This window comes from Methylobacterium sp. AC315 (assembly GCF_979253755.1).
In genome coordinates this window covers 166,390-222,720 of record NZ_CEEDEA010000002.1, presented here as the reverse complement: position 1 = coordinate 222,720, position 56,331 = coordinate 166,390, and the positions used below count along the sequence as shown (strand labels likewise).

The 56,331-nt window shown below is 70.5% G+C and carries 50 protein-coding genes (2 of these 50 cut by a window edge); 23 read left to right on the top strand and 27 right to left on the bottom strand.

Annotated features, from left to right (window positions below; genetic code table 11):
- A protein-coding gene (locus AC0IY0_RS03805; RefSeq protein WP_147940146.1) for a prephenate dehydratase crosses the window boundary here: on the bottom strand, positions 1-52 show its start. Its footprint begins 806 nt before the window's first position; 52 of the gene's 858 nt are visible here — the first part of the coding sequence; the start codon lies at positions 50-52; the stop codon falls past the left edge of the window.
- Positions 53-77: 25 nt separating this feature from the next.
- The gene (locus AC0IY0_RS03800; RefSeq protein WP_419829121.1) at positions 78-821 is read right to left on the bottom strand and encodes a 3-deoxy-manno-octulosonate cytidylyltransferase; all 744 of its coding nucleotides are present in this window, start codon (positions 819-821) and stop codon (positions 78-80) included.
- A 298-nt stretch (positions 822-1,119) separates the two neighbouring features.
- Between AC0IY0_RS03800 and AC0IY0_RS03795 the strand changes: the two genes are divergently transcribed.
- The gene (locus AC0IY0_RS03795; protein WP_471763113.1) at positions 1,120-2,094 is read left to right on the top strand and encodes a c-type cytochrome; all 975 of its coding nucleotides are present in this window, start codon (positions 1,120-1,122) and stop codon (positions 2,092-2,094) included.
- 92 nt (positions 2,095-2,186) lie between these two features.
- Entirely contained in the window at positions 2,187-3,368 is a 1,182-nt protein-coding gene (locus tag AC0IY0_RS03790; RefSeq protein WP_147906367.1) for a multidrug effflux MFS transporter, read from the top strand.
- A gap of 30 nt (positions 3,369-3,398) precedes the next feature.
- On the opposite strand, the gene AC0IY0_RS03785 is transcribed toward AC0IY0_RS03790, so the two are convergent.
- Positions 3,399-3,917 (bottom strand): GNAT family N-acetyltransferase, encoded by a 519-nt coding sequence (locus tag AC0IY0_RS03785; RefSeq protein ID WP_471763112.1) that lies wholly within the window; start codon positions 3,915-3,917, stop codon positions 3,399-3,401.
- Between the two features lie 67 nt (positions 3,918-3,984).
- Positions 3,985-5,181, bottom strand: a complete 1,197-nt coding sequence (locus AC0IY0_RS03780; protein ID WP_147940141.1) for an MFS transporter — start codon at positions 5,179-5,181, stop codon at positions 3,985-3,987.
- A 62-nt stretch (positions 5,182-5,243) separates the two neighbouring features.
- On the opposite strand from AC0IY0_RS03780, the gene AC0IY0_RS03775 reads away from it, so the two are divergent.
- Entirely contained in the window at positions 5,244-6,032 is a 789-nt protein-coding gene (locus AC0IY0_RS03775) for an AraC family ligand binding domain-containing protein (RefSeq protein WP_419829122.1), read from the top strand.
- 35 nt (positions 6,033-6,067) lie between these two features.
- Here AC0IY0_RS03775 and AC0IY0_RS03770 read toward each other — a convergent pair whose 3' ends face one another.
- The 9 genes from AC0IY0_RS03770 to AC0IY0_RS03730 form a co-directional block, all read right to left on the bottom strand.
- Positions 6,068-6,604, bottom strand: a complete 537-nt coding sequence (locus AC0IY0_RS03770; RefSeq protein WP_147857585.1) for a DUF2059 domain-containing protein — start codon at positions 6,602-6,604, stop codon at positions 6,068-6,070.
- 266 nt (positions 6,605-6,870) lie between these two features.
- Positions 6,871-7,974 carry a microcin C ABC transporter permease YejB gene (locus tag AC0IY0_RS03765; protein WP_147906372.1) on the bottom strand — a complete coding sequence of 368 codons (1,104 nt, stop codon included), beginning with the start codon at positions 7,972-7,974 and terminating at the stop codon, positions 6,871-6,873.
- Between the two features lie 4 nt (positions 7,975-7,978).
- On the bottom strand, positions 7,979-9,832 hold the full coding sequence (locus AC0IY0_RS03760; protein WP_471763111.1) for an extracellular solute-binding protein: 1,854 nt from the start codon (positions 9,830-9,832) through the stop codon (positions 7,979-7,981).
- Entirely contained in the window at positions 9,829-11,730 is a 1,902-nt protein-coding gene (locus AC0IY0_RS03755) for an extracellular solute-binding protein (RefSeq protein WP_471763110.1), read from the bottom strand. Before AC0IY0_RS03755 ends, AC0IY0_RS03760 begins: the two co-directional genes overlap by 4 nt.
- A 383-nt stretch (positions 11,731-12,113) precedes the next feature.
- Positions 12,114-14,198, bottom strand: a complete 2,085-nt coding sequence (locus AC0IY0_RS03750; RefSeq protein WP_147906375.1) for a hypothetical protein — start codon at positions 14,196-14,198, stop codon at positions 12,114-12,116.
- 238 nt (positions 14,199-14,436) lie between these two features.
- Positions 14,437-17,256 carry a DUF4159 domain-containing protein gene (locus AC0IY0_RS03745; RefSeq protein WP_471763109.1) on the bottom strand — a complete coding sequence of 940 codons (2,820 nt, stop codon included), beginning with the start codon at positions 17,254-17,256 and terminating at the stop codon, positions 14,437-14,439.
- A 7-nt stretch (positions 17,257-17,263) separates the two neighbouring features.
- Positions 17,264-18,175, bottom strand: coding sequence for a DUF58 domain-containing protein (locus AC0IY0_RS03740; RefSeq protein WP_471763108.1), 912 nt, complete (start codon positions 18,173-18,175; stop codon positions 17,264-17,266).
- A gap of 2 nt (positions 18,176-18,177) precedes the next feature.
- Complete coding sequence (locus AC0IY0_RS03735; protein ID WP_147906378.1) at positions 18,178-19,182, bottom strand: AAA family ATPase; 1,005 nt, start codon at positions 19,180-19,182, stop codon at positions 18,178-18,180.
- 267 nt (positions 19,183-19,449) lie between these two features.
- A complete protein-coding gene (locus tag AC0IY0_RS03730; protein ID WP_058192649.1) occupies positions 19,450-19,998 on the bottom strand; it encodes a formaldehyde-activating enzyme in 549 nt (182 codons plus the stop codon).
- A gap of 336 nt (positions 19,999-20,334) precedes the next feature.
- On the opposite strand from AC0IY0_RS03730, the gene AC0IY0_RS03725 reads away from it, so the two are divergent.
- Positions 20,335-23,442, top strand: coding sequence for a rhamnan synthesis F family protein (locus tag AC0IY0_RS03725; protein ID WP_471763107.1), 3,108 nt, complete (start codon positions 20,335-20,337; stop codon positions 23,440-23,442).
- Between the two features lie 19 nt (positions 23,443-23,461).
- Positions 23,462-24,988, top strand: coding sequence for a glycosyltransferase family 2 protein (locus AC0IY0_RS03720; RefSeq protein WP_471763106.1), 1,527 nt, complete (start codon positions 23,462-23,464; stop codon positions 24,986-24,988).
- A 2-nt stretch (positions 24,989-24,990) separates the two neighbouring features.
- On the opposite strand, the gene AC0IY0_RS03715 is transcribed toward AC0IY0_RS03720, so the two are convergent.
- Entirely contained in the window at positions 24,991-26,262 is a 1,272-nt protein-coding gene (locus AC0IY0_RS03715) for an FAD-dependent monooxygenase (RefSeq protein WP_419829130.1), read from the bottom strand.
- A gap of 95 nt (positions 26,263-26,357) precedes the next feature.
- Between AC0IY0_RS03715 and tesB the strand changes: the two genes are divergently transcribed.
- From tesB to AC0IY0_RS03700, 3 genes are all read left to right on the top strand, one after another.
- Complete coding sequence (gene tesB, locus AC0IY0_RS03710; protein WP_147939018.1) at positions 26,358-27,257, top strand: acyl-CoA thioesterase II; 900 nt, start codon at positions 26,358-26,360, stop codon at positions 27,255-27,257.
- Between the two features lie 551 nt (positions 27,258-27,808).
- Positions 27,809-28,147: a P-II family nitrogen regulator gene (locus AC0IY0_RS03705; RefSeq protein WP_147855545.1), complete on the top strand. Its 339-nt coding sequence runs from the start codon at positions 27,809-27,811 to the stop codon at positions 28,145-28,147.
- Between the two features lie 66 nt (positions 28,148-28,213).
- Entirely contained in the window at positions 28,214-29,725 is a 1,512-nt protein-coding gene (locus tag AC0IY0_RS03700; RefSeq protein ID WP_419829131.1) for an ammonium transporter, read from the top strand.
- Positions 29,726-30,222: 497 nt separating this feature from the next.
- Here AC0IY0_RS03700 and AC0IY0_RS03695 read toward each other — a convergent pair whose 3' ends face one another.
- Both AC0IY0_RS03695 and trmD read right to left on the bottom strand, forming a co-directional pair.
- Positions 30,223-31,389, bottom strand: coding sequence for a phosphoserine transaminase (locus AC0IY0_RS03695; protein WP_419829132.1), 1,167 nt, complete (start codon positions 31,387-31,389; stop codon positions 30,223-30,225).
- Between the two features lie 353 nt (positions 31,390-31,742).
- The gene (gene trmD, locus AC0IY0_RS03690; RefSeq protein ID WP_471763105.1) at positions 31,743-32,471 is read right to left on the bottom strand and encodes a tRNA (guanosine(37)-N1)-methyltransferase TrmD; all 729 of its coding nucleotides are present in this window, start codon (positions 32,469-32,471) and stop codon (positions 31,743-31,745) included.
- Positions 32,472-32,545: 74 nt separating this feature from the next.
- On the opposite strand from trmD, the gene AC0IY0_RS03685 reads away from it, so the two are divergent.
- Positions 32,546-33,283, top strand: a complete 738-nt coding sequence (locus AC0IY0_RS03685) for a class I SAM-dependent methyltransferase (RefSeq protein ID WP_471763104.1) — start codon at positions 32,546-32,548, stop codon at positions 33,281-33,283.
- A gap of 18 nt (positions 33,284-33,301) precedes the next feature.
- On the opposite strand, the gene AC0IY0_RS03680 is transcribed toward AC0IY0_RS03685, so the two are convergent.
- Entirely contained in the window at positions 33,302-34,108 is an 807-nt protein-coding gene (locus AC0IY0_RS03680) for an NAD(P)H-dependent oxidoreductase (RefSeq protein WP_471763103.1), read from the bottom strand.
- Positions 34,109-34,200: 92 nt separating this feature from the next.
- Between AC0IY0_RS03680 and AC0IY0_RS03675 the strand changes: the two genes are divergently transcribed.
- The gene (locus AC0IY0_RS03675) at positions 34,201-35,121 is read left to right on the top strand and encodes a LysR family transcriptional regulator (RefSeq protein ID WP_471763101.1); all 921 of its coding nucleotides are present in this window, start codon (positions 34,201-34,203) and stop codon (positions 35,119-35,121) included.
- Positions 35,122-35,169: 48 nt separating this feature from the next.
- On the opposite strand, the gene rimM is transcribed toward AC0IY0_RS03675, so the two are convergent.
- From rimM to AC0IY0_RS03650, 5 genes are read right to left on the bottom strand one after another with little or no spacing between them, the layout of a single operon-like run.
- Positions 35,170-35,865, bottom strand: a complete 696-nt coding sequence (gene rimM / locus AC0IY0_RS03670) for a ribosome maturation factor RimM (RefSeq protein WP_147939013.1) — start codon at positions 35,863-35,865, stop codon at positions 35,170-35,172.
- A gap of 11 nt (positions 35,866-35,876) precedes the next feature.
- Entirely contained in the window at positions 35,877-36,239 is a 363-nt protein-coding gene (rpsP, locus tag AC0IY0_RS03665) for a 30S ribosomal protein S16 (protein WP_007559476.1), read from the bottom strand.
- Positions 36,240-36,243: 4 nt separating this feature from the next.
- Positions 36,244-36,579: a chorismate mutase gene (locus tag AC0IY0_RS03660; protein WP_147906391.1), complete on the bottom strand. Its 336-nt coding sequence runs from the start codon at positions 36,577-36,579 to the stop codon at positions 36,244-36,246.
- The gene (gene ffh / locus AC0IY0_RS03655) at positions 36,576-38,162 is read right to left on the bottom strand and encodes a signal recognition particle protein (RefSeq protein WP_147906392.1); all 1,587 of its coding nucleotides are present in this window, start codon (positions 38,160-38,162) and stop codon (positions 36,576-36,578) included. The genes AC0IY0_RS03660 and ffh overlap by 4 nt, the downstream gene beginning before the upstream one ends.
- A gap of 18 nt (positions 38,163-38,180) precedes the next feature.
- Positions 38,181-38,408, bottom strand: a complete 228-nt coding sequence (locus tag AC0IY0_RS03650) for a glutathione S-transferase (RefSeq protein ID WP_147906393.1) — start codon at positions 38,406-38,408, stop codon at positions 38,181-38,183.
- Between the two features lie 299 nt (positions 38,409-38,707).
- Here AC0IY0_RS03650 and AC0IY0_RS03645 point away from each other — a divergent pair, with 299 nt between their 5' ends.
- The 9 genes from AC0IY0_RS03645 (at position 38,708) to AC0IY0_RS03605 (ending at position 45,589) form a co-directional block, all read left to right on the top strand.
- Positions 38,708-39,337, top strand: a complete 630-nt coding sequence (locus AC0IY0_RS03645) for an ATPase (RefSeq protein WP_471763100.1) — start codon at positions 38,708-38,710, stop codon at positions 39,335-39,337.
- A gap of 400 nt (positions 39,338-39,737) precedes the next feature.
- The gene (locus AC0IY0_RS03640; protein ID WP_147939027.1) at positions 39,738-40,763 is read left to right on the top strand and encodes an aromatic ring-hydroxylating oxygenase subunit alpha; all 1,026 of its coding nucleotides are present in this window, start codon (positions 39,738-39,740) and stop codon (positions 40,761-40,763) included.
- 105 nt (positions 40,764-40,868) lie between these two features.
- Positions 40,869-41,105, top strand: a complete 237-nt coding sequence (locus AC0IY0_RS03635; protein WP_147856934.1) for a DUF6894 family protein — start codon at positions 40,869-40,871, stop codon at positions 41,103-41,105.
- 76 nt (positions 41,106-41,181) lie between these two features.
- Positions 41,182-42,243 carry an MBL fold metallo-hydrolase gene (locus tag AC0IY0_RS03630; protein WP_471763099.1) on the top strand — a complete coding sequence of 354 codons (1,062 nt, stop codon included), beginning with the start codon at positions 41,182-41,184 and terminating at the stop codon, positions 42,241-42,243.
- Positions 42,244-42,375: 132 nt separating this feature from the next.
- Positions 42,376-43,995, top strand: coding sequence for an ABC transporter substrate-binding protein (locus AC0IY0_RS03625; RefSeq protein ID WP_147939011.1), 1,620 nt, complete (start codon positions 42,376-42,378; stop codon positions 43,993-43,995).
- Between the two features lie 100 nt (positions 43,996-44,095).
- On the top strand, positions 44,096-44,347 hold the full coding sequence (locus AC0IY0_RS03620; protein WP_147906397.1) for a hypothetical protein: 252 nt from the start codon (positions 44,096-44,098) through the stop codon (positions 44,345-44,347).
- 183 nt (positions 44,348-44,530) lie between these two features.
- Positions 44,531-44,944, top strand: coding sequence for a CREC-EF hand family protein (locus AC0IY0_RS03615; protein ID WP_147906398.1), 414 nt, complete (start codon positions 44,531-44,533; stop codon positions 44,942-44,944).
- 98 nt (positions 44,945-45,042) lie between these two features.
- Positions 45,043-45,195, top strand: coding sequence for a hypothetical protein (locus tag AC0IY0_RS03610; RefSeq protein WP_187193530.1), 153 nt, complete (start codon positions 45,043-45,045; stop codon positions 45,193-45,195).
- 109 nt (positions 45,196-45,304) lie between these two features.
- On the top strand, positions 45,305-45,589 hold the full coding sequence (locus tag AC0IY0_RS03605) for a hypothetical protein (RefSeq protein WP_419829134.1): 285 nt from the start codon (positions 45,305-45,307) through the stop codon (positions 45,587-45,589).
- A gap of 42 nt (positions 45,590-45,631) precedes the next feature.
- Here AC0IY0_RS03605 and pcaD read toward each other — a convergent pair whose 3' ends face one another.
- Complete coding sequence (pcaD, locus tag AC0IY0_RS03600; protein ID WP_419829135.1) at positions 45,632-46,432, bottom strand: 3-oxoadipate enol-lactonase; 801 nt, start codon at positions 46,430-46,432, stop codon at positions 45,632-45,634.
- A 276-nt stretch (positions 46,433-46,708) separates the two neighbouring features.
- Between pcaD and AC0IY0_RS03595 the strand changes: the two genes are divergently transcribed.
- Positions 46,709-47,137 carry a DUF1810 domain-containing protein gene (locus AC0IY0_RS03595; RefSeq protein WP_471763221.1) on the top strand — a complete coding sequence of 143 codons (429 nt, stop codon included), beginning with the start codon at positions 46,709-46,711 and terminating at the stop codon, positions 47,135-47,137.
- A 4-nt stretch (positions 47,138-47,141) separates the two neighbouring features.
- Here the strand turns inward: AC0IY0_RS03595 and AC0IY0_RS03590 are convergent, their stop codons facing one another.
- Complete coding sequence (locus AC0IY0_RS03590; protein ID WP_419829136.1) at positions 47,142-49,628, bottom strand: PBP1A family penicillin-binding protein; 2,487 nt, start codon at positions 49,626-49,628, stop codon at positions 47,142-47,144.
- A 143-nt stretch (positions 49,629-49,771) separates the two neighbouring features.
- Positions 49,772-50,431: an HdeD family acid-resistance protein gene (locus AC0IY0_RS03585; RefSeq protein ID WP_419829137.1), complete on the bottom strand. Its 660-nt coding sequence runs from the start codon at positions 50,429-50,431 to the stop codon at positions 49,772-49,774.
- A 197-nt stretch (positions 50,432-50,628) separates the two neighbouring features.
- On the opposite strand from AC0IY0_RS03585, the gene AC0IY0_RS03580 reads away from it, so the two are divergent.
- Entirely contained in the window at positions 50,629-51,894 is a 1,266-nt protein-coding gene (locus tag AC0IY0_RS03580; RefSeq protein WP_471763098.1) for an HlyD family secretion protein, read from the top strand.
- On the opposite strand, the gene AC0IY0_RS03575 is transcribed toward AC0IY0_RS03580, so the two are convergent.
- Positions 51,881-52,051, bottom strand: a complete 171-nt coding sequence (locus tag AC0IY0_RS03575) for a hypothetical protein (RefSeq protein WP_246692170.1) — start codon at positions 52,049-52,051, stop codon at positions 51,881-51,883. The two genes, AC0IY0_RS03580 and AC0IY0_RS03575, sit on opposite strands and share 14 nt — an antisense overlap.
- Here AC0IY0_RS03575 and AC0IY0_RS03570 point away from each other — a divergent pair.
- On the top strand, positions 52,032-53,564 hold the full coding sequence (locus AC0IY0_RS03570) for a DHA2 family efflux MFS transporter permease subunit (protein ID WP_471763097.1): 1,533 nt from the start codon (positions 52,032-52,034) through the stop codon (positions 53,562-53,564). The genes AC0IY0_RS03575 and AC0IY0_RS03570 overlap by 20 nt on opposite strands.
- A 12-nt stretch (positions 53,565-53,576) precedes the next feature.
- On the opposite strand, the gene AC0IY0_RS03565 is transcribed toward AC0IY0_RS03570, so the two are convergent.
- Entirely contained in the window at positions 53,577-54,851 is a 1,275-nt protein-coding gene (locus AC0IY0_RS03565) for a transglycosylase SLT domain-containing protein (RefSeq protein ID WP_471763096.1), read from the bottom strand.
- 324 nt (positions 54,852-55,175) lie between these two features.
- Here AC0IY0_RS03565 and AC0IY0_RS03560 point away from each other — a divergent pair, with 324 nt between their 5' ends.
- Positions 55,176-56,331, top strand: the 5' portion of a protein-coding gene (locus AC0IY0_RS03560; RefSeq protein ID WP_147906406.1) for an inositol-3-phosphate synthase. Its footprint extends 35 nt past the window's final position; the window shows 1,156 of its 1,191 coding nt (coding positions 1-1,156); it begins with the start codon at positions 55,176-55,178; the stop codon falls past the right edge of the window.

The following is a 56,331-nucleotide window of genomic DNA, read 5'->3' as shown; positions in this document are numbered from 1 at the left end:
TGTGCGAATTGGCCCCGGGCTCGCCCTGGTAGGCGATGGTGCGGTCGGTGATGGGCGTCGGTGCGTTGGTCATGCGTTCAGTTCAGGCGTCGGGCCTGGAGCAGGGCGCGGGCGCGCTCCAGGTCGGCTGGGGTGTCGACGCCGAGCGGCAGGTCGTCGACGATGACGGCATCGATGCGCATACCGGCTTCCAGCGCCCGCAATTGCTCCAGCTTTTCCCGCGTCTCCAGCTCGCCGGGGGGGAGGGCGACGAAGCGGGTCAGCGCGGAGCGGCGATAGGCGTAGAGGCCGATATGATGCCAGAGCGGGCCGTCGCCCCAGGGGGCGCGGGCGCGGGTGAAGTAGAGCGCGCGCAGCCGCCCCGGGCCGACCTGATGGCCCACGAGCTTGACCACGTTGGGGTTCTCCGCCTCGTGCGGATCGGTGATCGGTGCGCAGAGCGTGACGATGTCCACCGTGCGGTCGGAAAGCGGGCCGATCGAGGCCCCGATGATCGCCGGGTCGATGGTCGGCAGGTCGCCCTGCACGTTGACCACCACGTCATGGTGCCCCGCCGGATCGACGCTCTCCAGCGCCTCGGCGAGGCGGTCCGAGCCTGATGGGTGGTCGGCCCGGGTCATCACCGCGATGCCGCCGGCCGCCTCGACGGCGTGGGCGATCGCGGCCGTGTCGGTCGCCACCACCACCGGACCGATCCCGGCCTCCATGGCCCGCCGCCAGACATGGACGATCATCGCCTCGCCGGCGATCTCGGCCAGCGGCTTGTTCGGCAGGCGCGTCGCGGCGAGGCGGGCCGGGATCAGCACGAGGGGATCGGACATGAAGGGCTCGGACCTGAGGCTGAGGCGTCCGCCAGCGAAGCGCGGGTGCTTAGCAGGCCTGCTCCGGGTTGTCGTCCCTTGCGGGACCGGGGCGCCGGGCCACACGATCCGGCAAAATGATGCCGCCGGGTAACAAGCTCGGCGATTTGGAACGCGCGTTTCGCCCCGCGACGGAACGTATCCCCCCACCGGCATTGTCAAGATCGTGCCGGAACGGCTAAGCACCCTTGAAATCTTCCAAGGTCCTGTGTCCCGGCGTGCCTGCCTGTGACGGGCATGGGCAGATCGAGAGAAGAGCATGAACTCGTTCGAGGTGAACAAGGTTCTCGGCGCCGTCCTCGGCGCCTTATTGTTCGCGGCCGGATCGGGTTTCGTCGCCGAGCTGATCTACCATCCGAAGCCGGCCGGCAAAGCCGGCTACGACCTGCCCGAGCCTGAGCCGCAGACCGCCGCGGCGGCACCGGAGGCCAAGGTCGAGCCAATCGCCGTCCGGCTCGCCAGCGCCAACGTCGAGAAGGGCGAGGCCGGCACCAAGGCCTGCCATGCCTGCCACAACTTCGAGAAGGGCGGCCCGAACAAGGTCGGCCCGGATCTGTACGGCGTGGTCGAGCGCCCGAAGGGGGGGCATGCCGGCTTCGAGTACTCGGCGGCCCTGAAGGAGAAGGGCGGCACCTGGACCTACGACGATCTGGACGCGTTCCTCACCAACCCGAAGGCCTACGCCAAGGGCACCAAGATGGCCTTCGCCGGCATCGCGTCGCCGCAGGACCGGGCCAACGTCATCGCCTACCTGCGCAACAACGCCGACAGCCCCAAGCCTCTGCCCGCCGTCGAGAAGAAGGAGGCGAAGCCCGAGGCCGCTCCGGCCGCCGCCAAGCCCGAGGACAAGCCCGCACCCGCGCCGGCGTCCGAGGAGAAGCCTTCGGCTGCCAAGCCCGCGGCCGGAAAGGGCTCCGAGGGCAAGGACAGCCCGGCCAAGCCCGCCGACACCAGCACGGCCAAGCCGGTCGAGGAGAAGTCCGCCGGCAGCCCCCGGGCGCCGAGCGAGTCGAGCGACCGCAACGCCCCGGCTCCGCCGGCCGGTGCTCATGACGGCGACCAGCACGGCACGCCGTCGAGCCTGATCCCGGCCGAGCCGACGGCGCCGTCCGCCCCGGCCGCCAAGGAGCCGCCGGCTCAGGCCAACCCCGAGGCGGTGGATCGCGCCAAGGACCTGGAGGTCGACGGCCCGACCAAGGACCAGAACGCGCCCCTGCCGACGCCGAAGAACTAGCGGCGACCCGGCCGGGCGTTCAGGCCCGGCCTTTGCCTTGAGGCGTCCGCGACCCGATCTCCGTTCGGGTCAGACACCGATAAGGATTCCGCTTGCCCGATCGAAGTCCGGAACCGGCAGCGCGCCGGGCGCCCCTGCCGCTGCTGGTCGGCGTGACCATGACCGGCACGGTGGCGCTGCACATCTTTGTGCCCGCGCTCGCCTCCGCCGCTGCCGACCTCGGCATCACGACGGCCGCCGCGCAACTCACCATCACGGTCTACCTGATCGGGCTCGCGGGCGGCCAGCTGCTGTACGGGCCGCTCTCCGACCGGTTCGGGCGGCGTCCGATCCTGATCGGCGGGCTCGGCCTCTACCTCGCCGGGCTGCTGCTGGCGATCCCGGCTCAGAGCATCGGCGTGCTCCTGGTGGCGCGTGTTCTGCAATCGCTCGGGGCCTGCGGCTCCCTGGTGATCGGCCGGGCCATGGTGCGGGACGTCTCGACCCGGGAGGACGCGGCCCGGAAGCTCGCGATCCTCACCACCGCCATGACGCTGACCCCCGCTCTGGCCCCGGCGATCGGCGGGGTGGTGAACGAGGCCTTCGGCTGGCGCGCCGTGTTCGTGGTGCTCGCCGGGATCGTCGCGGTGCTCGGCGCCCTCGTGGTGTTCACCCTGCCGGAGACCAATCGGCACAAGGTGGCTCTGCCGGGACTCGTGGCGATCCTGGCGGGCTACCTGCGGCTGGTGAAGGTACCCGTGTTCCGCGCCTATCTGGTCGCCGGGGCCTGCGGCGGCACCAGCCTCTACGCGTTCCTGGCGGTGGCGCCGTTCCTGTTGGTGGACCGGCTCGGGCGCTCCTCGCAGGAGGTCGGGTTCGATTGCCTGATCGTCGTGTTCGGCATGGTCGGCGGCGCCGTGCTGGCGAGCCGGCTCGCGACCCGGGTGCCGATCCGCAAGGCGGCTCGCAGCGGCAACCTGCTCTGCATCGCGGCGGCGCTGGCGCTGCTGCTGGTCGACCGGAGCGGGATGCTCGGCGTCGTGACCCTGATCGTGCCGCTCTTCGCCTACGCGGTCGGGGTCGGCCTGCTCAGCCCCAACGCGGTGGCCGGGCTGATGAACGTCGATCCGCACGCGGCGGGCTCGGCCTCCAGCCTCTACGGCTTCACCCAGATGACCTTCGGGGCCCTGTTCACGGCCGCGGCCTCGGCCTGGCCCGCGACCTCGGCCACCCCCGTGGCCCTGGCGCTGCTCACCGCCGGGCTGATCGCGGCCCTGGCGTTGCGGCGGGCGTGACCGCGGCCGCCCCGCGAAGCGACAGAAAGCTCAAGACCGGGACTCTTCCGGGCGCAACGCTTCCACGGCGCCCGATATGCCCTGGCGAAAACCGTCGGCCAGTTCCAGCCATAGGACGCGGGCCGGGTCCACAGGGCCCGGCAGGGTCAGGCGGCCCGGCAGCACAGGGGTGAAGCCGAAGCGGCTGTAATAGGGTGCGTCGCCCACCAGGATCACCAGACCCTCGCCGGCCTGCCGCGCCGCCTCGATCGCCGCGCGGGTCAGGGTGCCGCCGATGCCGCGGCCCTCGAAACTCGGGTCGACCGCCAGGGGACCGAGCATGACGAAGCGCGAAGACCCGGTGCGCACCGGCCCCATCCGCGCCGAGCCCACCAGGAAGCTGCCGACCGAGGCGGTGACGCCGAGGTCCATCCGCTCGGCCGCCTTCTCGCGCAGGCGATAGGCGGTGCGGGCGAACCGTCCGGGACCGAAGGCCCGGGCCTGGAGGCGATCGATCGCGGGTGCGTCCTCCGGCCGCTCGGGCCTGATGACGAGGGAGAGTGTGGTCAAGGGCGGGCTCGCGGCTCGGAACCGCCGCCGCGTAGCAGCGCCGGCCCGGGCTCGCAAACCGTCATCCCTACTCCGCCGCCGCCAGGGCGGGGCGCGGCTCGCCCTGCGTCAGCTTCAGGAAGCCGAGCGCCGCGAGCCAGATCACCGCGCCGCAGGTGGCCGCGATGCCGAGCACCAGCGCGAAGCCGCCGCGGTCGTGCAGCACCGCGATCGCCGGAACCACGAAGCCGCTGGCGGTGAAGCCGACGAAGTAACGCACGCTGTAGGCCCGGGCCCGGTAAGCCGGGGGCACGTAGCGGGCGATCATCGCGTCGTTGATCACCACCTGGCCGTAGATCGCCGTCATGGCCAGCATCAGCCCGGCGAGCAGCGGCAGGCCGGTACTCAGCGCCGCGAGCGCCAGCCCCAGCGGCTGCAGCACCGAGAGGGTGACGAACAAGGACGGCAGGCTGAAGCGGTCGATCAGCCGGCCCATGGCGAGCTGCATCAGCGCCCCGACCAGGAAAACCACGGTGGCGAGCGAGCCGATCAGCGCCAGCGGCAGCGCCTGGCCGACGCCCTCGTCAATCACCTTGGGCAGGCTGATCGTCGTCAGGTTGAAGGTGACGCCGCCCGCGAAGATCGCGACCCCATACAGCGCCATCAGCGCCCAGGGTCGGCTCACTGCGATCGCGGCCGCGCCCCCGGCCTTCTTGCCGCCGGCCTCGCCGTCGCCCGGCACCATCGCCAGGAAGGCGGCACCGCAGGCGAGGCAGACGAGGCCCGGGACCACGAAGGCGGCCCGCCAGCCGACGCTGGCGGCCAGCAGCGCGGTGACGCCCGAGGCCGAGGCCGCGCCGAGATTGCCCCAGACGCCGTTGATCCCGAGGTCGCGGCCGAGCCGGCGCGCATGGGTCACCAGCATGGTCGAGCCGACCGGGTGGTAGATCGCCGAGGCGAGGCCGAGCACGCACAGCCAGAGCGCGAAGCTCAGCGGCGTGGTGGCGCTCGCCACCCCGAGGCAGGACAGGCCGTAGCCGAGGAAGAACACCGCCAGCAGGTTGCGCCGGCCGAACCGGTCCGCGAGCCAGCCCATCGGCAGCGAGCACAACCCGAAGGCCACGAACGCGCCGGTCGCCAGCCCGATCAGCTCGCCGTAGCTCAGGCCGGTCTGGGCCGCGATGGCGATCACCGCGGTTGGGTAGATCAGCAGCACGTAGTGGTCGAGGGCGTGCGCGACGTTGACGAAGCGCAGCGTGCGGCGGGACAGGGTTTCGGCATCCATCGCGGCGTATCCTCCGGGATCGACCGCTGATACCCTGGCCCGATGGCGGTGTCGGGCCGGATATGGATGCGAACGGGCCAAAATCGCCGGTGGTGCCGCGATCGACCGCCGCTGCCGACTACGAACATGTGCCGCGGCCGGTCGCGGTCGTCCGCAAGCCGCTTCCGGCCGGGAGCGGCACCGGCCTGCATGCACACATCCGGGCGCAGCTCCTTTACGCAACGGCAGGGCTGATGAGCGCCGCGGCCGAGGACGGCACGTGGGTCGTGCCGGAGGGGCACGCCCTCTGGATCCCGCCGGGCTTGCCCCACGCCACGGTCACCCACGGACCCGTGGCCTTGTGCACGGCCTATCTCGACCCCGCCGCCGTGGACGCGTTTCCGACGATCTGCCGGGTGATCGCGGTCTCCGCGCTCCTGGCTTCGGCCCTGACCGCCCTTGCGGAGGAACCGGTCCTGTACGACGAGGCGCGCCGCGGCGGTCACCTCGCCGCCCTGGTGCTCGACGAGATCGGCCGGGCGCCCGAGACGCCGCTGACCCTGCCGCTGCCGCGGGATGCCCGCCTGCGCCGGGTCTGCCTCGGCCTGATCGAGGATCCCGCCGCGGCCGACGACCTCGACGCCTGGGCCGACCGCGCCGGGGCGAGCCGACGCACCCTGACCCGGCGGTTCCGCACCGAGACCGGGCTCAGCTTCGGCGATTGGCGGGCGCGGGCCCGGGTGATCCGGGCGCTCGCACTGACCGCCGAGGGCCGCCCACCGGGCATGGTCGCAGCCGCGGTGGGCTATCGCAGCGCGCAGGCCCTGCGGAGCACCGTGGCGCGGGTGCTGGGTGGCGGTGGAACGCCCTAGGCGGCCCGCGCCGCCACCCAGTCCGGATCAGCCGATCACTTTGGCTTCGCTTGGCCGCCCGGGCCCCAGCCGTGGTCCTGGACCGCCTTGACGATCTTGCCCTGCATCTCGGGCGCCACCGCCTGCATCCATTGCTGCATGCCGGCCAGCTGGATCTGGGCGAGCTGCGGCTGGGCGGCCGCGAGGCGCTTGCCGGTGGGCGTGGCGTAGAAGGCCGCGATCGCCTGCAGGTCGTCCTTGCCGAGGATCGTGGCGAAGCCGCGAGCCTGGATATCGAGGAGTTCGTCGTAATGCGCGGACAGGGTCGGCATCACGACCTCCTGCACGAGCACCTGCGCCTTGTCGGCTTCCTTGATGCCGATCTGCTGCATCATGCCGACCATCGGGGCGGCCATCGAGCTGAGCGTGGCGGCGCGATCGCCCTGCATCTGCGCGACCGTTTCCCGGGCGACCTTCAGCAAGGCCGGATCCGGCGCCGCAGCCGGAGCGGGTTTCTGCGCCGTCTGCGCCAGCACCGCGCCGGGCAGCGCGGTTCCGAGACAGAGGCCGACGAGAAGGGTCGAGAGGCGCATGGTTGCTCCGGTCACGATCGCCGTAAGATCCAACGTTGCACGGCCCGGGCAGTGCTATCGTAATTGTGATCCGGATCAATGCGCCTGGGCGATCGCGATGACAAATAACTGGAGCGGATCCACTTGGGCCGCCTTCAGAAATCGCCCGATCCCGACAGCGGATGCAGATCCGGATGGATTGGATCGTCAGCTTGTCCAGCGGCTCAACGTCTTGGCGGCGACCACCCCGATGACGACACGGAACGATCGGCCGCGCGCCCGAGCCCTCATGTCGCCCGGGCGGAAAAATCGATGCGCGGGTCGATCCAGACGTAGATCAGGTCCGAGAGCAGGTTCACCGCCAGCCCGAGCAGGGAGAAGATGTAGAGGGTCGCGAACACCACCGGGTAGTCGCGGCCGACGATCGCCCGGAACGACAGCTCGCCCAGGCCGTCGAGGGAAAAGATCGTCTCGATCAGCAGCGAGCCGGTGAAGAAGGCCGAGATGAACGCGCCCGGAAAGCCGGCGATCACGATCAGCATGGCGTTGCGGAAGACGTGGCCGTAGAGCACGCGGCGCTCGGATAGGCCCTTCATCCGGGCGGTCAGGACGTACTGCTTGCGGATCTCGTCGAGGAACGAGTTTTTGGTGAGCAGGGTCGAGGTCGCGAAGGCGCCGATCACCAGGGCGGTGAGCGGGAGCGCCAGGTGCCAGGCGTAGTCGGTGAACTTGTGCCAGGCGGAGAAGCTCTCCCAGCCCTCGCTGGTCAGGCCCCGCAGGGGGAACCATTGATAGAATGAGCCGCCCGCGAACAGGATGATCAGCATCAGCCCGAACATGAAGCCCGGGATCGCGTAGCCGATGATCACCACGAAGGAGGTCCAGCGGTCGAACCGCTCGCCGTCCTTCACGGCCTTGCGGATGCCGAGCGGGATCGAGATCGCGTACGACAAGAGCGTCATCCAAAGCCCCAGCGAAATCGAGACCGGCAGCCGCTCCTTGATCAGCTGGATCACCGTCACGTCGCGAAAATAGCTGCGGCCGAAATCGAACCGGACGTAGTCCCACAGCATCTTGGCGAAACGCTCCGGGGCCGGCTTGTCGAAGCCGAACTGCTGCTCCAGCTTGGCGATGAAGTCCGGGCTCAACCCCTGCGCGCCCCGATAGCGGGAGTTGCCCTCTCCGCCCCCTGCCGGACGACCGCCGCCGCCGAGGTCGCCGCCTCCGCCGGTGACCCGCGACAGGGTGCCGTCGCCCTGGCCCTTCATCTGCGACAGAACCCGCTCCACCGGGCCGCCCGGGGCGAATTGCACGATGGTGAAGGTGATCAGCATGATCCCGAACAGGGTCGGGATCATCAGGCCGATGCGGCGCAGGATGTAGCCGAGCATGGTCTCAGTCCCGCCCGATCCGCTTGGCCTTGGCGGCGTCGAACCACCAGGTACCGGGGGCGCCGAGATCGTATTTCGGCGGATTCGCCGGGCGCCCGTAGACGTCCCAAAGGGCGAGGCGGTGGGCGCCGGAATACCACATCGGCACCCAGAGACGCTGGGCCCGCAGCACGCGGTCGAGGGCTTTGCACGCGGTGCTCAGCGTGGCGCGGGACTTGGCATCCGCGATGGCCGTGAGCAGCGCGTCGACCGCCGGGTCCGCGATCCCCGACAGGTTGTTGGAGCCTTTGGTGGCCGCCGCTCGGGAGCCGTAGAGCTCGCGCAATTCCGTGCCCGGCGTAACACCACCGGAGAAGCGACGGGACGTGACGTCGAAGTCGAAATCGTTGACGCGGGCCTGATACTGCGATGGGTCTACGGTGCGGTGCGTCGCCTTCACGCCGAGCAGGCCGAGGTTGCGGATGAACGGCTGGGTCACCGCCTGGAAGACGGGATCGTCGTCCAGGAACTCGATCGCCAGGGGCTGACCGCCCGGCAGCAGCAGGCCGCCGCCCTGGCGGGTGCAGCCGGCCTCGCGCAGAAGCGCGTCGGCCCGCTTGAGCAGCGCCCGGTCCTGCCCGGACCCGTCCGAAACCGGCGGCGTCCAGGCCTCGGCGAACACCTCCGGGGGCAGGTCCTTGATCGGCTCCAGCAGGGCCAGTTCCTCTGCCGAGGGCTTGCCGGTGGCCTTGAGGTCGGAATTCTCGAAGAACGAGGCGGTGCGCGTGTAGGCGCCGTACATCAGGTTGCGGTTCGACCATTCGAAGTCGAAGCACAGGCCGATCGCCTCGCGGATGCGCGGGTCGCGGAACGGCGCGCGGCGGGTGTTGATCCACCAGCCCTGCGTCCCGCTCGGCCGCGCATCCGGCACGGTCTGTCGGATCACCCGCCCCTCGGTGGCGGCGGGAAAGTCGTAGCCGGTGGCCCAGACCCGGGCGGTGAACTCCTCGCGGAACGTGAAGGCGCCGCTCTTGAACGCCTCGAACGCCACGGTGCGATCCCGGAAATACTCGTAGCGGATCGTGTCGAAGTTGTTCTGCCCGGCCGCCACGGCGAGGTCCGCCGCCCAGTAATCCGGAACCCGGTCCAGCCCGATGGAGCGGCCGGGATCGACGGTGCCGACGCGGTAGGGGCCGGAGCCCAGCGGAGCCTCCAGGCTCGAGGCCTCGAAGTCGCGCCCGCCGTAATAGGCCGCCGAGAAGATCGGCAGCTGGACCACGAACAACGGCAGGTCCCGGGCGCGGCCCTCGGCGAAGGTGACGACGAGCGTCTCGTCGCCCTCGGCCTGGGCTTCGGTCATCGGACGGATCACCTCGGAGATCGAGGGATGACCCTTGTCGCGCAGGAGCGTGAGGCTGAAGGCGGCGTCCCGGGCGGTCAGCCGCGAGCCGTCGTGGAACCGCGCCTGCGGGCGCAGCGCGAACCGGTAGATCAGCCCGTCCGGGCTCACCGTCACGGCGCGCGCCACCAGCCCGTAGACGGCGTCCGGCTCGTCGAGCGCGCGGACCATCAGGCTGTCGAAGGTCTGGTCCAGCCCGGCCGCACCGTCGCCGCGCAGCACGTAGATGTTGAGCGTGTTGAAGGTGTTGAGCGACTGGTTGCCGATGGTGCCGGCGAGCTGTGTCGAGAACCGGCCGCCCTTGGGGGCGATCGGGTTCACGTAGTCGAAATGCTCGAAGCCGGGGCCGTATTTCAGCTCGCCGAAGCTCGACAGGCCGTGGCGCTCCTCGCCGTCGGCCCAGGCGGGACGGATCGCGGCGAGCGCGCCGGCGCCGAGGATGAGGCCGCGCCGGCTCGGCCGCCAGGACCGGCCCGTCACCGCGGGGCTCCGGTCTTGGCCGCGCGGGTATCGTCGTACCACCAGGTCGTCGGGAAGCCGGAGCCGGCGTAGCGCGGCAGGACGGCGGGGTGGCTGAACCGGTTCCAGCGCAGGGTCCGCTGCTCGCTCGCCGACCATTGCGGCACGACGTAATCGTGGGCCAGCAGCACCCGGTCGAGGGCCTTGGTCGCGGCGATCACCCCGGCCCGATCCTTGGCATAGATGACCTTCTCGATCAGCGCGTCGATCCCGGGATCCTTGATCCCGATCAGGTTGCGCGAGCCCGACTTGTCGGCCGCCGCCGAGCCCCAGAACTCGCGCTGCTCGTTGCCCGGCGACAGCGACTCGCCCCAGGCGTTGGTGGTGATGTCGAAGTCGAAGTCGCGGATCCGGTTCTGGTACTGCGCGGCGTCGATCACCCGCATCGTCGCATCGATGCCGATCAGCTTCAGCTGCGCCGCGAAGGGCAGGATCACCCGCTCGAACGCGTTCTGGAACTCCAGGAACTCGACGGTCAGCGCTTCGCCGGTCGTCTTGTTGACCAACTTGCCGCCGCGCAGCTCGTAGCCGGCCTCGCGCAACAGCCCCACGGCCTCACGCAGGTTCTTTCGCACGGCCTCCGGGTTCTCGTTGACCGGGTTGGCATAGGACGCGGTGAAGACCGAAGCCGGGATCTTGTCCTTGACGCTCTCCAGGATCTCTCTCTCCTGCCCCTCGGGCAGGCTCGAGGACGCTAGTTCCGAGCCGAAGAAGTAGGAGTTGATCCGCTTGTAGAGGCCATAGAACAGGTTCTTGTTCATCTCCTCGAAGTTGAGTGCCAGGTTGAACGCCCGGCGGACCCGGGGATCCTTGAACTTGTCCCGTCGCGTGTTGAACGCGAAGGCCTGCATGATGCCCATGCCGCGTTCTGGGAACGCCTCCTTGATCAGGCGCCCTTCCTTGACGGCCGGGAAATCGTCGTAGGCGGTCGCCCAATTGCGGGCGATGTTCTCGGCCCGGAAGTCGTAGAGGTCGCCCTTCAGGGCCTCGACCAGAACGGTACCGTCGCGAAAGTACTCGTGGCGCTCGGTGTCGAAATTGTACCGCCCGACATTCACGGGCAGGTCCTTGCCCCAGTAATCCGGCACGCGGGCGTAGGTGACGCTGCGGCCCGGCTCGAACTTGGCGAGCCGATAGGGGCCGGAGCCGAGCGGCGGCTCCAGGGTGGTCTCGGTCGGGCTGCGCGGCTTGCCGTTGGCGTCCTTGCCCGTCCACCAGTGCTTGGGCAGCACCCGCAGCTGGCCGATCACCTGCGGCAATTCGCGATTGCCCGTCTCGGTGAACGTGAAGGTCACCTCGTGCGGCCCGGTCGCCTCGGCCTTGGCGACCGTCTGATAATAGGCGGCGTAGAATGGGCTGTTGGCCTTCAGCACGCCGTAGGACCAGACCACGTCCTCGGGGGTGATCGGCTGGCCGTCATGCCAGCGGGCGTCGTCGCGCAGGCGGTACGAGACCGATCCGAGATCGGGGGCGACCCGGACCGACTCGGCCAGCAGGCCGTAGGACGTGAACGGCTCGTCCGAGGATTCGGTCATCAGCGTATCGTAGATCTGCAGCACGCCGCCTTCGAGGTCGCCCTTCAGGCCCGAGACGATCATGTTGAAGTTGTCGAACCCGCCCTGCATGCCGAGGCGCACCATGCCGCCCTTGGGCGCGGCCGGGTCGGCGTAATCGAAATGCTTGAAGCCGGGGCCGTATTTGGGCTCGCCCATCAGCGTGATCGCGTGGGTCCACTGGCCGGTAGCAGCCGGGATCGCCGCCTCCGTGGCGGCCGCGCTCGCCGCCGGTTCTTGCGCGCGGGCGGGGGCGAACTGGAGACAGGCGATGCAGAGCGTGGCGGCAAGGAGGCGTCCAGTCACGGGCAGGCTATCTCCATGTCATCGCACCAGGCGGTGCGGGAATTCGGGCTTCCGAAGGGTCTTAGGCCGGGTGCGGCCCGGGCGTCGAGGCCGCTTCTTTGCCGGTCGGTGCGCGACCGTGACGTCACCTGCGGCGTGGGGCTTCTTGAGGCGGGCCGGATCTGCGCCACGCCCTCCCCCCTCTGCGGGGGAGGGTGGCCCGCGAAGCGGGTCGGGAGAGGGGAGCAACGTTTCTGGAAAGGGCGCAACGGTTGCTTCATCCTGAACCGTCGCGCTGCCCCTCTCCCGACCCCTGCTGACGCAGGGCCCACCCTCCCCCGCAGAGGGGGGAGGGAAAGCGTCGCGGTTGGGGAGGCGGTGGCGAGACGCCGAGTCACAAAAACTTAAACCGCACGCCCGCGGCGGCCCTCGACCAGCCACATCGCGAGCACGGCGGCGGCGAGCGCTGCGAGGGCGGCGAGGCCCAGCGCCAGCGGGTAGACCTCGACACCGCGGATGTTGGCGCTGTCGCTCGGGCGGAAGCCGATCCAGTCTCCGCCGGCCAGGCGGCCGCTGCGCACGGTGGCGAGCCGCGGCACCTGGGTGGTGCCGCCGGCATCCGCGACCCGGCGGATCGAGCCGCCGGAGCCTTCGGCCACCGCCTTCAGCCGCTCGGTATCGCTGAACACGTCGGCGAGTTCGCGCGGGTTCGCCGGGCCGACGCTGACGAAGGCCACGAGGTTGCCCGAGCGCAGGGTGTGCAGCCCCAGGGTCTCCGCGTCGAAGGTGGCGGTGAACAGGCCGGGCTCGCCGGGCTTGAGGGTCAGCGTCGTGACCTTGCCGGTCGGCCCGGTGACGGTGACCGGCTCGACCTGCTCGGCCATGGTCTGGCGCTCGACCCGCACCTCGCGGCCGCGGCCGGTGGTCTGTGCCCGGAGGGCCTCCTCTTCGAGGGCCGGCTCCTTCATCAGCCAGTGCGCCAGGCGGCGCAGCAGATCCAGATAGGGGCCGCCCTCCTGGTAGCCCCGCGCCCAGAGCCAGGCATGGTCGGACAGCAGCAGCGCGACGCGGCCCTTGTCCTCGCGCGACAGGGCGAGCAGGGGCAGCCCCTCGGCGCCGGACAGGATCGGCTGAATGCCGGGCCGGGTGCGGGCCTGGACGATGCGCAGCCAGTCGCCCCAGGCGGGCGGGTTCGCGTCGGAGCCCGGCAAATCGCGGGTGACCGGGTGGCGCTGGCCGACCTGCGTCGGGGTCGCCTTGTAGGGGCGCTCGACCACGCGCCCGTCCGGGTCGCCCGGCAGGATGCCGGCGAGCCGCGTGCGGGCCAGGCTCGCCGGCCCGGCATATTCGGGGCCGGCGGCGACGAGCAGCGCGCCGCCTTCGCGGACGTAGCGGACGATGTTGTCGAAATAGGCCTGCGGCAGCACGCTCTGGTTGGCGTAGCGGTCGAAGATGATCAGATCGAAATCCTTGATCTTCTGAACGAACAGCTCGCGGGTCGGGAACGCGATCAGGGACAATTCGGAGATCGGCGTCCCGTCCTGCTTCTCCGGCGGGCGCAGGATGGTGAAGTGCACGAGGTCGACGTTAGCGTCTGATTTCAGCAGGTTGCGCCAGGTCCGCTCACCCTGGTGCGGCTCGCCGGAGACCAGCAGCACCCGGAGCTTCTCCCGGATGCCCTCGATCGGCAGGACCGCGCGGTTGTTGACCGTGGTGAGTTCGCCCGGGAGTGGCTCGACCTCGATCTCGACCACGTTCGGGCCGCCATGCTCGATCCGGGTGGTCAGAGCGAACGGCTTGTCGGTGGGTACGTCCCGCCGGCCGATCTCCTCGCCGTCGCGGCGGATCGTGACGACCGCATGGCCGGTGCCGCCGCGCTCCATCACCTCGGCGCGGATCGTGAGATCCTTGCCGACGATGCCGAAGCGCGGCGCCTCCAGAAGCTTGATCTGGCGGTCGCGCTCGTCCGGATGGCCGGTGACGAGGACGTGGAGCGGCGCCTTGATGCCGATTTGCGCCATCGAGGATGGGATGTCGTGGACCACGCCGTCGGTGAGCATCACGATGCCGGCCAGCCGCTCGGGCGGCACGTCGGCCAGCGCCTGGCCCAACGCCGTGAACAGCTTGGTGCCGTCGTCGCCGTCCTTTGCGTCGGGCACATCGATGAAGCGGGGCTCGATGTTGGTGAGCGCGCCGAAGCGGCGCTGCAACTCGGCCCGGACCGCATCGGTCATCTGCGGCCGGTCGCCGAGCGCCTGCGATCCGGAGCGGTCGACCACGATCGCCGCGATGTCCTTCACCGGCTCGCGGTCTTCCCGCACCAGGGCGGGGTTGGCGAGGGCGGCCAGCACCAGGGCGAGCACCAGCGCGCGCAGCAGGGCGGTCCGGCCCCGCGCCACGAAGGCGAGCAGAGCCAGGACGACGACGACGAGCCCGAGGGCGGCGAGGACCGGCCACGGGAGGAGGGGGGTGAAGCTGAGGCTCAGCATGGGGCGGAGCGCTCCGGTTTCGTGATGCGGGGGCTTCTTCCATCCGCAAAGTTACGGGCTTCGCAGGTTGCAACCGCCGCCGTCGTCGTGGCGTGAGCGCGGAAAACGCAGGTTCCGTCTCCCGTACGGGAGAGGGAGCGCGTCGCGGCCTGCATCAGCACCCGCGCATCGAGCTCGTGCCGCTCGTAACCCGCAGAGGGGGGAGGGCCTTCGGCGCTTCGCTGGTTGTCCAAGGAAATCACTGCCCCAGCCGCTCCAGCAGCGCGGGCACGTGGACCTGATCCGCCTTGTAGTTACCGGTGAGCGTGTAGATCACGATGTTCACGCCGCCCCGGAAGGCCATCTCGCGCTGGCGCTGGTCGCCGCCGACAACCGGGTAGAGCGGTTCGCCGCGGCGGCCCACCGCCCAGGCGGCGGCGAGGTCGTTGCCGGTGATGATGATCGGGCTGACGCCGTCGCCGGCCCGGGCCGGGCGGCGCTCGGCGCCCTCCGCCGCGGGGGGGAGCGCCTCGACCCAGGTCTGGCCGGTGGCGTAGCGGCCGGGGAAGCTGTCGACCAGGTAGAACGCCTTTGTCAGGACGTGGTCGAGGGGCACCGGCTCCAGCTCCGGCACCTCCAGGGTCGCCAGCATCTTGCGCAGGTAGGCCGCCTCCGGGGAGGGCGGACCGCCCGGGCGGGCGGTGAGCGCGTCCCGGGTGTCGAACAGGACCGTGCCGCCGTTGCGCATGAACGCGTCGATCTTGCGGATCGCCGTCTCCGAGGGCTGGGGCCGCGAAGGTGCGATCGGCCAGTAGATCAGCGGGTAGAAGGCGAGCTCGTCCTTGGCCGGATCGATCCCGGCGGGCTCACCCGGCTCCAGGGCGGTGCGCGAGGCGAGCATCTGGGTCAGGCCGGACAGGCCGGTCCGGCTTGCCTCATCGACGGCGGCGTCCCCGGTGATCACGTAGGCCAGCCGGGTGACGAGGGCGGATTCGATGCCGTTCGGCCGGTTGGCCGCCGGTTCCTCGGCGCGCAGCGGCTGTGCCGGGAGGGCGGCGAACAGCACGAGGCCCGCGACGGCCAACGCCGCCGGGCGTCCGCGCAGACGGCTCGCCCAGGCGGAGCGGCGCAGGAAGCCGCCGAGCCACAGGCCCGCAAGCGTGTCGAGGGCGAGCAGCAGCAGCGCCAGGGTGAACAGGGTCGGGCGCAGGTCCAGGGTCTCGGCTCCGGCGAGGGTTTCGATCCGGGCGCCGTCGAGCGCTGCGGTGTCGAGGGGTTTCAGGCGGTCGTCGGGCTTCAGGGCGTTGACGCTGATGCCGCCGTCGGCCGGTCCGTAGAAGCCCGGCGGGTGCTCGGTGTTCCCCCGGTCGGCGTAATCGGCCGCCACCGCGGTGGCCGAAGCGGGTGGCGAGCCGAGCGCGCCGAACCCGTCCAGTGTCACCCGAGGGGCGAGCACCACGGCGGATGCGCGACTGGCTTCGCCCGCGGGGGGCGCTGCCGTGCCGGCCAAGCCGACCACGCGCCGGAGCATGTCGATGAACAGCCCCGAGAGCGGCAGGTTCGACCAGGTCGTGTCGGCGGTGACGTGGAACAGCACCAACGTGCCCTGGCCGCGCTTCTGCGCGGTGACGATCGGCGTGCCATCCTGCAGGGAGGCCCAGGTCCGGTTCGGCAGGTCGCCGTCCGGCTCGGCCAGGATCTGGCGGCGCACGCCGATATCGGCCGGCGGCGTCAGGCCCGCGAAGGGGCTCTCGGGCGGGAACGGCGCCAGGGTCTTGGGGCTGTCCCAGGAGAGGGTGCCGCCGAGCGTCCGGTTTCCCCGGCGCAGGCGGACTGGCACGAGCGGGTCGTTGCCGGCCGCGAGCCGCGGGCCGGCGAAGCGCAGCAGCATGCCGCCGGCCTTCACGAAGCTCTCGACCCGGGCCGTGGTCTTCTCGTCGAGCGCGCCGACATCGGCGAGCACCAGCACCGAGACCTGGTTGTCGAGGAGCTGGTTGATCGATTCCGCCGTACCCTTGGCGCCGCGCGCCTCCTGCACGTCCGCGAAGGGTTGGAGCGCCCGGGCGAGGTAGTAGGTCGGCGCCAGAAGCGGCTGGGCCTGGTCGAGGGTGCCGCCGAACACCAGGCCGACCCGGCGGCGCTTGCCGCGCTCGTCCTGCAGCACCACGGCCCCGGCCGAGCGCTCACCGGCGATCTCCAGGCGGCTGATGCTGTTGCGCAGTTCCACCGGCATCTCGAACGTCGCCGTCGCCTCGGTGGCGTCGGCCGCGAAGGCGATGTCGCGCTCGGCGAGCGGCAAGCCCTTCTGGTCGAGCGCCCGGATCACGCCGGCGTCGCGCCCGTTCGGGGCTGCGCGCAGGGCCCGGACGGTGAGGGTGCCGCCGGTCTCCGCGGCGGTGAGGGCCAGGGCCGGAGGCCTGTCGGCGCGCAACACCGTCAGGGCGGCGCCGCTGCCGCCCACGAGGTCGGCCAAGCCCTTGGCGAAGCGCTCGTCGCTCGCTCCGGCGACGCCATCGCTGATCCAGACGAGCCCTGCGCCGCGGTTCTTCTCCAGGAACGTCCCGATGCTGGTCAGATGCGCGTCGCGGGTCGGCAGGATCGGGCGGGGCGCCAGGGCACGCAGGCGTTCCAGGGCCGCGGCCGGGGTCTTGGCCTCGAAGGCCGCGGGCGGCTCGGCCAGGCCGATCACCGCCACCGGCCGGCCGTCCCGGGCCGCACCCTCCACGGCGTCTGTGGCGACCCGCAACCGGTCGCGCCAATCGTGGGCGGCGGCGAAGCCGTTGTCGAGTAGCACGAGGAGCGCGCTGCGGCCGCCACCGGCTCCGACGCCACCAGGATTCCAGACCGGGCCTGCCACCGCGAGGATCAACGCGGCGGCGATCAGCAGGCGCAGGAGCAGCAGCCAGGGCGGTGTGCGTGCCGGCGTCTGCCGCTGCGGGATCAGGTCGGCGACGAGCTTGAGCGGCGGGAAGTCGATCCGCCGGGGCCGCGGCGGCGTCACCCGCAGCAGGAACCACAGGGCCGGCAGGCCGATCAGGGCGGCGAGCGCCAGGGGCGCCGCGAAGGTCAGACCGAGCATGGCGGCCTCACTCCGGGCCGCGCGCGGCGATCAGCGTGGCGAGCCGCAGGGCCGCCTCGCTCGCCGGGCGGTCGGTGCGGTGAAGGGTGAGTGTCCAACCCTGCTGGCGGGCGATCGCCTGCAGGGCGGCGCGATGCTCCGCGATTCGGGCGCGGTAGCGGACGCCCCAGGAATCGGCGTCGCCGATATCGAGGCTGAGCCCGCCTTCGAGGTCGTGCAGCACGGCCTGGCCCGAGAACGGGAAGGTCTCCTCGATCGGGTCCACGACCATCAGCAGGTGGCCGCGGCTGCCCCGTCCGGCCAGTGCCTGGACCGCGGTCGCGATCCGGGCGGGATCGGTGAGGAAGTCGCCGATCAGAACGACCTCGTCGAAGCGCGCCGGGCTCGCCCGGGGCGGTAGGTCCTGCTCCAGGCCCGCCTTGTCGGCGACCAGCGCCTGGATCATCCGCTCGACGATGCCCCGCGATGCCGTCGCCCGGGTCAACCCCAGGAGCCCGACACGCTCGCCGCCCTCCACGAAGGCGTCGGCCAGCGCCAGCCCGAGGACCAGGGCCCGCTCGATCTTGGACGCCGAGGCCAGGTCGGACGAAAACCCCATCGACGCGGAGCGGTCCATCCACAGCCAGATGTTGTGGGCCGCCTCCCATTCCCGCTCGCGTACGTAGAGCCGGTCGTCCCGGGCCGAGCGGCGCCAGTCGACCCGCGCGGCGGCCTCACCGGTGACGAAGGGGCGGAACTGCCAGAAGCTCTCGCCCGGCCCGGCCCGGCGGCGGCCGTGCAGGCCGTGGGCCAGGAGGCTCGACACCCGCCGCGCCTCCAGCACGAGGCGGGGCATCCTTTCGGAGAGGGCCGTCGCGCCCTCGCTCTCGCGCCTGCCGGGGGTGCGCCGTTCGGAGTCGAGGGCGTGTGTCCCGACCAAGGCTAAAGCTTCTCGGCGAGCTTGCCGATCAAGCCCTCGATCGTCTCGCCGTCGGCGCGGGCGGTGTAGCTGAGCGCCATCCGGTGCTTGAGCACCGGCTCCGCCAGGGCCTTCACGTCGGCCACCGAGGGCGCGACCCGGCCCTCGATCAGGGCCCGGGCGCGGGCGGCCAGCGTCAACGCCTGGCTGGCGCGGGGGCCGGGCCCCCAGAGCAGCTTGTCCTTCACCAGCGGATCGCCTCCGTCGGGCCGGGCGGCGCGCACGAGGTCGAGGATCGCCTCCACCACGGCTTCGCCCACGGGGAGCCGGCGCACTAGGCGCTGGGCGGTGAGCAACTGGTCGGTGGACATCACAGCGTGCGGGCGCACCTCGTCGATGCCGGTGGTCTCGATCAGGATGCGGCGCTCGGCGGCGCGGTCGGGATAGCCGACATCGATCTCCAGCAGGAAGCGGTCGAGCTGCGCCTCGGGCAGCGGGTAGGTGCCCTCCTGCTCGATCGGGTTCTGGGTGGCGAGCACGTGGAACGGCCGCGGCAGGTCGTGGCGGACGCCGGCCACCGAGACGTGGCCCTCCTGCATCGCCTGGAGCAGGGCCGATTGCGTCCGCGGGCTCGCCCGGTTGATCTCGTCGGCCATCAGGAGCTGGGTGAAGACCGGCCCCTGCACGAACCGGAACGCCCTGCGGCGCTCGGCATCCTCCTCCAGGATCTCGGTGCCGAGGATGTCGGACGGCATCAGGTCCGGGGTGAACTGCACGCGCCGCGCGTCGAGGCCGAGCACGGTGCCCAGCGTCTCGACCAGCTTGGTCTTGGCGAGCCCCGGCAGGCCGACGAGCAGGCCGTGGCCGCCGGCCAGGATCGTCACGAGGGCGAGATCGACGACCTTCTCTTGGCCGAAGATCACCCCGTGGATCGCGTCCCGCGCCTGACCCACGGCGGCGAGGCAGCTCTCCGCGGTGGCCACGATGCCGTCGTCGAGGCTGGTGGCCGGGCTGATCGCCTGCGTCATGCCGTTGTCCGTCTCCTGTGCGAGGTACCCAAGGTGCCCCGCCGGTCATCCGGTCAATGTGGGGCCGTTCGCACCGGGCTGGCAAGGTCGGGATCGCCGCACGCCGGTTCGCGGTGGGATCCGCGCGGCAATGCAACGTCGGGTACCAGCTTCGGGGGCGCCCCCTCCAGGAAGCCGCACACCCTTACGTTTTGCGCTGGCCGATGCCCGGGAGCGAAGTCGTTTGGTCCGCCACCGCTTCCCGGGACTGCTTGTTTAGCGCGCGGGTCAGATCTTACCTTCGAGACCCATCGTGTAATACTTGTGCACGATCTTGTCCTGGTTCTCGAGCAGCCAGTCGATCGACGGCTCGTTGGTCATGGCCTTGCGGATCGCCTCGGTCATGCCCTTGCGCTGGATCTCGAACAGCGCCTTGTGGTCCACCGTCTCGGCCTGGATCACGCCGGGGCTCAGCCAGACCGAGCAGATGATGCCGAGGTCGTTGGCCTTCTCCTTGGGGATGTAGCCGGCCCGCACGGCGTCGAGCACGCCGTTGGCGATGGCGAACTGCACCGTGCCCATTAGGATCGAGGTGTACTTGCTCTCGGTCACGCTGACCTTGGAGACGCAGAGCGTTACCGGCCGAACCATGATGTCGGTGTTGAGGAGCGCGAAGACGCGGCTGTGGCCGACCACCTGGTCGCCCGTCAGCGTCGCGATCGCGGTGCCGACGGGACCGTCCAGCTCGCCGATGATGACCTCCGGCTCGGACGCGGTGTTCGGCGGGCCGCCCGCCACGAGCGCCTCGCCGGCGCGGAGGATGATGCGTTCACTCATAAGGGTAGGCTCCATAGGTTGCGGCACGGGGCGGGGGCGGCCGCTGCGGCGGTGCCGGCTGGATCGACGGCGCCCCCTCTAGCACGCGCTCCGGCATCCGTCGGCCCCGCCGCGATGCCGCTGCCGTCTACGTGAACCTGCCTCGGTCCGATCTGTCCGGGCCCAACCTGCCCCGGCCCAATCTACCCCGGCCCAATCTACCCCGGCCCTTGGCTCGGGCGAGCCGGACCAGTAGGAAGGCCCGCGAGGCCGGGGCGACCGGCTGAACACCCTGATGTCTCTCGCGGATTGCGGCGTAGGCAGCACAGCGGGCCTCCCGCGTATCCGGTACTCACCATGCGCCTTCGAGATGTGTTCGTCGCCGGGCCAGCGCGGTCCCTCACGCGCCCTCTGGCCCGGCGCCTGAAGCGGCGGCGGACGAGCGAGCCCCGGCAAGCGGATCTCGTGGCGGCCGTGAAGGCCTCGGGCCTGTTCGATCCGGCCTGGTACGGGCGGCGCTATCCCGACGTGGTGGGCGAGGGGATCGACCCGCTCGTGCACTACGCGGTCCATGGCGGGCGGGAGGGGCGCTGGCCGTCGCCGTTGTTCCACGGCGACCGCTACCTCGACGCCGTCCCGGGCCTGCGCGCCGAGGGCGTGAACCCGCTCATCCACTACGTCGAGCGCGGCGCCGATGCCGGCATCGCCCCCAACCCGCTGTTCGACCCGGACTGGTACGCGCAGCGCTATCTCGGCGGCGCCGACGCCCGCGCCCGGGCGTTCTTTCACTTCCTGAAAAGCCCCGACACCGACCCGTCGCCACTGTTCGATTCCGCCTGGTACCGGTCGCGCTACCCCGATGCCCGGGAGGCGGGCGGCATCGCGCTCAGTCACTATTTCGAGACCGGGCGGAAGCAGGGCTATCTGCGTACCCCCGAGGAATTCGCCGGGCTGTCGCGGCACGTCGACCTGATCCGCCGCTCCGGGATCTTCGACGCGGAGTTCTACCGCGGGCGCTGCCCCGAGGCCGAGACCAGCGGGCTCGAGCCGCTGGAGCATTACGTGATGGCGGGCGGCTACCGCCGCTACGCCCCGCATCCCCTGTTCGACCCCGACTGGTACGCCGCCCAATCGGCGGCGGTGCGCGCCGACAGCCTCAACCCGCTGGTGCACTTCCTGGAGCACGGCGCCCGGGAGGGGCTCGATCCCGGCCCCTGGTTCGATACGCGCTGGTACACCGAAACCTATCTCGCCGACGACGAGACGGATGCCAATCCGCTTGCGCACTTCCTGGCCGACAACGGCCGGCGCACGAGCCCGTCCCCGCGCTTCGACGCGCCCTGGTACCTCGCCCGCTACCCCCGGGTCGCGGCGCTCGGGCTCAACCCCCTGGTCGACTACGTCATCACCGGGCTCGAGGCGGGGCGGCTGACCCGCCGGGTCGCCGGCACCGCGGTCCCGGAGGCCGCCGACGCCCGGCTGTCCTGCCTGAAGCGGGAGCCGCGCCGGCACGGCCGGACGGCCCTGTTCATCACCCACGCGCCGGAGGGGCGCATCCGCGGCCATGTCGAGCCCTACCTGCGGGCGTTTGCCGAGAACGGCATCGACATCGTGCTCATCATCGCGGCCGACCAGCACAAGACCGCGGTGCCGGAGGCGATCCTGAAGCTCTGCGCCTCGGCCTACCTGCGCGAAAACACCGGCTTCGATTTCGCCGCCTGGGCCCATGTCCTCCTTGAGGACGACGACCTGCTCGATTCCGAGACCCTGTATCTCGCCAACGACAGCCTGGTCGGCCCCCTCGACAGCGGCGACTTCGCGGGGATGCTGGCGAAGATCGATGCCTACCCGGAGGCGGTGATCGGGCTCGCCGACAACTTCTACTACAGCCACCACCTGCAAAGCTTCTTCCTGGCCCTGAAGAAGCGCTGCGTGTCCTCCTACGCGTTCAACCACTTCATCCAGTCGGTGGCAAACTGGCCGGACAAGAACACAGTCATCACCGAGTACGAGTTGACCTTCTCCGGACGGATGCGGGCCGCGGGGCTCGGCATGCGCAGCCTGTTCTCGGCCCAGAACAAGCACATGACGCTCGTCAACGACCCGCGCAACAACCGCACCCTGTTCGACTGGGAGAACATGCTCACCCAGGGCTTCCCGTTCGTGAAGCGCTCGCTCCTGGGCGAGCACGCCGCGATCGGCGGCGCGGCGGTGCGCGAGGCCATCGGCGAGCGCGGCTTCGACCTCGACCGGCTCGACCAGACCTTCACGTATCCCGGCCCCAAGGTCTGGGCCGACCTGCGCAGGCCGAAGGCGCCGGAGCGGCCCTTGCGCGTCTCCTACGTCTCGCCGATGAACTACGCCAACGGGCTCGGCGTCGCGGCGCGCAGCTACGTGCGGGCGCTGCACCGGGCGCCGTTCGCCCTGAACGTGCATCCGATGGAGCGGTCGTTCCACGTCCATGCCCGGGTCGGGCCGGGCTGGCAGGCCCGGACCTTCTCGGGCGCGCCGGACGTCGCCCTGGTCCATTTCAACGGCGACAGCTGGCACTCCCTGATGAGCGAGCGGCAGCTCGACATCGCCGTGAGCGCCCGGCTCAGGATCGGGCTGTTCGTCTGGGAGACCTCGCACGTGCCCGGGGGCTGGCTGCCCACCGTGGACGGCCTCGACGCGATCTGGGCGCCCACGGAGTTCTGCGCCGCGATCTTCCGCCAGATCACCGACATCCCGGTCGATGTCGTGCCCTACGTGGTCGAGAACGAGCCCGGCGAGCCGGCGAGCGCCGCCGCCAAGGCCAACCTGCGCAAGGCGTTCTCCATCGACCCGGCCAAAAAGGTCATCCTCTACGCCTTCGACGGGTCGAGCTACCTCGCCCGCAAGAATCCGCACGCGCTGATCCGCGCGTTCCGGGCGGCGGGGCTGGCGCAATCCGGCTGGCAGCTCGTGCTCAAGACCAAGCACGTGTTCGACCTGCCCGACGAGGGCAAGAAGCTGCTCGACCTCGTCGGCAAGGCCGGAGACGTGGTGGTGATCGACCAGCCGCTGTCCCAGAACGAGCTCGGCGCCCTGTTCGAGCTCTGCGCGGTCTATGCCTCGTCGCATTCCTCGGAAGGCTTCGGCCTGACGATCGCCGAGGCGATGGAGATGGGCAAGGTCGTGGTCGCCACCGATTACGGCGGCAGCCGCGACTTCCTCGACGCCACCTGCGGCTTCCCGGTGAAGGCCGAGATCGCCGCCCTGGACCAGACCTACGGGCCGTATCTGCGCGGCGCCGAATGGGGGCAGGTGGACGAGGCCGACCTCGCCCGCGCGCTCACCGACGCCGCCCGGGCGGTGGCGAGCGGCGATGCCGCGCGGATCGGCGCCGCCGCCCGCGCCCGGATCCGCGAGCGCCTGTCGATCGGCGCGGTGGCCGCCGCCATGGAGGCGAGCGTCAGCCGGCTCCTCGCAGCCGAACGCAATTGACGCCCGGGAGACGCGATCCGTGTTGAACAAGAAGCCGGTCCCGGCCCCGTCGGCCTCCTGGAGCGCGCGCGCCTGGCCGGACGCGATCCTGCCGCTGCCCCTCGACGAGCGCTTCCACCCGGTCGACGACCGCAAGCTCGGCCAGGTCGCCGCCGGCCAGCTGCCCGCCTGCCGGGCCGTGTTCGTGGCCCCGGCGGCGTCCGATCTGCATCCGGAGCTGTTCGCACCGATCCTCGCCGCAATGGCCGAGCGGCCGGATATCGGCATCTTCTACGGCGACGACGCCGTGATGGACGGCGCGGGCCAGGTCCGCAGCGTCCATTGCAAGCCGGCCTTCAACCCGGCGCTCCTCATGGCCGACGACTATATCAGCTTCCCGCTGGTGATCCGCGTCTCGGCCCTGGCAGGCCTGACCCCGGATTTCGGCCGGCGTACCGGCAACGCCGCCTGGTTCCGGCTGCTGCTCGACGCGCTCTCGGCGGGCATCGGCATCGACCGGATCCCGCAGACGCTGATCGCCTCGCCGCTCGTCCGTCCGAAGGCGAAGCGCGCCGCCCGCGCCGACGTGCTCGACCGCTGGTTCCAGGGCTCGGGCGCGCCCCTGCGCACCGCCCCGGGCCTGACCCCGGACACGCTGGAGATCCGCCGCACCTTCGATGCGCGCCCGCCCGTGACCCTGGTGGTGCCCACCGCCCAGACCAGGCCCCGGAACGAGGACGGGAGCCCGATCGCGGGCGCCAAGCCGCACGTCATCACCCTCCTCGACAGCCTCGCCCGCAGCAGCTACCCGGCCGACCGGATCCGGGTGCTGATCGGCGACGACAAGGCCGACGACGCGATCTATCGCGGCCGGTCCGACCGGTTCGCGGTGACCCGCCTGCTCACCACCCGGCCCGAGGGCGCACCCTTCAACTACGCGGCCAAGATGAACACCCTCTGGCGCGCCGCCGAGACCGACCTCGTCATCCTGATGAACGACGACCTCGTTGTGCGCCGCCCCGGCTGGATCGAGGCGCTGCTGACCTTCGCGCTCGACCGCGGCGTCGGCGGGGTCGGCGGGCGGCTGCTGTTCCCGAGCGGCAAGATCCAGCATGCCGGCATGTTCGGCGGCATCTTCGATGTCTGCGCCCATCCCTGGTACAACCGCGACGCGGCCGAGCCGACCTACGGCGACTGGGCGCTGGCGCAGCGCGACTGCTCGTCGGTGACCGGCGCGCTGTTCGCCACGCGCAAGGCGGTGCTGGAAGCGGTCGACGGCTTCGACGAGAGTTTTGCGCTCGACTTCAACGACGTCGATCTGTGCTTCAAGCTGCGGATGCTCGGCTACCGGATCGTCTACACGCCGTTCGCCGAGATGGCGCACCACGAGAGCGCCTCGCGGCAGACCAGCTTCGCCCCGGGCTCCCAGATCTCCCGTTTCCTGCGCCGCTGGCACGACGTGCTGACCGACGACCCGGCCTACAGCCCGCAGCTGCGCACCGACACCGATGTGGTCGCCCCCCGGGCCGACGCGGCCCGCTGGGTGAGCGAGCGCCGGCCCGCCTGACTCTACAGCGCCTCGCCGCGCATCAGCCGGGGCCGCGTGCCCCGTGAGGCCGCGGCCTCGCCGATGAAGAACCGCTTGAGACCGGGCAGGCGGTCGACGATCCCGAGGCCGAGGTCGCGCGCGAGCCGCAGCGGCAGGGCGTCGTTGGAGAACAGCCGGTTCAGCCCGTCGGTGGCTGCCGCCATGGCGAAGCTGTCGAACCGGCGGGCGCGCTCATAGGCCTGCAGCACGTCCGGGCTGCCGGGATCGAGCCCGAGCCGCAGGGCGCCGGTCACCGCCTCGGCCAAAGCCGCGGCGTCCGCCAGGCCGAGATTGAGGCCCTGGCCGGCAATCGGGTGGATGACGTGGGCGGAATCGCCGAGCAGCGCCAGCCGGTCGGCCCGGAACGCCCGGGCGATGCCGAAGGCCAGCGGGTGCCGGCTCGGGCCGTGCTCCAGGGCCAGCATTCCCAGATCCAGGGTGAACCGCCGCTCGATCTCGGCCAGCACCTCGTCGGGCTCGCCCGAGAGCAGCGCGTCGGCCTCGTCGGCCCGCTCGGTCCAGACGATCGAGGAGCGGTGGCCCAGCGTGCCGCCGTCCCGTAGGGGCAGGATCGCGAAGGGGCCGGCGGGCAAAAAGTGCTCGAAGGCTCGGCCCTGGTGCGGCCGGGTATGCCCGATCGTGGCCACGATCCCGACCTGCGGATAGGACCAGCCCACCCAGCCGATCCGCGCAGCCTCCCGCAGGCGGGAACGCGCGCCGTCGGCGGCCACCAGCAGGTCGGCCCGGAGGCTCTCGCCCGTGGTCAGCTCCGCCCGGATCGCCACGCCCTCAGGCAGCGCCCGCACCACGCCCCCTGTGACGATCGCGACGCCCCCGTCTAGGCAGGCCTCGGACAGCGCGCGCGCCAGGGGCTCGGCCTCGACCATGTGGGCGAAAGGCTCGCCCACCGCCCGGTCGGCCTGGTCCTCCTCCTCCCGCCCGAAGGTCAGGAACACCGGCCGCACCGGGTCGGCCAATCGGCTGTCGGAGATCACCATCTCGGCGATCGGCTCGGCGGAGGCCGCGATTCGCTCCCACAGCCCGAGCTGCGTCAGCATCCGCCGCCCACCCGCTGCCAGCGCGTAGGCGCGGCCGCGGTGCCGTGCGGGTTCGGCGCCGTGCGGGTCGATCACGGTCACGGCCAGAGCCGGCCCGTGGGCCTGCTTGAGTGCGAAGGCCAGGGCGAGGCTGGCGAGGCCGCCTCCGGCGATCAGGAGGCTGCGGCTGCCGGGGCGGGGCGTCTGGGCCGTCATCGTCACGGATCTCCGATCTGGGGGCCGAGCGCGTGGATCGCTCTGCCCGAAAGGCCTATGTCGCGTTTGGACGACGAACGGAAACCCCGCGACTCATGACCGACGCCACCACCGACGCGATGACCGACGCGGTCGCCGAGCTCATCGCCATCCTCGACCTCGAACGCCTCGAGGTCGACCTGTTCCGCGGCCAGAACCCGAAGACTGGCTGGCGCCGGGTGTTTGGGGGCCAGGTGGTGGCGCAGGCCCTCGTGGCCGCCACCCGCACGGTGCCTGACGACCGGCCGGCCCATTCGCTCCACGCCTATTTTATGCTGCCGGGCGATCCCCGCGCGCCGATCGTCTACGAGGTCGAGCGCATCCGCGACGGGCGCAGCTTCACCACCCGGCGGGTCAAGGCGATCCAGCACGGGCGGGCGATCTTCGCCACCACGATCTCCTACCAGGTCTCCGAGGGCGGGTTCGAGCACCAGCCGACCATGCCGGACGTGGCCGGGCCGGACGGCCTCCTCGACGGCAAGGCGCTGGCGGCCGCCGGTGCCGCCGGCATGCCGGAGGCTGTCGCCGCCTATTTCGGCCGCGAGCGCCCGATCGAACTGCGCCCGGTCGATCTCGACCGCTACATTGCCCGACGCAAGGATGGGTCGCGCCCCGAGCCGGTCTTCAATGTCTGGTTGCGGGCGGCCTCGGCGCTGCCGGACGACCCCGCCCTGCACCGTGCGGTGCTGGCCTACGCCTCTGACATGACCTTGCTCGACGTGTCTCTTATCCCGCATGCCAGCTCGGTGTTCGACCCCGACATCCAGGCAGCCAGCCTCGACCACGCCTTGTGGTTCCACCGCCCAGTCCGGATCGACGACTGGCTGCTCTATGCTCAGGACAGCCCCGCCGCCGGCGGCGCGCGCGGCTTCGCCCGCGGCCAGATCTTCGACCGCGCCGGCAACCTCGTCGCGTCCGTTGCGCAGGAAGGTCTCATTCGACCCCACGGGGGATGAGGTCACAGCGCGGCACATCTTCGCGTCCGATCCGCGCGGCGGCGCCGGCCGGCTGAACTGCGCCGTCATCTCGGCGCGCTGAAGCCGCGCCTGGGATTCGGATCCGCGGCCGATTCCACGACTTACGCCACCTGCGTGTCTGGGCTTCGGGCTTCGCTCTGCGGCGCCGGACTGAGCGACGGGCGTGCGAGGCGATAGGGTTCTAACAGGGGCCCATAAGCGATCGAATCGTCCCTCGCCCGAGGATTAAGACGCCTTCGCCAACGTGCGTTGCAGAATTGCACCGCTGCCATGTGCCTATTTATCAATCGTTTGCACGTTTTCTAGGCAACCATCCGGCGCGGCGTGCCCACAGCTTCGCCTGATAGGTCTATTTGCTGGGCATAACCGCGCCCGCCTGAAAAGTTCCCTGCCAAGCTCGGGTGGCATAGTCCTTGAATAGCCCCGCTCAACCGCGGGCCAGCCCGGCTCGGCGGGCGGCTCGGATTGGGCCGCTGCGTGGATCGGGCGATGGCATCGGTTCCCAGGGACTCGGTTAGGGGGCGCCGCCCATGAAGATCGTGATGGCCATCATCAAGCCGTTCAAGCTGGAGGAGGTGCGCGACGCGCTCACCGGAATCGGCGTCCACGGCCTGACGGTGACGGAAGTGAAGGGCTACGGCCGCCAGAAGGGCCACACCGAGATCTACCGCGGCGCGGAATACGCGGTGAGTTTCCTGCCCAAGCTCAAGATCGAGGTCGCGGTCGCCTCCGACCTGACCGCCAGCGTCATCGACGCCATCGCGGCGGCGGCCCGCACCGGCCAGATCGGCGACGGCAAGATCTTCGTGCTGCCCCTCGAGAAGGCGGTGCGCATCCGGACCGGCGAGACCGACGCCGACGCGCTCTGAGCCGGCCCGCCGACAACCTCAACCTTTACGCAACGCGCAACGCATCGTGACCGGAGCCACCTGTCCATGAAAGTCCGTAACGCCTTGATGCTCGGCTTGGGAGGCGCGGCGCTCGCCGCCCTCCTGATCGAGCCATCCCTCGCGCAGACCCCGGTTCCGGAAGCTGCCTCCGCGGCGCCGGCCGCCGCGGTCGTGCCGCTGCCCAACAAGGGCGACACCGCCTGGATGATGATCTCCGCGGCCCTTGTGCTGCTGATGAGCGTGCCGGGCCTGGCGCTGTTCTACGGCGGCCTCGTGCGCACCAAGAACATGCTGTCGGTGCTGACCCAGGTGTTCGCGATCGTGTCGATCGTCGGCCTGCTGTGGGTGTTCTACGGCTACAGCCTCGCCTTCACCAACGGCGGCGGCATCAACGACTTCGTCGGCGGCCTGTCGAAGGCGTTCCTGAAGGGCATCGACGCGAACTCGACGGTGGCGACCTTCTCCAACGGCGTCGTGATCCCCGAATACGCCTATCTGTGCTTCCAGATGACGTTCGCGATGATCACCCCGGCGCTGATCGTCGGCGCCTTCGCGGAGCGGATGAAGTTCTCCGCCCTGGTGGTGTTCACGATCCTCTGGGTCACGCTCATCTACTTCCCGATGGCCCACATGGTCTGGTACTGGGCCGGCCCGGATGCCGTCGGCAACGCCGCCAAGGCGCTGGCCGCCGCCACCGACGACGCCTCGAAGGCGACCGCCCAGGCGGCGCTCGACGCGGTCAACAAGGATGCGGGCTTCCTCTTCCAGAAGGGTGCCCTCGACTTCGCCGGCGGCACCGTGGTGCACATCAACGCGGGCATCGCCGGCTTCGTCGGCTGCCTGATCATGGGCAAGCGCATCGGTTACGGCCGCGACCTGCTCGCCCCGCACTCGCTGACCATGACCATGATCGGCGCCTCGCTGCTGTGGGTCGGCTGGTTCGGCTTCAACGCCGGCTCGAACCTCGAGGCCAACGGCACCGCCGCGCTGGCGATGCTCAACACCTTCGTGGCGACCTGCGGCGCCGCGGTGGCGTGGCTGTTCGCCGAGTGGGCGCTCAAGGGCAAGCCGTCGCTGCTCGGCATGCTCTCGGGCGCGGTAGCCGGCCTCGTGGCCGTCACCCCGGCCTCGGGCTTTGCCGGCCCGATGGGCTCGATCGTGCTCGGCCTCGTGGCCGGCGTGGTCTGCTTCGTGATGTGCTCCACCGTGAAGAACGCGTTGGGCTACGACGACTCCCTCGACGTGTTCGGCGTGCATTGCATCGGCGGCATCCTGGGCGCCCTGGCGACCGGCATCCTGGTCGATCCGAACCTCGGTGGCGTCGGCATCCCCGACTACACCTCCAAGCCGGGCGAACTGGCAGTCGGCGCCTACGACATGGTGAGCCAGCTCATCATCCAGGCGGAGGCGGTCGGCCTGACCCTGCTGTGGTCCGGCATCGGCTCGGCGATCCTCTACAAGCTCGTCGACCTGACGATCGGCCTGCGTGTGACCCAGGAAGAGGAGCGCGAGGGCCTCGACATCGCCGACCACGGCGAGCGCGCCTACAACTACTGAGAATGAACGGCGCGGCCCTCCGGGGTCGCGCCGCTGACATGAAAACCCCGGCTCCGCGAGGGCCGGGGTTTTTTGTCTTCATGTTGTGCCGTCGACCGACGCGCCGAAGCACGCCCGACGTAGATCCGGTCCACACCGTCAGTGCGCAGCGACGCAACCCGGTGATACGCCGCATCCGGAGATTGCACGCCGCGCCGAGTTGCTGCGCGGAGCTCGCGAGGACGGCGGACTGACGCGGGGGAGGGCGGAATCCGATGGCGGCATCGACGGCGACCTTCCGGCCAGCCTGCGCATGCCGCCCGGTCTCATGATCACCGTATCCGCTTCGAAAGAAGCGGTCGCCATTTTCGTGCAGAGCCTTCGCGAGGGGCGGCGTGAAATCGGTCACGCAGCGTCTACGCGTAGCGGACGGCGGCGCGGCGCGTCCTGGTGCGCCTCCTCGCACGACGATACGCGTCGCGCGAAGCGGTCGGCGCGACGAGTCGGCGGCGAGTGCGCTACGCTGCCTGGGCCAGTGCCGCCTTCTCCTCCGCGAACGCCCAGTCCAGCCACGGCGTCAGCGCTTCGAGGTCGGCCGTCTCCACCGTCGCGCCGCACCAGATCCGCAGGCCGGCCGGGGCGTCGCGGTAGGCGCCGATGTCGAGGGCGACGCCCTCGCGGTCCAGGCGCTCGACGATACCCGATGCAAGCGCCGCCACCGCCGCGTCGCCGCGGGCGAGCACGTCCGGGTCTGCGATTACCAGGCAGACGCCGGTGTTCGAGTAGGTCGCGGGGTCGACCGCCAGCGGCGCGATCCACGGGGTCCGGGCGACCCAGTCGTAGATCGCCTTGGCGTTGGCGTCGGCCCGGGCGTGGAGCGCCGGCAGGCCCCCGATCCGCACGGCCCAGTCGAGGGTGTCGAGGTAATCCTCCACCGCCAGCATCGAGGGCGTGTTGATCGTGTCGCCCTTGAAGATGCCCTCGATCAGCTTGCCGTCCTTGGTGAGCCGAAACACCTTCGGCAGCGGCCAGGCCGGGACGTGGCTCTCCAGCCGCTCGACCGCCCGGGGCGAGAGCACCAGCATGCCGTGCGCGGCTTCGCCGCCCATCACCTTCTGCCAGGAGAAGGTCACGACATCGAGCTTGTCCCAGGACAGCGGCTGCGCGAAGGCCGCCGAGGTGGCGTCACAGATGGTCAGGCCCGCGCGGTCGGCGGCGATCCAGTCGCCGTTCGGGACCTTCACGCCGGCGGCGGTGCCGTTCCAGGTGAAGACCACGTCGTTATTCCTGGTGTCGATCGCCGACAGGTCCGGAAGCACGCCGTAGGGCGTCTGGTGGATCCTGGGCGCGATCTTGAGCTGCTTGAGCGCGTCGGTGACCCACTCCTTGCCGAAGGCCTCCCAGGCGGCGACCTCCACGGGCTTGGGCCCGAGCAGCGTCCACATCGCCATCTCGACGGCGCCGGTATCGGAGGCCGGCACGATGCCGATGCGGTAATCGGCGGGCACCTGCAGCACCGAGCGGGTCAGGTCGATGGCCCGGCCGAGCTTGGCCTTGCCGATGCTGGAGCGGTGCGAGCGGCCGAGCGCGGCACCGTCCAGGGCGGCCGGGCTCCAGCCCGGACGCTTGGCGCAGGGGCCGGACGAGAAATGGGGAACGCGCGGGCGCCTGTCGGGTCGGCTCATCGTCGGATCCATCCTTGCAGATGGGCGCTCCTCGGCGGGGAGGAGTGTCCCGGAACCGCGCATGCGCCCAATCCGGGCCTCTGGCAAGCGCTTGTCCGGGTTGCAGTCTTCGGTGCGTGCCCCTGCCCGGGACAGGCTGTTCGGGCCTACGGAACCGTCGATTAATCTTGGGTCGTTAGCCTTAATGGCGTGCCGTGTTGCGTTCGAGGTACGCTGATGTCTTTCCACAGTGCTGCGATATTATCGGCCTGGTCGGTTTTACTTATGGTTATCGGCGCGTTAGCGACCCGCCTCGCCCTCGCGGGCCGGCTCCGGCATCCCGCCGCCCAGCCCCTGCAACTCGATCCCCTGGATTACGAATGCGACGGGCCCGTGATCGATCTGGAACCCGCCTGAAGGTCCGGGCGCCGCTCGGCGGTGATGCGTTCGGCCTCCGCCCGCCGCCACCGGGCGATGGCCCCGTGATTGCCGCCCGACAGCACCTCCGGGATCGGCCGGCCTTCCCAATCGCGGGGCCTCGTGTAGTGCGGGTATTCCAGGAGCCCGCCCTCGAAGCTTTCCTCGACGCCCGATTGCGCCTTGCCCATCACACCGGGCAGGAGCCGGACGCAGGCGTCGAGCACCACAAGGGCGGCGATCTCGCCCCCGGACAGCACGTAATCGCCGATGGAGACCTCCTCCAGGCCGCGGCCGGCGATGACCCGCTCGTCGACGCCCTCGAACCGGCCGCAGACGATCAGCGCCCCGGGGCCGGCGGCGAGGTCCCGCACCCGGGCCTGGCTGAGCGGCCGGCCGCGGGGCGACATCAGCAGCCGGGGCCGCGAATCGTCTGCCCCGGTCGCGGCGTCGATGGCGGCGGCGAGCACGTCGCAGCGCAGCACCATCCCGGCGCCGCCGCCGGCCGGCGTGTCGTCCACCGAGCGGTGGCGGCCGAGCCCGTGCTCACGGATGTTGCGCGCCTCCAGGCTCCAGTCGCCCCGGGCGAGCGCGTCGCCGGACAGCGACACGCCGAGCGGGCCCGGGAACATCTCCGGGTAGAGGGTGAGGATCGTGGCCCGCCAGGGCGTTTCCGCGCGCATCATGGCGCTTGATCGCGCGCCGGGTGCGGCACGGTCAACGGCCCGGGCACCGTTCGGTCCCCGGCGGGTTGTCGGCGATGATCCGGCGCACCCTTCTCCTCACGGCCCTCTTGGCGGGACCTGCCCTCCTGGCGGGACCGGCCCTCGCGGCCGGGCCCCTGGCGCCCCCGGGCGCCCCCGCCGGGGCGTTCCCCAAGCCCGACCGGCCCGTGGCCGAGATCGTGGCGCCGCAATGGTCGGCGGAGGCCGCGCGCGACAAGGCAGGGGAGTTCGAGGCTGTCGCCCGTGGGATGGGCATCGCCCCGGGTGAGACGGTGGCCGATATCGGCGCCGGCAGCGGCTATTACGTGGTGCGCCTGAGCCCGCGGGTCGGGCCCGGCGGCAAGGTCTTGGCCGAGGACGTGACCTACGCCTATCTGGCGAGCCTCGAAAAGCGCGTGACGGCGCTCGACAACGTCACCGTCGTGCGCGGCGAGCCCCACGATCCGCGGCTGCCGCCCAACTCGGTCGATGCCGCCATCCTCGTGCACATGTACCACGAGATCGCCCAGCCCTTCGGCCTGCTGCACAACCTCGCCCCGGCGATGCGCCCGGGCGGCCGGGTCGGCATCGTGGACGCCGACGACATCCCGTCGCGGCACGGCACCCCGCCGGCGCTCCTGCGCTGCGAACTCGCCGCCGCCGGTTACCGCGAGACGGGGTTTCACCCCCTGAACGGCGGTGCCTACCTGGCGGTGTTCGCGGCCCCTGCGCCGGATGAGAGGCCGCGCCCGGAGACGATCCGCCCGTGCCGGGATGCCGCGACGCCGCGCTGAGCGGTCCGGATCGTGCGGTCAGGGCGTGTCGGCGGTGCCCGGCAGCGCCGTATCGAGGTGGGCCGCGAACCCGGTGAGATGCGGGACCAGGTCGGGCCGCAACTCCATGGAGGGGATCGCGTAAGCGCCGCCGTTCTGCCGCCGGAACGGGATGGGATCCGTGCTGAACAGCGCGCGCATCCGGGCCCGAAGGCTCTCCGCGGTGGCCGCGAAGCCGCTCTCGCTCATGCTGTCGGCCCGATACACGACGAAAGGCGGGAGCACGGCGTAGCCCGGGTAGAACAGCACGCCGTGCTGGATCGGGAACAGCAGGTCATCGATCGGCCCGTTGATCCCCCGGGGGCCGTAATGCGTCTCCCAGCCGCCAGCCGTCACCACCAGCATCGCGCGCTTGCCGGCGAGGGTGCCCTCGCCGTAACGGTCGCCCCAGCGGGTCTCGCTGTGCTCGCCCACCCCGTAGGCGAACCCATAGGCGTAGACCCGGTCGATCCATCCCTTCAGGATCGCCGGCATCGAAAACCACCAGAGCGGGAACGCCAGGATCAGCGCATCCGCCCAGAGCAGCTTGGCCTGTTCGGTGGTTACGTCGTCGGTCAGGGTCCCGGTGAGGAACGCCGCGCTGGATGCGGCCGGGACCCGCAGGCGCGCCGCGTCCGGCAGGATCGGGAAGTCGGCCCGTTCGATGGTACTCTTCCAGCCCTCTGCGTAGAGGTCGGTGACGCGGACTTCGTGTCCGTCCGACTCCAGTTGGTCCACCGCCGCGCGGCGCAACGCGTTCGTCAGCGATGCCGGATCCGGATGGGCTGAGACGACGAGAATCTTCATGAGGCGGGCTCGCTGGGGAGGAAGAGCCGCGAAGCTAGAAGGCCGCCTGGCCATCCGGTAGACCGAACGGCGGGATAGGATCGTTCCGCGCAATGGATCAATCGAGCGTCACGCTGGAGCGGATGCGGAGCTTCGTCCGCGTGGTCGAGCGTGGCAGCCTATCGGCCGTGGCGCGCGAGCAGGGCGTCGGTCAATCGACCGTCAGCCGGCACGTGGCCGAACTCGAAGCCGCCCTGGGCGCCAGCTTGCTGAACCGGACCACGCGGCGGGTCACCCTGACCGACGAGGGCACGCGTTTCCACGCCGAGGCGCGCACCATCCTGCGGATGGTCGAGGAGGCCGCGGACGGCGTCCGGAACGCGGGGGGCGGCCTGACCGGCACGGTGCGCGTGTCATGCACGGCGGCCCTGGGCGTTCGACACGTCTGCCGGGCGCTGTTCGCAGTCCAGGATCACTATCCGGGACTCAGCGTCGATTTCGGTTTGACCGACGAGCGGATCGACCTCGTGCGCGAGGCGACGGATGTCGCGATCCGGCTCGGCCCGCTGGCGGAGAGCAGCCTGCAGCGCAAGGCCGTCGGTCGCTCGCGCCGGATCCTGGTGGCGTCCCGGCGCTATCTCGCAGATCACGGCCGGCCCGAGAAACCGGACGACCTGGTGCGGCATTCAATCATCCGCATGAGCAACGTTGCCGGCAGCGACACGCTGTGCCTGTACGGGCCGGACGGCGCGACATCCCGCGTCCCAGTGGGCGGCCGCTTGCTGGTCGACCACGGCTTGGCCGCCCGCGAGGCCCTGGCGCAGGGGCGTGGCATCGCGGCCGCCCATATCTGGCTCGTGGACGATCTGCTGGCGGCGGGGGCGATCGAGCACGTCCTGCCGGACTACGCGCCCGCGCCGGTCCAACTCTCGATCCTGATCGTGCCGGGCCGCATCCGCATCCGGCGTATCCGTCTGGTGGTCGATGCCCTGGCGGCCGCGCTTGCCGAGCTTCCCGGAATCGACAGGCCCTAAGCGGGTGGCCGATCACGCACCGGCCCCAGCCTGAGCCTGTCAAAACACTCAGCCCGGATCGTCGGCCGGCTTCTCGCCCACCGGCGCGAAGAAATCCTCGGGCAGAACCACGGTTACCCGCCGCTGCGCGATGTCGAGGACCGGCACGAACGCCTTGGTGAAGGGCAGCAGCGCCGTGGCGCCGCCCGCGGCGGGCTTGAGCTCGAGCAGGTCGCCGCCACCGTAATTCGGAACCGCGACGACCGTGCCGACGACGTTGCCGGCCTCGTCCACCGCCGTGGTCCCCACGAGGTCGGCTGCATAGACCTCGTCGTCGTCGTCGGGCTCCGCGAGGCGGTCGCGGGGGATGAACAGGGCGACGCGGTTGAGCGTCTCGGCAGCGCTGCGGCTGCCGATATCCTTGACCCGGGCGATCAGGATGTCAGGGGAGGATCCCGGGGCGGTGCGCACGGCCGACAGGGTCAGCGTGCGATTGTCGGAGGTCATCAGCGGGCCGTAGCCGGCGATCGCCAACGGATCGCCGGTGTAGGATTTCAGGCGGATCTCGCCGTTGAGCCCGTGCGCGCGGCCGAACTCGCCCAGGAGGACGAGGTTCGGGTCGGGCGGCACGGGCGGGGCCACCGGCTTGGGGGCCGGTGCCTTGGGCGAGGTCGCGGCCTCGGGCGCGATTGCGCCGATAGCCGTGCCAGCGCGGCCACGGCGACCGCCGTCGCGGGAGGATGGACCAGCGGGGCGGCGTGCCATGGCCTCGAGCCTCAGGCCGCGGCGTCCTCGGCGGGCGCGGCGGCCTTCTCGGCGCGCTTGGTCGCGCGCTCCTTGGCCTTCTCGCCGGGCTCGGCCTTCTGCGGGTTGTTGCGCGTCGGGCGCTTGGCGAGGCCGGCTTGGTCGAGGAAGCGCAGGACCCGGTCGGTCGGCTGCGCGCCCTTGGCGAGCCAGCCCTGGATCTTCTCGGCGTCGAGCTGGATCCGGGCCGGATCGTCCTTGGCCTTCATCGGGTCGTAGGCGCCGACCTTGTCGATGAAGCGGCCATCGCGGGGGGCGCGGGCGTCGGCGACGACGATGCGGTAGTACGGACGCTTCTTGGCGCCACCGCGCGTGAGACGGATCTTCAGGGCCATTGTCTTAGGACTTTCTCTGTTCGTCGACCGACGGCGCATGGTTGGCCGCGATCGTCTGGTGGTGCCGGATGACCTCCTTGACCACGAAGGCCAGGAACTTCTCGGCGAAGTCGGGGTCGAGCTTGGCCTCGACCGCGAGTGTGCGGAGCCGGGCGACCTGACGCGCCTCCCGGTCCGGATCGGAAGGGGGGATCCCCTTTCGGGCCTTGAGCTCGCCGACCCGCTGCGTGCAGCGGAAGCGCTCGGCGAGCAGATGGATCAGCGCCGCATCGAAATTGTCGATGCTGTCGCGCAGGCGGGCGAGTTCGGGATCGACCGCTTGGGCAGCGAGGACGCTCATTTCTTCTTCCCCGGCATGAAGCCGCCGAGACCGGGCAGCTTCGGGCCGCCGAGGCCGGGAAGCCCCGGCATCTTCGGCATTCCACCCAGGCCGCCGCCCAGTCCGCCCCCGCCCAGGCCCGGCGGCATCGGCGGCAGCTTGCCGCCGAATTGCTTCTCGATCTGCGCGATCTGCTCGGGCGTCGGCTCGGGCATGCCCGGCGGAAGGCCTCCCGGCATGCCGCCGCCCATGCCACCGCCGCCGAGACCGAACATCGAGCCGAGGGCCTGCCCGATGCCGCGCTTGCCCGAGCCCATCGCCTTCATCATGTCGGCCATGGTCCGGTGCATCTTCAGGAGCTTGTTGATCTCCGAGACATCGACGCCGGAGCCCGCCGCGATGCGCTTCTTGCGGGAGTTCTTCAGCAGATCGGGGTTCTTCCGCTCGTGCGGGGTCATCGACGAGATGATCGCCCGCTGGCGCTTGAACATCTTCTCGTCGAGGTTGGCGCCCTCGACCTGCTTCTTCATGGCGCCCATGCCGGGCAGCATGCCCATCAGGCCGCCGATGCCGCCCATCTTCTCCATCTGGGCGAGTTGCATGGAGAGGTCCTCCAGGTCGAACTTGCCCTTGCGCATCTTCTCCGCGGTGCGGAGCGCCTGCTCGTGGTCGATGGTCTCGGCGGCCTTCTCGACCAGGGAGACGATGTCGCCCATGCCGAGGATGCGGTTGGCAACGCGGGCCGGGTGGAACTCCTCCAGCGCGTCGACCTTCTCGCCGGTGCCGACGAGCTTGATCGGCTTGCCGGTGACGGCGCGCATCGAGAGCGCCGCGCCGCCGCGGGAATCGCCGTCCATGCGGGTGAGCACGATGCCGGTGACGCCGAGCCGTTCGTCGAAGGCGCGGGCGGTGTTGACCGCGTCCTGGCCGGTCAGCGCGTCGGCGACCAGCAGCACCTCGTGGGGCCGCGTCGCGGCCTTCACCTCGGCCGCCTCGACCATCAGGGCCTCGTCGACCGTAGTGCGGCCGGCGGTGTCCAGCATCACCACGTCGAAGCCGCCGAGGCGGGCCGCCTCCATAGCGCGCTTGGCGATCTGCACCGCCGACTGGCCGGCCACGATCGGCAGGCTCTCGACGCCGACCTGCTTGGCCAGCACCGCGAGCTGCTCCATGGCGGCCGGGCGGCGGGTATCGAGGGAGGCCAGCAGGACGCGGCGCTTCTCGCGCTCGGACAGGCGCCGGGCGATCTTGGCGGTGGTGGTGGTCTTGCCCGAGCCCTGGAGGCCGACCATCAGGATCGGCACCGGCGCCGGGGCGTTGAGGTCGATCACCTCGGCATCCGTGCCGAGCATCGCCACCAGCTCGTCGTTGACGATCTTGACGACCATCTGGCCGGGGGTGACCGACTTGAGCACGACGGCGCCGACCGCCTTCTCCTTCACCCGGTCGGTGAAGCCGCGCACGACCTCCAGAGCCACGTCGGCTTCCAGCAGGGCGCGGCGGACCTCGCGCATCGCCGCGGTGACGTCGGCTTCGGTCAGGGCGCCCCGGCGGGTGAGCCCCGAGAGGATGCCGGACAGGCGGTCGGACAGGCCTTCGAACATGGTTTTTCCGACCCGCGCTTACTGTTCGAGACCGGCGCGCTCGACGCGGCGCGCCTGGAGGGCGGCCTCGAAGCTGCGCACGGCGCTCGCGAACTTGTCCCGGCACTCCGGATTGCAGAACCCGACCACCGCGCCGTTGTAGAGCGTCAGCGAGTCGGCCGAGATCGGCTTGCCCGACCACGGGCAGGTCTCGTTGATCGCATCCGCGATATTCAATGCGGCTGGGGTCACGGCGACTTGGGTCATGCGATAAGCCTCGACCGGCGGAGCCCGGCGAAGCGGATCGGCCCAACACAGATCGCGCCCGAGGGCGCGGACGCGCTGTCGGGCGTTGACCTCCGGCCTCAGGGGCCGGTCGGCTTCGTGTCGTGACGATCTGCTACGGATCGGAAGCGCGGGGTAGCGGCAGCCACCGCAAAAGTCAATTTTCGGTATCCCGCCCGCGAACCATCTCACGGTTGAGAGGACCGAGTGCCATTAACTTTTACGGATCGTTAAGCATGTTGCGACTCTGATCGGGCAGCACCCGTTCAGGACGACCGCCGATGTCGGAACCCGCCCGCACCCTGCCGCCGCACGAGACCGGCAGCCGCATCGCCCCCGGCCCCCTGCGGGACTGGCTGGCGACGATGAAGACCCACAGCCCCGCCGAGCAGCATGGCGACGACCGCCCGTATGAGGCTGAACCGGACGCCAAGGCCCCCCGGGCCGCCGAGGCGGCCTGGTCGCCGCGACTCGTGGCGCAGCCCGAGGCGCCCGGCGCGGTCGCGGAGGATGCGGACGTGTCCGAGCTGATGGCCGAGAACATGATGCTCAAGGCCAAGCTGAAGCTCGAGGCCGACCGCCAGACCGAGCTGCAGGCGATCCTGGCCGAGGAGATCCGGGCGCTGCGGGACCATATCCGCGAGGAGATCGGCTCGATCGAGGACCTGCGCGCCGAGCAGGAGGAGGTCCGCGCCGAGCGCGAGGAGTTCCGGAGCGAGCGCGAGCGGTTCCGTCAGGAGCGGGAACACATGCGGGCCGAGCGCGACTGCGCGGTCACGGAGCGCGACGGGCTGCGAGCCGAGCGTCACGCGATGGCGGCCGAGCGCGACGCCCTGCGCGAGGAGCGCGACCTGTGGCGCGCCCGGACCGAGGCCCTGGCCCAGCCGCTGTTCCAAGCCCCGAAGCGCTGAAGACACCCCTGAAAAGCCGAAGGGCCACCCGTGAGGGTGGCCCTTCCATTGCCGAACCGTCATGTCCGGCGGAACTGTCCCGAAATCGGGGCTCAGACGCGTCTTAGAGCGACGCGCCGGAGGCGACGGTCCAGGTCCGGTAAGCCGAGACTGACGGCTGATGACAATGAGACACTGGATCACCTCCTTTCGTTCGTTGCGGGTGATGCGAAGGTAGGTGGCCGGACCCGGCTTGTGAAGCCCCGTGGCTGCGCCCGTTTGTCCTCCCCGTGCGCCCGCTTTCCCGCTTCGGCTGCCGGGCGTATGACGAGCCCACCGAGGTCAGCCCGAACCGCCGTTGAACGCGCCCGTCACGCCCCTGCCGCGTCCGCCCGAGGATGCAGCCCTCGATCCCGAGGCCATGCGCCAGCCGCTCGGCAACGCGTGGTACTGCGTCGGCCAGTCCCGCAGCCTCGGCCGCACCGGGCTCCGCGCCGTGGAGCTGAACGGCGAGCAGATCGTGCTCGGCCGGGCCCCAGACGGGACCCCGTTCGCGCTGCGCGACCGCTGCCCGCATCGCGGCATGGCCCTGTCGAAGGGCCGCTTCGACGGCGACACCCTGATGTGCCCGTTCCACGGCTGGCGCTTCGGCACGGACGGGCGCTGCCGGGACGTCCCGACCCTGTCCGAGCACGACGCCGCCGATTTCTCCCGCATCCAGGTCCAGCGCTTCCCGGTACGGGAGAGCGCTGGGTTCCTGTGGGTGAACCCGCATCTCGGGCCCGCCTCCGGCGACGTGCCCGCGGTGCCGGAGCTGGATTTCGCGCCGGCCGGCTCCCTGGTCGTGGAACTCGTGGTCGAGGCGTCCTACGATCTCACCACGCTGAGCCTGGTCGATCCCGGCCATGTCGCCTTCGTGCACGACAGCTGGTGGTTCCGGCCCTCGAAGCAGCTGCGCGAGAAGGTCAAGACGTTCCAGCCGGTGCCGCACGGCTTCGTCATGACGAGCCACGCCACCACGACGAGCTCACCAGTCTACCGCCTGCTCGGCGGCGTGCCCGAGGTCGAGATCGAGTTCCGGCTGCCCGGGGTCCGGTTGGAGCGCATCCGCGCGGGTGACAAGCGGGTGGCCAACTACACCTTCGCCACGCCGCTCACGCCGGACCGGACGATGCTGACCAACGTCCTGGTGTGGAGCATGCCGGCGCTGAACCTGCTCAAGCCCATCGCGCGGCCGCTGATGCGGCAGTTCCTCACGCAGGACCAGGAGGTGCTTCAGCACGCGCAGGACGGCCTGGACCGTAAGCCGACCATGGTGCTGTTCGGACAGGGCGACCTGCCCTCGCAATGGTATTTCCGGCTCAAGCGCGAAGCCCTGGACTCGGCCCGCACCGGGCGCCCGTTCGAGAATCCCCTGGAACGGCGCGAGCTGCGCTGGCGGTCCTGATTTATAGAGCAGTTATTGGGCTCTATTCGGGGCGAGTAACGCTCTATTAACCACACTTTGCGCAATGATTTCCTAGACCTATTCCTCTCGAGACGCTGCGCGCCGATGCCCCGTTTCTACATCGACCTCCATGACGGTTCCCAGCCGGTCCGCGACGAGGTCGGCTTCGACCTGCCGGACCTGCCGGCCGCCCGCGCCAAGGTCACCCGGATCATGTCGGCGATCGCCCGCGACATGCTACCCGACGTGGAGCGCCAGGATTACGTCGCCTGCGTCCGCGATACGGTCGGCAAGGTCGTGTTCCGCGCCCGCCTGTCGCTCGCCGCCGAGGCCGTGGAGTGAGGCAAAAGCGGGCCTGAGGCTCCCCGTCGCGGTGGCCGGAGCTTGACCACGGCGCCGGGCCGGCCATTTCCCAACCATGAAACGGCGCAGCCTGCTCACGGTCGCGAGTGCGGCCACGGTGATGACGCTCGGCGGCGTCGGCTATGCCGCCCACCGCCGGGGCAAGAACCCCTATTATCGCGGCCCGGAATCGGACCATTTCGACGGCCTGCGCTTCTTTTTGCCGGACCAGGCCACCGACAAGTCGTTGCCGGACGTGCTGCGCTGGCAGGCCAAGCGGCAGCGCGAGCCCTGGCCGAAGAGCTACCCGAGCCCGTTCCCCGCGGACCGTCCGCCCGAGCGCAGCGGATCCTTGCGCGTCGTGCTGATCGGGCACGCGAGCTACCTGGTGCAGGTCGCCGGCCGCAACATCCTGATCGATCCGGTCTTCGCCCGGCGCGCCAGCCCGGTCCGGTTCGCCGGACCGAAGCGGGTCAACCCGCCCGGGATCGCGTTCGCCGACCTGCCCCCGATCGATGCGGTGCTGATCACCCACAACCATTACGATCATCTCGACGGGCCGAACCTCGCCCGGATCTGGCAGGCCCACCAGCCGCTGATCGTCGCGCCGCTGGGCAACGACACGATCCTGCGCAACTTCGACGACACGATGCACGTCGAGACCCGCGACTGGGGTGAGTCGGTGGATCTCGGCGACGGTCTCGCCGTCCACCTGGTGCCGGCCAACCACTGGTCGGCACGCGGCGTGCAGGACCGGCGCATGGCGCTGTGGTGCGCCTTCGTGATCACCTCGGCCCAGGGCGTCCATTACCATGTGGGCGATACCGGCTTTGGCGACGGCGGGCTGTTCCGCGACATCCGCGCCCGGTTCGGGGCGCCCCGCCTCGCGACCCTGCCGATCGGTGCCTACGAGCCGCGCTGGTTCATGCAGGCGCAGCACGTAAACCCGGCCGAGGCCGTGGAGGCCTTCGCGCTGCTCGGGGCCGACCAGGCGCTCGGCCACCATTGGGGCACGTTCCAGCTCACCGACGAGGGCATCGAGCGGCCCGCAGAGGCTCTGGCGGCGGCCTTGGAGGCGCACGGCATCACTCCCGAGCGCTTCCTGGCGCTGCGGCCCGGGCAGGTCTGGGGAGCCTGAGGCGCAGAATACCGACCGCCGCCGCGCTGGGCACGATGCATGCAGGATACCGTATGCAGCCTGCCTGCGGCGCGTCTCGATGACGGGGGCGACCGCCGGCCGGCCGCGCGTCCCCTTCTGCCGAGAGACCCGATGGACCCGATCAAGCCGACACGCCGCTCGCTCATGGCCGGGGGCGCCGCCCTGGCTGCGCTCGGCACCGCGGGCCGGGCCGGCGCGCAGGGCGCGGCCGCCGGCAGCCTGACCTACGGCATCTCGATGACCGACCTCCCGCTCACGACCGGCCAGCCGGATCGCGGCGCCGGCGGCTACCAGTTCACCGGCCTGACCCTGTACGATCCCCTCGTCGCCTGGGATCTGGGCATTGCCGACCGGCCGGGCCGGATGGTCCCCGGTCTCGCCACCTCCTGGGCGGTCGACGCGGCGGATCCGAAGGTTTGGGTCTTCCACCTGCGCGAGGGCGTGGCGTTCCATGACGGCTCGGCCTTCGACGCCGACGCGGTGATCTGGAACTTCGACAAGGTGCTCAACAAGGAGGCACCGCATTTCGACCAGCGGCAGGCCGCCCAGGTCCGCCCGCGGCTGCCGGGCGTCGCGAGCTACCGCAAGCTCGACGCGAAGACCGTCCAGGTGACGACCAAGAACCCCGACAGCCTGTTCCCCTACCAGATGCTGTGGTTCCTGATCTCCTCGCCCGCCCAGTACGAGGCGGTGGGGCGCGACTGGGCGAAGTTCGCGTTCCAGCCCTCGGGCACCGGCCCGTTCAAGATGGGCCAGCTGGTCCCGCGGGTCCGCCTCGAGCTCCTGCCGAACGCCGGCTACTGGAACCCGAAGCGGGTGCCCAAGCTCGCGAAGCTGACGCTGACCTGCGTGCCGGAGGACCTCGCCCGGGTGAACGCGCTGCTCTCCGGCAATGTCGACCTGATCGAGGCGCCGGCCCCCGACGCGGTGCCGCGCCTCAAGTCATCCGGCATGCGCGTCGTCGGCAACGACACGCCCCATGTCTGGAACTATCACCTGTCGATGCTGGAAGGCTCGCCCTGGCGGGACGTGCGCCTGCGCAAGGCCGCCAACCTCGCCATCGACCGCGACGGCGTGGTCCAGCTCCTGGGCGGCCTCGCCCAGCCGGCGGTGGGCCAGATGCAGACGTCGAGCCCGTGGTTCGGCAAGCCGAGCTTCCAGATCAGGACCGACGTCGAGGCGGCGCGCAAGCTCGTGGAGGAGGCCGGGTTCTCGGTGAAGAACCCGGCGAAGGCGACGATCATGATCCCCACCGGCGGGACGGGGCAGATGCTGTCCCTGCCGATTAACGAGTTCGTCCAGCAGAGCTGGGCCGAAGTCGGCATCCAGGTCGAGTTCAAGACCGTCGAGCTGGAGGTCGCCTACACGGCGTGGCGCCAGGGCGCGGCGGATCCGAGCCTCAAGGGCGTCACCGCCGGCAACATCGCCTACGTCACCTCGGATCCGTTCTACGCGATCCTGCGCTTCTACGATTCGAAGCAGATCGCCCCGAGCGGCGTGAACTGGAGCCACTACCGCAATCCCGAGGTCGACGCCCTCTGCGACAAGGTGAAGGCGAGCCTGGACCCCGAGGAGCAGAACAGGCTGCTGGCCCGCATCCACGAAATCGTCGTCGACGACGCGGTGCAGGTTTGGGTGGTGCACGATACCAACCCGCACGCTTTGTCACCGCGAGTGAAGAACTATGTTCAGGCGCAGCATTGGTTTCAGGACTTGTCGACGCTGGCCTGAGACAGCCGGGACCTCTGCGACGCCGCGGGAGATGCCTGGGCGAATCGGGAACGATCGTCGCGAGACTGTGTTGGGACCCCAACGCACGAAGGAGTGTCCCATGAAGACCCTGCTTGCCGGCGCCATTCTGGCCGCCTCCCTCGCGACTGTCGTCCCGGCTTCGGCCCAGCGCATCGATATCGGACCCGACGGTCCCAGCGTCGACCTGCGCTCGCGCGGTCAGCGGGAGCGGGATTTCCGCCGGGACGAATACCGCCGGGATCGTGACCGCGCCGATGACGACGACCGGATGTATCGTCGCCAGCGCTTCGAGGACGACCGCCCAGCGGTTCGCCGCGGCTACGGTTACTGATTCGGGCTGTCCACAGCTTGCGTGACTGAATGCTTTTTAAGGGGTCGGCCCAGGCCGACCCCTTTTTCGCGTCGTTCGTCACCCGGAAGACGTGCGACTGGCCTGCCCTGCCAATTTCGCACTTGCAGCATTGTCTGGGCGAGACTAGGAAGATCCCGCATCGAGTTTCGGGAGAATTTGGCAATGACCCTTCGGTTCATCAGTGGTTTCGCGGCTTTTGCCTTCGCCGTTTCCGGCCTCGCCGTCCCGGCCGCCCTCGCCAAGCCGGTGACGGGCGCCAGCGCCGTCAAGATGATCGACACCGACAACGACGGGACCGTCGACCTCAAGGAAGTCGAGGCCGTCGCCTCCGCGACCTTCGACCGCCTGGAGAAGGATGCCGACGGCACCCTCGACGCCAAGGAGCTGAAGGGTCGCCTGAGCAAGGCCGGCCTGAAGCAGGCCGATCCGGACAACGACGGTACCGTCGACAAGAAGGAATACCTCGCGGCCGTCGGCGAGCGCTTCAAGATGGCCGACCCGGACAACGACGGCACCCTCGACGCCAAGGAGCTGAACTCCAAGGCCGGCAAGGCGCTGCTCGCCCTCGTCAAGTAACGTTGCGTTAATACTGATTGCGCGCATCGAAGATGCAGGCGCCCCCGTGGATCTCTCCGCGGGGGCGTTCTTGCGTTCGAACCGGGAATGCCATGTGGATGGCCGGCAAGCCGGCGTCACTGCTGTTACATCCCTCGGTTGTAATCACCTTCTTCTTTGATGATGTCGGGATCGACCTTTCCGACGGCGTAGCCTGCGACAATCCCGCTTTGAAACCGTTATGCCTGCAAGATGGGCAGGCGGACGGTTGACTGATCGCAACCTGTAGGTGCAGTTTGGAGGCGGTTGGGGGACCGAACCATGCGTAAGGACACGCCAGACGACGTCACGAGCCTCGAATTGCTTGCAGAGATGCGGGCCATGATCGACGCCGCGCGCCAGGTCATCGAAGGCTCGCAGGTCACCCGTGTCGGGCCGGTGGGCGAATCGGCGGCCGCTCCGGTGTCGACACACGGGGCAGACGCGCCGCACGATCCCGTGGACCTGCTCGGCGACATCAGCGACAGCCTGCTCGACGCCTATCAGTTCGCGAAACACGACGGCGATCCGCTGACCATCGCGCTGATCGAGAAGGTCCTGTTTCATGTCGGGCGCCGGCTCGCGCGGGGCATGACGCCCGCTGAGGCCGGCATTCCCTGCCACTGACGCCTCGTTCAAGGCGATGGCCGGCTTGAGGGTCGCCGGTCCTCAGGCGCTGCCGGCCTCGATGCGATCGAGGAACGCCCGCAGGTAGCGTCCGGCGGCGTCGGCGCGCTCGACCGCCAGGAGGTGCGCCGCCCGCGGCAGTACCACGAGCTCGGCTTCGGCGATGCCGGCGCAGAGCGCCTCGGCCATGGCGGGGGGCGTCGATGGGTCGTCGCGCCCGGCCATCACCAGGGCCGGGGCCGCGATCGCGGACAGGGCGGGCCGAAGGTCCATCCGGCCGATGACGCCGCAGCATACCGCGTAGCCGACCGGATCGCAGGCGACGAAGCGCTCCCGCACGGCCCGCATGGCGCCGGGTGAGTGTTCGGCGAAGGCGGGGGTGAACCAGCGCGCCAGCGTCGCATCGACGAGCGCACCGGTCCCCTGCATCCGCGCCGTCTCGGCACGCTCGTCCCAGCTCTGCGTGCTTGGAAGATGCGCGGCCGTCGCCATCAGGGTCGCGCTCGTGCAGCGTTGCGGATCGGCGCTGGCCAGCGCCTGCACGATCATGCCGCCGAGCGAGAGCCCGACCAGATGGGCGCGGGCGATCCCGAGCGCGTCGAGGAGCCCCGCGAGATCGCCGGCCAGGTCCGCGATCTCGGTCGGCCGGTCGCACGTCTCGGAGCCGCCATGTCCGCGGGTATCGTAGCGCAGGGTCCGGAAACGGCCGGCGAGCGCCGGCAGCAGGGCGTCCCACATGTCCAGGGTGGCACCAAGCGAGTTTGAGAACGCAACCACGGGGGCGTCCTCGGGGCCCTCTAGGAGATAGCGGAACGCGAGTCCCCGGACGGTGATCTTCGGCATCAGACGTCTCCGTGTACGGTTGCATCCGGACCGGTGCCTCCCACCGGCCGACGGCACGTCCCGCCGAGATAGGTCGTCCGCCGGCAGCGATCAGCGCCCGTCCGGATAATCCGGCCGCCCGGGAGAGCGCGCCCGGCGTTCCAGTTCTCGATCATGAAGCCGGTGAGCGTGTCGAGCATCCGGTGCTACTGGCGCGATCCCCTGGCCGCGCGTCGGCCGCACGCATCCGGGCGCCCGCTACCGGGTTGGTGTGGTGCAGCCCGGAGCCGGATCATGATGGCCGAACCCTACGATCTCGACCGTTTCGTCGCCGCCCAGGCGGGCGTCTACGACCGGGCCCTCGCGGAATTGCGGGCCGGGGAGAAGCGCAGCCATTGGATGTGGTTCATCTTCCCGCAGATCGCCGGCCTGGGCTCCAGCCCGATGGCGCAACGCTACGCGATCGGCACCCTGGACGAAGCGCGGGCCTACGGCGCGCATCCGGTGCTCGGCGCGCGGCTGCGCGCCTGCACAACGGCGGTGAACGGCGTCACCGGCCGCACGGCCCACGCGATCTTCGGCTCCCCGGACGACATGAAATTCCGCTCCAGCATGACCCTGTTCGCGCGCGCCGCGCCGGAGGAGCCGGGTTTCGACGCGGCTTTGACGCGGTATTTCAACGGCGAGCCCGACCCGCGGACGCTCGCTAAGCTCAGGCACCCTTAACCGATCACCGGCCCCATAGGCCGACGCGCTCCGCCCGGGCCTGCTCCTCGGCGCCGAGGAGGTCGGGGGGCGCATCGTCCGAGGCCCGGGCGCCGCCCGCGGTGAGGATCAGGGCGGCGAGGTCGTCGCCCTCGATCCGGCACCGGCCGGCGGCATCCTCGGACACGCTGCAGACCACCTCGCGGCGACGCAGGTACTTGGCGAGCTGCCGGGCGAGATGCCCGCGCTCGCCCACGACGCCGAGGAGGCGCACGGTCCGCCCACGCAGCGACAGGGTCCCGGTGTCGATCACCTCGGGCACGCCCCGGATCTCGCTGGACGCGACAGGGATCGGCTGAGGGGCCGGCTGCGGCGCCGACGCGACGGCCGGGGCCGGCTCGGCCCGTTCCGCCGACGGGCGCGGACGGTTCTTGGCGAGCTGGGCGGAGGCCCGCTGGATGAAATCGTGGAAGATCCCGGCCGGCATCTCGCCGCCGAACATCCGGTTCATCGGGCTGTCGTCGTCGTTGCCGATCCAGACCCCGACCACGAGGTCCGGGGTCATGCCGACGAACCAGGCGTCGCGGAAATCCTGGCTGGTGCCGGTCTTGCCGCCGATGATCTGGCCCGGCACCCGCGCCGCCCGGCCGGTCCCGGAATCGACCACCGCCTGGAGCGAATCAAGCATCATCTGGCGCGGCTCCTGCGCCAGGGTGGCGGCCGGCGCCGGCTCGGCCCGGACGTAGAGCGGCTGCGGGCCCGCCCCGCGAATCGCGTGGATGCCGAAGCTCGCGAGCGGCGCGCGGCCGGACAGCACCGAGCCGTAGGCGCGGGTCATCTCCAGCAGGCTGACGGTGCCGGAGCCGAGGACGAGGCTCGGCACGTTCGGCAGCTCGGACTGGATCCCCAGCTTGCGGGCGGTGGCGATCACCGCCGGGATGCCGACATCCTGCCCGAGCTGGGCCGCCACCGTGTTGATCGACAGCGCGAAGGCGGTCCGCAGCGGCACAGGGCCGCGATAGCGCCCGTCGTCGTTCTCGGGCTCCCAGTCGCCGATGCGCACTGGGCGGTCGTCCATCACGCTCTCGGGCGTCAGGCCCTGCTCGTAGGCGGTCAGATAGACCAGGAGCTTGAACAGCGAGCCCGGCTGGCGCTTGGCCTGGACCGCGCGGTTGAACTGGCTGTCCTCGTAGTCCCGGCCACCCACCATCGCGAGGATCGCGCCGGCCTTCGACAGCACCACCATGGCGGCCTGGCCGACCTTGCGCTTGGCGCCGTCCTTGTCGAGGCGCCGGGCGACGACGCCCTCCGCGAGGCTCTGCAGGTCGAGGTTGAGGGTGGAGCGCACGGTCATGTCGCCGTCGGTGCCGGCGAGCCGCTTCACGTCGCCGGCGATCATGTCGAGGAAGTAGTTGGTGCCGGGCGGCGCCTCGGGCGGAGACTTCAGCGTGACGCTCTGCTTGCGCGCGGCGTCGGCCTCCTTCTGCGTGATCGCCCCGGTCTCGACCATGGCCTGGAGCACCACGTCGGCGCGCTCCTTCGCGCCGCCGAGGTTGCGGGTCGGGGCGAGCTGCGAGGGCGCCCGCACCAGCCCGGCCAGCATGGCCGCCTCGGGCAGGGTCAGCGCCTTGGCGGGCTTGCCGAAATAGCGCCGGGCGGCCGCGTCCGCCCCGTAGGCGCCGGCCCCGAAATAGGCGGTGTCGAGGTAGCCGAGCAGGATCTCGTCCTTACTCATGGTCGTCTCGACCCGCAGCGCGAGGAACGCCTCCTGGACCTTGCGCCAGAGCGTCTTCTCCTGGTTGAGCGAGGTCAGGCGGACATATTGCTGCGTGATCGTCGAGCCGCCCTCGCGCACCCCGCCACCCGCGGCGTTGCGCCAGGCGGCGCGGGCGAGCCCGCGCAGGTCGATGCCCCAATGGCTGTAGAACCGGCGATCCTCGATCGCGACGATCGCCTTGGCGAGGTTCGCGGGCAGGTCGGCGGCGGTGAGCTTCTGGCCGCGGAAGCTGCCCCGGGTGGCGAAGACCCGGCCGTCATCGGCCTCGACGGTGATCGCCCGCTGGCCGGTATCGACGATCGCCCCGCCCAGCGGCGGAAGGGTCACCAGGGCGGCCAGCAGGTAGACCGCCAGCGCCAGGGCCGGCAGCAGGATCGCGGCCCCGGCGGCGAGCAGAACGGGCCGGCGCCGCAGGCGGGCGAAGCGGCGGGCGAAGCGGCCGTGACCTGCCGCGACGCGCGGTACCGTGTCCGCCGCAGCGGGCCGATCGGCCGCGACGGGCTGCGCGCGGTCACGTCGACGGGTCAGGGCGCCGGCGATGCGCGAGAAACCAGAACGCCCGGCTTGCAGGACGCCGCGTCCGGCGGCGGCGATCAGGATCCACAGGTGCCGGAAAAGGTCGCGCGCGGCGCGTCCGGCCTCGCGGGCCGCCCGGCGCGGGTCCGACGTGTCGGCCCCGGGATCCCGCGCGGGGCCCGGATCGGTCGGTGCGCGCTCCGGCGCGTCTGGCGTCATCGCGATGCGTGTTCCGGGACCGGACCGTCCGGTCGAGGCCGCGTTCTAAGCTGCATTCGGGTGCGTGTCCCGCCGACAAACGAACGAGGCCCGGTCGCGGCGACCGAGGCGCCGCGACCGTGTGCCCCGCGCAACGCAAACCGCTACCGCCCGGCGACCGGTCCGGCCATCCCGTGGCGGCTGCGCAGCTTCACCGCGAGGATCAGCAGGAGCACGCCGAACGCGAACGTGTAGGCGCCGATCCACCAAGTCAGGACCAGGGCGGACATGCCGGGCTCCAGGATCAGCGCGATGCCGAACAGGATCGAGACCAGGCCGCCGAGCCCCAGCCACCAGCGCCCGTAATGCAGGTGCAGCCTGAACGCGGCCGCGATCATCAGGCCGCCGGTCACGAGCGCCCAGGCGGCGAGGAGCAACACGAACGCCCAGACCGCGGCAGCCGGCACCAGCACGGCAGCCACGCCCACGACGACGTCGACGATGCCCTCGATCAACAGGAAGCCCCAGCGCTCGTGCCGCTGCGCCGCCCGCACCGCGCCGACGATGGCGAAGAGTCCGTCGACCAGCATGTAGGCGGCAAACAGGAACACCAGCGACAGCACGAAGGCCTGCGGCGCCGCGAAGGCGACGATCCCGAACAGGATCGCGACGACGCCGCGCAGGGCGATGAGCCACCAGTTCCGGGCGAGCACCGTGCTCATGGCGTCCAGCCGGGCGGTGCCGGTGAGGGGGATGCCCGAGGGCGACGTCGCGGTCGAGCCGACGCCGGATCCCGGTGGTCTCGGGGACGGGGTGCTGGTCATGGCGGAACTCCGAAGCGCGTCGGGCGCATGCCCGGCCGACCCGCCCGCTGAACGCTGCACTGCGACAAGCGTTCCTGATCGCGGTCGCCGCCGGGCCGGAACCTTGCCGCGGTCGCCGGCTTTTGCTGACCGAGGCGGGCACGAACAGAGCCCGGCCGCCGCAGGGTGGCCGGCCGATCCCGTGGTGATGAGACGACATGTTTGACGATTCGCGGCAGGCAGCCGAGTCCGCGTCCCATCCGCTGCCGGCCGACAGCCGGCCCGAGCCGCCCGCTCGCGACATCCTGGACCTAGGCCGCAACGACACGCCCGAGACCGCGCGCAAGCCGTCCCAGGACGACGACCGCCGTGCGCCCGAGGCAGACGCCGACCAGGATGGCGACCAGGAGGACGGTGGCTCCGAGGACGGTGAGCAGGACGAAGACGAACGGCGCCCGAGCGTCCTGCGGCGTCATCCGGTGGCGTTCATCCTCGGAGGCCTCGCGGTGGTCGCGCTCGGCGTTGCCGTGTTCTTCTACTGGTTGCTGTACATGCACCCCTACGAGAGCACCGACGACGCGTTCGTCGATGCCCGCAGCATCTCGGTCCAGCCGAAGGTCGGCGGCTATCTCGTCGCGGTGCCGGTTACCGACAACCAGCACGTCGATGCCGGGCAAATGCTGTTCCAGATCGACCAGCGCGACTACCAGATCGCCCTCGAGCAGGCCAAGGCGCAGGTCGTGGCCGACGAGGCGGCGATCAAGAACATCGATGCCCAGGTTCAGGCCCAGTACGCCAACATCGACGTGTCGAAGGCTCAGGTAGCCACCGCCGAGGCGGCGCTGAAGTTCGCTCAGGAGGATGCGGCCCGGTACAAGGATCTGGCGGAGCGCGGATCGGGCTCGGTCCAACAATCCCAGTCGGCCACCTCGACGCTGCAACAGCGCCAAGCCTCCGTGCAGAGCGCCAATGCGAGCGTCGTCGCGGCGCAGAAGCAGATCGGCTCGCTCCAGGCCCAGAAGGCCTCGACGGAGGCGCAGCTCGCCCGCGACAAGGCGCAGGTCGAGCAGGCCGAGCTGAACCTCGGCTACACGACGATCCAGGCCGTTCAGCCCGGGCGCGTGGTCCGTCTGACGGGCGGCATCGGAGCCTACGCGCAGGCCGGCCAGAGCCTGTCGATGTTCGTGCCGGACGACATCTGGGTGACGGCGAACTACAAGGAGACGCAGATCGCCGACATGCGTCCCGGCCAGCCGGTGGACCTCGCGATCGACGCCTATCCGAGCCGCAAGATCCACGGCACCGTGGCCTCCGTCCAGCCGGGTTCGGGCACTGCCTTCAGCCTGCTGCCGGCCCAGAACGCCACCGGCAACTACGTGAAGGTCACGCAGCGCATCCCGGTGAAGATCGTGGTGAAAGACTGGCCGACGGACGTGTCGATCGGTCCGGGGATGTCGGTCGTGCCCACCGTCACGGTCCGGTGACCGCGATGGCCGGAACCGGCCGGGCCTCCGGAGGCAGATCGCCTGCCGGCAAACCCTCAGCGGGAAAGGCGTCCGCGGGGAAGGCATCCGCTGCAAAGGCGCCCGGCGGCCACAATCCCTGGCTGATCGCCGGCGTGGTGGCGCTGGCGACGTTCATGGAGGTGCTCGACACCACCATCGCCAACGTCGCCCTGCGCTACATCTCAGGCGGCCTCGCGGTCGGGCCCGACGAGGCGGCCTGGGTGGTGACGAGCTACCTGGTGGCCAACGCGATCACGCTGACGGCGTCGAGCTTTCTGGCCAAGCGCTACGGCCGCAAGGCGTTCTTCATGTGGTCGGTGGCCCTGTTCACCATCGCGTCGATCCTGTGCGGATTCGCCTGGAGCCTCGAATCGCTGCTGCTGTTCCGGGTGCTGCAGGGACTGGGTGGCGGCGGCATGGCGCCGCTGGCGCAGTCGATCCTCGCCGATTCGTTCCCGCCCGAGAAGCGCGGGCAGGCCTTCGCCCTCTACGGCGTGGCCATCGTGGTCGCGCCCGTGATCGGCCCGACGCTGGGCGGCTGGCTGTCGGACAACGCCTCCTGGCACTGGTGCTTCCTGATCAACGGGCCGATCGGCATGATCGCGCTCGGGCTGATGTACTGGCTGATCGAGGACAGCGAGGCGGCCAAGAAGGAGCGCCGCGCCATGGTGCGCAAGGGCATCCGGTTCGACCTCGTCGGCTTCCTGCTGGTGGCCGTGTTCCTCGGCTCGCTCGAGGTCATCCTCGACGAGGGGCAGCGGAAGGACTGGTTCGGCACCTCGACGCTGATGAACGTCTCCGGCGTCCTCATGGTCGTCTCGTTCGTCGCCATGATCCCGTGGCTCCTGAACCACAAGAACCCGGCGGTGGACCTGCGCCTGATCGGCAACCGCCAGTTCGGCTCCTGCTTCCTGGTGATGATGTTCACCGGGGCGATCCTGATCTCGACCACGCAGTTCATCCCGCAGATCACGCAGGAGTATTACGGCTACACCGCCACCCTGTCGGGCCTCGTCCTCGGCCCGGGCGGCATGGTCACGGTGGTGATGATGTTCCTCACCGGCCGGGCCTCGGCCTACGTGCAGCCGAAATGGCTGATCGCCGCTGGCATGACCATCGTGGCGCTGGGAATGTACGACCTGACGCGCCTCAACGGCACGACCACCTTCTCGTTCTTCGCGTGGTCGCGGGTCTATATCGGCATCGGCCTGCCGATGGTGTTCCTGTCGATCACCTCGGCCTCCTACGAGGGCCTGCGCAAGGACCAGACCGACCAGGCCTCGGCCCTGATCAACGTCGCCCGGAACGTCGGCGGCTCCATGGGCGTCTCGCTCGCCCAGAACGTGCTGGCCTACCGCAGCCAGTTCCACCAGAGCCGGCTGGTCGAGAGCGTCAACCCGACGGCGCCGGGCTACCAGGAGACCATGCGGCAGGCGACGCAGTACTTCTCCGAGCACGGCTATGCCGGCGTCGAGGCCCAGGGCCAGGCGACAGCCTGGATCGGCACCGTGCTCCAGACCGAAGTCGCCTACTGGGCCTATATCGATGTGTTCTGGGTGCTGGGCTTGGTCGCCGCCTGTGCGGTGCCCCTCGCGCTGAGCCTGAAATCGGTCAAGCTCGGCGGTGGCGCAGCGGCAGGCGGGCACTGACCGTCGATGGCGTCAGACGCCATCCGGCGGCAGAGCCTCCGTCACCTCGACGCGGCGGTTGTCCGGCGACGGGCCGGCCTCGTTGGCGGCGGTCTCGGTCTGGGCCGGCGCCCTGTCGACGGCCCCCGCCACCGCGGCGACGCCCTGGTAGCGGGTCAGGCGGCGGTCGATCATGTCGTCGATCCGGCCGTGCAGCTCCGCGACCGTCAGGCTGCGGCGCTTGCCGCCGGACTTCTCGGTGAACAGGCTGCGGTTGGCCCGGGCGGCGCTGCGGAACTCGCGTCCCGCCACCTCGTCGGGCTTTTCCGAGGAGAGCGACAGGAAGCGCCCGGCGCTGGCGCTGCCCAGGAAGTGGGCGAGGTACAGCTCCGTGGTGGTGAGTGCCCGGCCGACCCGCGCCTCGATCCGCTCGCGGTCGCGCTTGATCAGCTCGGCCGCCATCAGGGCGGCGATCCGGGGATCGTTGCGCAGGCCGAGCACCCGGGCCCGCATGGGGCTCGTGACGGTGATCGCGGAGCCGCGGCCCTTCACGGCGGCGGCCTCTTCGTCGAGACCGTAGCGGGCGCCGTAATCGCGGATCATCTCCAGCCAGGTGCGGGCGACGAACTGGAACAGGCCCTGCGCCGAGGAGGTCCCGGCCTTGGCCTCCGTGTCGAAGCTCGATTCCTTGTCGGCGAGGGCCATCATGTAGACCGGGTCGACCCCGGCCTCGTCGGAGGCCTTAACGATCGTGTCGACCACCTTGCGCGGCACGCTGCGCTCGCCGAACCGGACGGAATCCTCGCCCTGCTCCTGGATGACCCGTGGCAGGCTCGCGAGGTCGTCCTGGATCAGCGCGGCGGTCGCCGGCTCCTGGTCCTCGACGGGGAGCCCGGTCCAGGCGGCCGCGCCCTCGGCCGGCGCCGCGTCCGGGAATCCGGCCCGCAGGCCCTCGTCCGGCGCGCCGTCCCGCATCCAGCCGGTGCGGCCGTCGACGGCGAGCGTCTGGGCGGTGCGCGGGCTAATATCGATCCGGTCATGGGCCTGCGCGGCGGGCGCGAAGAAGGCCGGCGCGAAGGCCGCCTGCGGCAGGCCGAACCCGGAAACGACGCCCAGAGCCAGGGTCCCGGTGAAGCGCCGGAGGCCGTTGCGGCCCATGCGGCGAAGTGCCCGGTGCTGGGTCCCATCCTGCTGCCGCGGCAGCCAGGCCACGGTCTCATCCTCAAAACGGCTCGTGCAGTCGGACGTATTCGGCACGAGTCGGCTCACGTCGTCGGCGCAACGCGCCGGCTCCGGGAAAACCCCCATCACTGGTCCTCTTCCAGATTGTCCCTTGCGTCGGCCCGGCGTCTGGCGGCCGGGCTCTTCGAAGCGGCGGCCCTATCGGCGCCTGCCGTGACCAGAATGGGACGGCTCCGTGATTCAAGCGTGGCACGGTCAACGAAGGGTTAACCCTGCTTTTTCAGGCCGCCTTAACGCCGTGATCCGGCCGTGCTTGGGGGTCTCGAGGCGCAAAGTTGTCGCATTCGACTTGGAACGGGCCACGGTCGAGCCAGTTAAATATCGCCCCGGGGGGCTCAACTACTCATTCCCCAGACGCGACGCGCGTCCCCACAAGGACACTATTTCCCGATGAGCATGCAGACCGGTCGCCGCGTCGGCGTCGCGTTCGTTGGCATGGGTGGCGCCGTTGCCACCACTGCCATCGCCGGCATCGAAATGATCAAATCCGGATCGAACCGGCTTGACGGGCTGCCGCTCGCCGGCCTCTCCGTCGCGGGCATGGTGGACTACAAGGACCTCGTGTTCGCCGGCTGGGACCTGAACGGCGACGACCTCGCTTCGGCTGCGACCGGTCACGGCGTTCTGTCGAAGGACGACATCGAGAACGGCGCCCAGGTCCTGAAGGGCATCACGCCCTGGCCGGCGGTGGGCAGTGCGAAGTTCTGCAAGAACATCGACGGGCAGAACCGCATCGTCGCCAAGGACCATCGCGAGGCGGTCTCGGTGATCGCCAACGACCTGCGCCGCTTCCAGAAAGAGAGCAACCTCGACGAGGTGGTCGTCGTGAACCTCGCCTCCACGGAGCGCTGGCCGGACCTCAACGACCCGACCCTGAACTCCACCGCCGCCTTCGAGAAGGGCCTGGATTCGAGCGACGAGGCGATCTCGCCGGCGATGCTCTACGCCTACGCGGCGATCAAGAGCGGGATCCCGTACGCCAACTTCACCCCGAGCATCGCGGCTGACGTGCCGGCCCTGCTCGGATTGGCTACGGAGATGAACGTCCCGGTGGCCGGCAAGGACGGCAAGACCGGCCAGACCATGATGAAGACGGTGCTGGCTCCCGCCTTCAAGGCGCGCGCCCTCCACGTCGACGGCTGGTTCTCGACCAACATCCTGGGCAACCGCGACGGCCTCGCCCTGAATGACCCGAACTCGCTGCAGTCGAAGCTCAACACCAAGGGTACGGTGCTCGACTCGATCCTCGGCTACCCGGTCGAGGACCACCTCGTGCACATCCACTACTATCGCCCCCGCGGCGACGACAAGGAAGCCTGGGACAACATCGACGTCACCGGCTTCATGGGCCAGCGGATGCAGATCAAGGTCAACTTCCTCTGTAAGGACTCGATCCTGGCGGCGCCGCTCGTGATCGAGATTGCCCGTGTGCTGGATTTGGCGAAGAAGCGCGGCGACGGCGGCGTGCAGGAGCAACTCTCGACCTTCTTCAAGGCCCCGATGGTGAAGAACGGCCGCGGGCCGGAGCATGCCTTCGGCAAGCAGG

Bases quoted from the DNA above. Each gene is read 5' to 3' on its own strand.
- AC0IY0_RS03745 (WP_471763109.1), bottom strand. From the start codon at position 17,256: ATGCTCGGTCTGACCTTCGCGGCGCCCCTGGCGCTCGCCGCCCTGATC.
- AC0IY0_RS03775 (WP_419829122.1), top strand. From the start codon at position 5,244: ATGGATGCGAACGGGCCAAAATCGCCGGTGGTGCCGCGATCGACCGCC.
- AC0IY0_RS03700 (WP_419829131.1), top strand. From the start codon at position 28,214: ATGAAAGTCCGTAACGCCTTGATGCTCGGCTTGGGAGGCGCGGCGCTC.
- AC0IY0_RS03575 (WP_246692170.1), bottom strand. From the start codon at position 52,051: ATGAACGTCGCCAGCGCCACCACGCCGGCGATCAGCCAGGGATTGTGG.
- AC0IY0_RS03730 (WP_058192649.1), bottom strand. From the start codon at position 19,998: ATGAGTGAACGCATCATCCTCCGCGCCGGCGAGGCGCTCGTGGCGGGC.
- AC0IY0_RS03795 (WP_471763113.1), top strand. From the start codon at position 1,120: ATGAACTCGTTCGAGGTGAACAAGGTTCTCGGCGCCGTCCTCGGCGCC.
- AC0IY0_RS03640 (WP_147939027.1), top strand. From the start codon at position 39,738: ATGCGCCAGCCGCTCGGCAACGCGTGGTACTGCGTCGGCCAGTCCCGC.
- AC0IY0_RS03660 (WP_147906391.1), bottom strand. From the start codon at position 36,579: ATGAGCGTCCTCGCTGCCCAAGCGGTCGATCCCGAACTCGCCCGCCTG.
- AC0IY0_RS03585 (WP_419829137.1), bottom strand. From the start codon at position 50,431: ATGACCAGCACCCCGTCCCCGAGACCACCGGGATCCGGCGTCGGCTCG.
- AC0IY0_RS03615 (WP_147906398.1), top strand. From the start codon at position 44,531: ATGACCCTTCGGTTCATCAGTGGTTTCGCGGCTTTTGCCTTCGCCGTT.
- AC0IY0_RS03580 (WP_471763098.1), top strand. From the start codon at position 50,629: ATGTTTGACGATTCGCGGCAGGCAGCCGAGTCCGCGTCCCATCCGCTG.
- AC0IY0_RS03780 (WP_147940141.1), bottom strand. From the start codon at position 5,181: ATGGATGCCGAAACCCTGTCCCGCCGCACGCTGCGCTTCGTCAACGTC.
- AC0IY0_RS03705 (WP_147855545.1), top strand. From the start codon at position 27,809: ATGAAGATCGTGATGGCCATCATCAAGCCGTTCAAGCTGGAGGAGGTG.
- AC0IY0_RS03685 (WP_471763104.1), top strand. From the start codon at position 32,546: ATGATCCGGCGCACCCTTCTCCTCACGGCCCTCTTGGCGGGACCTGCC.
- AC0IY0_RS03650 (WP_147906393.1), bottom strand. From the start codon at position 38,408: ATGACCCAAGTCGCCGTGACCCCAGCCGCATTGAATATCGCGGATGCG.
- trmD (WP_471763105.1), bottom strand. From the start codon at position 32,471: ATGATGCGCGCGGAAACGCCCTGGCGGGCCACGATCCTCACCCTCTAC.
- AC0IY0_RS03630 (WP_471763099.1), top strand. From the start codon at position 41,182: ATGAAACGGCGCAGCCTGCTCACGGTCGCGAGTGCGGCCACGGTGATG.
- AC0IY0_RS03620 (WP_147906397.1), top strand. From the start codon at position 44,096: ATGAAGACCCTGCTTGCCGGCGCCATTCTGGCCGCCTCCCTCGCGACT.
- AC0IY0_RS03625 (WP_147939011.1), top strand. From the start codon at position 42,376: ATGGACCCGATCAAGCCGACACGCCGCTCGCTCATGGCCGGGGGCGCC.
- AC0IY0_RS03635 (WP_147856934.1), top strand. From the start codon at position 40,869: ATGCCCCGTTTCTACATCGACCTCCATGACGGTTCCCAGCCGGTCCGC.
- rimM (WP_147939013.1), bottom strand. From the start codon at position 35,865: ATGGCACGCCGCCCCGCTGGTCCATCCTCCCGCGACGGCGGTCGCCGT.
- AC0IY0_RS03595 (WP_471763221.1), top strand. From the start codon at position 46,709: ATGGCCGAACCCTACGATCTCGACCGTTTCGTCGCCGCCCAGGCGGGC.
- AC0IY0_RS03765 (WP_147906372.1), bottom strand. From the start codon at position 7,974: ATGCTCGGCTACATCCTGCGCCGCATCGGCCTGATGATCCCGACCCTG.
- ffh (WP_147906392.1), bottom strand. From the start codon at position 38,162: ATGTTCGAAGGCCTGTCCGACCGCCTGTCCGGCATCCTCTCGGGGCTC.
- AC0IY0_RS03645 (WP_471763100.1), top strand. From the start codon at position 38,708: ATGTCGGAACCCGCCCGCACCCTGCCGCCGCACGAGACCGGCAGCCGC.
- AC0IY0_RS03750 (WP_147906375.1), bottom strand. From the start codon at position 14,198: ATGCTGAGCCTCAGCTTCACCCCCCTCCTCCCGTGGCCGGTCCTCGCC.
- AC0IY0_RS03605 (WP_419829134.1), top strand. From the start codon at position 45,305: ATGATCGACGCCGCGCGCCAGGTCATCGAAGGCTCGCAGGTCACCCGT.
- AC0IY0_RS03680 (WP_471763103.1), bottom strand. From the start codon at position 34,108: ATGAAGATTCTCGTCGTCTCAGCCCATCCGGATCCGGCATCGCTGACG.
- AC0IY0_RS03695 (WP_419829132.1), bottom strand. From the start codon at position 31,389: ATGAGCCGACCCGACAGGCGCCCGCGCGTTCCCCATTTCTCGTCCGGC.
- rpsP (WP_007559476.1), bottom strand. From the start codon at position 36,239: ATGGCCCTGAAGATCCGTCTCACGCGCGGTGGCGCCAAGAAGCGTCCG.
- tesB (WP_147939018.1), top strand. From the start codon at position 26,358: ATGACCGACGCCACCACCGACGCGATGACCGACGCGGTCGCCGAGCTC.
- AC0IY0_RS03590 (WP_419829136.1), bottom strand. From the start codon at position 49,628: ATGACGCCAGACGCGCCGGAGCGCGCACCGACCGATCCGGGCCCCGCG.
- pcaD (WP_419829135.1), bottom strand. From the start codon at position 46,432: ATGCCGAAGATCACCGTCCGGGGACTCGCGTTCCGCTATCTCCTAGAG.
- AC0IY0_RS03675 (WP_471763101.1), top strand. From the start codon at position 34,201: ATGGATCAATCGAGCGTCACGCTGGAGCGGATGCGGAGCTTCGTCCGC.
- AC0IY0_RS03800 (WP_419829121.1), bottom strand. From the start codon at position 821: ATGTCCGATCCCCTCGTGCTGATCCCGGCCCGCCTCGCCGCGACGCGC.
- AC0IY0_RS03735 (WP_147906378.1), bottom strand. From the start codon at position 19,182: ATGACGCAGGCGATCAGCCCGGCCACCAGCCTCGACGACGGCATCGTG.
- AC0IY0_RS03725 (WP_471763107.1), top strand. From the start codon at position 20,335: ATGCGCCTTCGAGATGTGTTCGTCGCCGGGCCAGCGCGGTCCCTCACG.
- AC0IY0_RS03715 (WP_419829130.1), bottom strand. From the start codon at position 26,262: ATGACGGCCCAGACGCCCCGCCCCGGCAGCCGCAGCCTCCTGATCGCC.
- AC0IY0_RS03770 (WP_147857585.1), bottom strand. From the start codon at position 6,604: ATGCGCCTCTCGACCCTTCTCGTCGGCCTCTGTCTCGGAACCGCGCTG.
- AC0IY0_RS03610 (WP_187193530.1), top strand. From the start codon at position 45,043: ATGGCCGGCAAGCCGGCGTCACTGCTGTTACATCCCTCGGTTGTAATC.
- AC0IY0_RS03565 (WP_471763096.1), bottom strand. From the start codon at position 54,851: ATGGGGGTTTTCCCGGAGCCGGCGCGTTGCGCCGACGACGTGAGCCGA.